Below are 57,329 nucleotides of genomic sequence, written 5' to 3' on the forward strand. Positions count from 1 at the left end.
GCGCAGAAGCAGCGGGTCAAAGTGGCGGGTATCAGCCCAAATCCAGCGCGGAAAACGCCCCTGTGCCGAATCAGCCGCCTGCCGCTCCACCTCTCGCACATACGCCGGAAGATTCGCCGCACTCACCCGATCCGCCCGCGTAATCCGCGGAATAAAGGTCGGGTCCTGCAATTGCTCAGCGGTCGGCGCCGAAAAATGAAAAGCACCCCACGAGGTCACCGGCTGAGCACCGCGCGGGGACGCACCTGCGGCAATAGCCGACGTGACCGGGTGCGCGGGGGTGCCGGTCTGGGCGGTAATACCCGCGCCAGTGGCAGGACTGAGCAGAACGTACATTCTTCCATTATCGGTGACCGGGTGCGAAGGCGCGCGGTTTGTGGTCGCGGGTGGGGCGGTTTGCGGAAGGGACAGGGGAGGGCTGAACGCGCCGTGGTTTGTCATAAAAGCGCCGGATGCGTGCGTTTTGTTCGTTTGAGGTGCGTGCATCGTGGATATTTCGGGGTGCGCGAGGAGTTATCCACAGAACGCTCATTCTCTTAAAAATTTAGGATGGGCGCAATGCTCTCCTAGAGCCATGAACCCCACCAGAAATCCCGCCAGCAACACCGGTAGTCCCAATGGCTACCCGACCAGCGCCGTGCAGAATCTAAGCACACAGAGTCCAAGCACGCAGGTGCAGGGAACGAATCGACTGGGTGCGCAGAATGCAGGTGCGCGCTCACTGCCCGCCCTGCTCATCCCCGAAGACTACCGCGCCCGCGCCGTCGCCCTGCACGCCCGCGAACTGATTCTGCGCTCGCCGCAGATGAGCGCTATCGCCCTGGGCGGTTTTAGCGGCGGGTTCAGTGGCGGGGCCGAGCGAGCAGGGGAGCGGCCGCCCGCAGGTGGCGCAACCGTCGCGGGCAGTGCAAACGCTGCGAGTGCCGCGGGCGGTGGGTTACTCCAAGAATCCCAACCCCTCCGCGAGATCCTCGAAAACGCCGTGGATGAGGCAATCTGCACCATCGACGGTGGACACCTGGGGAACACGAACGCAGAAGGAACGGGCGCAGGCGGAACTAATGTGACGAAGCCCCGAAAATTCCGCACCAAAAAGGTGCAACCCGCGCCCGCCTCCTGGAGCTACCCCAGCGTGGAATACGTGCCCATCAACCGGCAGACCGCACTGAGCTACCTCGCCGCGGAACTCTACGGCCTCGGCGCCCTCGACCTGCTCCTTGACGAGGGGCAACGCGCCGGAACCATCACCGATATCTACGTGAACTCGCCCTGCGATATCTGGGTGGGCATCAACGGAACCACCCGCCCCGTGGCGCTGAGCCTCGGCAATGAGCGGCGCGTGCGTGACCTCGCCGAACGGCTCATCCGCAGGCACGGCGGGCAGCTGGATGCCGCACATCCGGCGGCTGACATCAGCGACGAGCACGGCAGGCGCATCCACGCGATTATCCCGCCGCTGAGCGAACGTACCCGGCTCTCCGTGCGCCTACCCGCCCGCGAGCGCCCCACCCTGGCACAGCTGCAGGCCGCCGGGCTGTGTGATGAGGCGACCGCCGCCTACCTGTGCCGCATGATTGCCGAACGCCGCGGATTCCTCATTAGTGGTGGTACCGGCACCGGCAAAACCACCCTGCTCAACGCCCTGCTGGGGCTGTGCACGCCGCAGGAGCGCCTCATTCTGCTCGAAGACACCCCGGAGTTGGCGCCGCAGCATGAGCAGGTTATTGCCCTCAAAACCCGCGCCGCCAACTCCGAGGGTGCCGGCGAAATCGGGCTGGGTGAGCTGATTGTGCAGGCGCTGCGTATGGGCCCGGATCGGCTCGTGGTCGGTGAGTGCCGCGGCGCGGAGGTGGTGCACCTGCTGACCGCCATGAACACCGGTCATCGCGGCGCCGGAACGACCCTGCACGCCAATAGTGCGCAGGCGGTGCCCCTGCGTTTGTGCGCCCTGGGTGCGCTCGCCGGACTGGATAGTAGAACGGTCGCTCTACATACGGCGACGGCTTTTGAACGCATTATCCACCTGGAACACCGGGACGGTCGCCGCCGCATCGAGGGTATTTACAGCCTGCACCCCGCCACACAGGGGAGCGAAGAGTATCTGCAGGTCAGGCGTATTTCTACCGGGTCCGAAGTTGGGTACTAGCCCCCGAAATGGGGGAAGCAGAAAACGTGAAAGGAGGAAGCAATGAAGCAGAACGAGAAGAGCAACGGAAGCCTTCGCGAACGCTGGACTGAGTGCTGGACTGAGCGCCTAGCTGGGCGTATCGCCGGAGCAGCCAGTGCCGAGGAAATGCGCATGTGGCCGCTCATGCTACGCACCCTCGCCCTGAACCTACGCGCCGGCATTCCCCTGCAGGAAGCGGTGCGCACCGACCCGGGCTCTAGGCAGTTCGGGCAACTCGGACAGTGCGAGCTGGTGCCGGGTACGGGGAAAACGTGCACGAAGAATAGCTCTCGGAAAAGCGCCCGCCCCCGACGGGCACGAGGCCTCTCGCCTCTTTCCGAAGACTACGGGCACAAGCGGTGCGCCGAAGATATCCGCCGCTTCACGCAGGCTCTCGCCACGCTTACCTCTTGGGGTGCACCCGCGCACCTCGCCTGCGCCCAACTGCTCGAAAACAGCACCCGGATGCGCCCGCACAGCCGCGAGCGCCTGCACGACCTGCAGCTGAGCCTGCGCATGAGTGAGAGCACCGGTGCGCCGCTCGCCACGAGCCTGGAACGCGCCGCAGAACACGCCGAAGAACGCATCGACGCGCTCCTGGGCAGGCAGAGCGCCCTCGCCGCACCGCGCGCCACCGGCAGGATTCTCTCCTGGCTACCGCTGCTCGGCCTCGGATTGGGTGTGCTCATGGGAAGTGACCCCGTGGGCGTGCTGACCGGATCTATCCTCGGGGTGCTCACCGGTTTGCTCGGGCTGGGGCTCGCCTTCGCCGGGCGCCGCTGGACCGCCGCGCTCGTGCATCGGGCGGAGGTGGAGAGCACACGAGCTGGGCATACAGGAGGCGAGCAGGCCTTGAATGCACCGACTGTTGATACCGCCCTCGTACTGGAACTACTCGCCGCGCAGTTGAGAGCCGGGCTTGCACCGCTCGCCGCCTTGGGTACCCTCGCTGAGGCGCTCAACAGCCGACCCCTGTATACGGTCTGCCAGCGCCTACAGATGGGTAGCGACTGGGGGAGCGCCTGGTCGGGCTCCGCGGCGGGAACCTTCGGTGAGCTTCGGGATGCGCTCGCTCCCGCCTACACGGGTGGCGCACCCAGCACTGCGCTGCTGCTCTCCCTTGCCGATGCGCACCGCCTCAGCGAGCGCCGCGCGGCAGAACGCGCCGCCGGAAAGCTCTCCGTAGCGCTCGTGGTACCCCTCGGGCTGTGCTCGCTGCCCGCCTTTATCTGCTTGGGTATTGTGCCCATCATCATTTCGCTACTACCCACGCTGACGGGCTAAAGAACCATGCGCATAAGCGCTGTTGACCAGTTGAAATGCCGAAAAGTTTAGACCCTCGCCCATCTGCAGCGAACGCGGATGAGCACCCACCCCGCCCCGCATGTTTAGGGCACAACGAAAGGAAAACCAATGACGAACACCCTCTGCGAAGCAATCCGCCACGACCTGCACCCCGTCGGCGCTCCGGTAAACGCCCCGGCCGGTGCTCCGCGTGAAATTCAGCCCGCCGCACCCGGCGCAGAAGCGCAGACCATTCTGGGCCCCGTGCCGCTGTCCGTTGCCATTGCAACCACCATGAAGCAGCTGCGCGAAGAATGCCCCGAGCTCTTCAACGATGCCGAGCTTTTGAGTGATGCTGAGCTGAACCACACCGGCCCCAGGATTGACCCTAACGAAATGGAGATTGATATGAACACGAACAGCCTGAGCCCCGAGCAGGCGCTGACCATTGCCCGTGCGCTCGCCGAGGGCTGCACCCTGGACGAATGCGGCGCCACCTGCCGCAGCCTGGGTGAGCACGCGCCCGGCTGCACCGAATATGTACCAGCTGAGAGCGACGATAAGGTACTCGAAGAGTACGCCCCGGCGGGGGACCCGGAGGAAGGCGCCTCCACCGCGGAGTACGGCATCGTGATGCTCGCGGCGGTCGGTTTCGCGGGCCTGCTGGTGCTGATTCTCAAGTCAGATGAGGTGCGTTCCATGCTCCTGGATATTGTGCGTAACGCCCTGTCCATTGCGGGCAATACGGGACTGCTCTAGAGGCCTTAGTCTAGAGGTATTGGAAAACCCGCCGTAGGGTTTTGTCCCTAGATGCTAGGTTCTTTGGAAAATCAAGCCAGAAGGGAGGAATAAAGAATGAACGCTCATGTGAATTTGGGTGCTTTGCGGCGCACTTGCTCCGCAGGGAAAACCAGTGTGGACCCGACACTCTCGACCCCGCAGAAGAGCCCAGTAGAAGAGGGCGTGATTACCGCCGAATTTGCGGTGGCCCTACCCGCCGTGACGGTGGTGCTCGCCCTCTGCCTGGGTGCCGCCTCCACGGGGGTTGCGCAGCTGAAGGTGGAGGAGTCCGCGCGAACGGCTGCACGAGCCGCCGCCCGCGGAGATTCCGAGGCGCAGATTCGCTCCGCCGTCAGCCGCATCGACCCGGCGCAGAGCGTGCAGATTTCTGTTTCTCCTGATGCTGTCGCTTCTGATGGTGCGGTCGCCGCGGATGCGGGGCACGCCCGGGAAGTGCACGTGCGGGTGAGCCGCCCCGCCCCCGGTGTAATCGGCTCGGCAACCGGCTGGGTGCTGCGGGCGGACGCCCACGCCCGCGTTGAAGGCGGCGGCGAAAACGATGCTGAAAACGGTGCGGGACATGAGAACGAATAGAGCCGCTATGTGCCCCGCCCCGAAGGCAACCTCCAAGAATCAACGCCCCGAAGAGGGTAGCGGCACCGTCCTCGCCCTCACCATAATTGCGGCGCTGCTGGTGGTGACCGTGGTGATTGCCGGGCTCATCGGGGTGGTGTCCGCGAACCGTAGGGCGTCCGCAGCCGCCGATTTGAGCGCACTCGCGGCGGCGGATGCCTACCGCGGGCTCACCGAGGGCGACCCGTGTGCGGTCGCGATGGATCTTGCCGCCCGCCACGGTGCGCACCTGGAATCCTGCACGTTTCCGGAACGACCCGAAACGGTGGAGGTGACGGTCTCGGTCCCGGTCGCAGGGCCCATGGGGATTCTGGGCTCGGCGAGGGTGCGTGCCCGCGCTGGGGCTGAGCACCCTGAAGAAGAGTACGCCGAAGAAGAGCATGACGCGGCGGGCAACGCGGAGGAACTGAGCCCCGATGAGGTCGCCGAGCTGGAGGAGGAGCTGGAAGCTGGGCAGGATTCGGTACCCGAACCTCCTGAGCCGGAAAACCCAGCCGAGCCAGAAAGTCTGACCGACTAGGGTATTTGTTCTCACCGGGAGTTGTCATCCCAGCCCGTCCTGCATCCCCAGCGCGTTCTACGCCTCCGCCATGCTCCGCAACATTGCCTGCAGTAGCGCCCGGGCGCCGTGCTTGCTGAGAGGCTCGTTGCGGTTGCCGCACTTGGGCGAGTGTACGCAGGAGGGGCAGCCGTTGTCGCATCCGCAGCTTTCGATGGCTTCGAGGGTGGCGCTCAGCCACTGCGTAACCGCGTTGAAGCCGCGCTCGCTAATGCCCGCACCGCCGGGGGCTGCGTCGTAGACAAAAATGGTGGGCCTGCCGGTGTCCACGTGAAGCAGTGTGGAGAGCCCTCCCAAGTCCCAGCGGTCGCTGGTGGCGATGAGCGGTAGCAGTCCGATGGCGGCGTGTTCGACGGCGTGCAGGGTGCCGGGGCCGTCCTCTTCGGTCACGCCCGCGCTGAACAGGTAGCTGGGTTCGAAGGTGAACCAGACCGCCTCGGTCATGAGCACTTCCGGCGGCATGGGTTGCGCCTCTTCGCCCAGGTATTCGCCGCCGTAGACGGAGAAGCGCCGGTAGCCGGTGACCTGGTCGGTGACCTGAACCTGCCCGCGGTGCATGGTGAGCGGGGCGAGCTGCGGTTCGCCGGGAACAGGCTCGCCAGGAGCAGCCTCGGTGGGAACAGGTTTGCCGGGAACCGCTTCCCCAACAGCGTTTGGCGCACTGTAACTAACCCGCGCACGCTCTGCCAGAATACGAACCTCCGTGCTCTCAACGGCGCGCGTGTAGTAGTCCGGGTAGACGCGGCTGAGCAGGATCACGCGCTCGCCCTCGCTGAGGGACTCGACCACGTACTGCGCGTTCTGGTGAATGTAGATTGCGCCCGGGTGCCCCTGGCTCATGGCGTGCGCGGCGTCCATGGTGCCAACCAGGGTGCCGTCTTCGGCGTCGATGAGCTGGTAGGGGCCGCCGCCAGTGCCGCGGATATCGACCAGGTCGGCGGCTGATTCGGCGTGCGTCCAGTACCAGCCATCCGGGCGGCGACGCAGGTACCCCTGCTGCACCAGTCGATCCAGCAGGGCGGCGGTATGCGGCCCGAAGAGGCTCAGTTCTTCGGCACGGAGGGGTGCCTCCTGCGCGGCGGCGCACAGCTGCGGTGAGAGCACATACGGGTTTGTCGGGTCGAAAACGGTCGCCTCAACCTCCTGCCCGAAAATCGCCTCCGGGTGGTGCACCAGGTAGGTATCGAGCGGGTTGTCGTCGGCAATGAGCACGGCGAGCGCATCCTGACCGCTTCGACCCGCCCGGCCCACGCGCTGCATGAAGGAGGCGCGGGTACCCGGCCAGCCCGCAACGAGTACGGCGTCCAGCCCGGAGATGTCGATGCCCAGCTCTAGTGCGGAGGTGCTCGCCAAGCCGAGTAGTTCGCCGTTGCGGAGTTTGCGTTCGAGTTCGCGGCGCTCTTCGGGGGTGTACCCGGCGCGGTATGCGGCGACGCGGTGGGAGAGGCCCGCCTCCACCTCGTCGAGGTAGCGTTGGGTCTTCTGCGAGAGGATTTCTACGCTGCGGCGCGAACCGGCGAACACCAGGGAGCGGGTGCAGGAAAGCACCAGGTCGGTGAGCATTTGTGCGCCCTGCTCCACGGGGGAGACGCGGCGCGGCGCCTCCTGCTCAGCCTTCGACTGGACCGCCTGCTGCTGGGTGCTGCGGGCACCCTTGGCAAGCTGATCGTGCGCCTTGGGCGGCATGAATTCGGGCTCCCAGAGCGCGACGGTGGTTTCACCGCGTGCGGAGGTGGACTCGGTAATGGCGGTGACCGCCTGCTGCGGCACGCCAATGAGCTTGGAGAAAGACTCGACCGGGTTGGAGCTGGTCGCGGAGGCGCCGTAGAACACGGGCACGGTGCGGTAGAGCGCGCAGACGCGGCGCAGGCGGCGCAGCAGGTTGGCGATGTGCGCGCCGAAAACGCCGCGGTAGCTGTGTGCCTCGTCGAGCACCACGTAGCGCAGCCCGCGCAGGAAGGATGACCACTGCCGGTGGTTGCTCAGGATTGAGTAGTTGAGCATGTCCGGGGTGGTGAGGATGAAGTTGGCGTGTTCGCGGATCCAGCGGCGTTCGCCGGTGGGGGTGTCGCCGTCGTAGCTTGCCGCGTGGAGTCCTGGCAGGTTGTAGGAGGTGAGGGCGGTGAGCTGGTCGGCGGAGAGTGCCTTCGCCGGTGAAATGTAGAGAACGTTCGCTCTATTATTGAGGTTTTCTGCTCCCGAATACGCGGAAGTTGAGCTCACTGGCTCGCCACACGATGCACGGTAGATTGCGTCCAGGGTGGGCATCAGGTAGCTCAGGGTCTTGCCTGAGGCGGTACCAGTCGCCACAATCACGTGCCCGCCGTTGCCGGTGCTCTTCGCGTCTTCGGCGTGTGCGGGAGTCGGCGCTTCAACGCGCCCAGGCTCAAGACGCTCAGCCTCAATCCGCCCCGCCTGCCAGCCGTAGCGCGCCGCACTCGCCGCCAGCGCCGCATCAAGACCCGCGTGGGCGGCGTCTGCCGCCTGCACCTGGTGGGCGTAGGGCTCGGCAATGCCGAGCGATTCGAAGGCCTCCACCACGCGCGGATGCAGCCATTGCGGCCAGGGCGCGTAGCTCGCCGCCCTAGCGGCAATGGTGTGAATATGGGTCACCTGCTCGGGCAGGGTTCCGGTGCGTTCTGCCTCCGGCAACAGGGATGCCAGCACCTGCTGTGCGCTCGCGGGAAGCTCGCGGTAGCGCAGCGTTTTTGGGCGCGCCGCAGACTGCCCCTGCGGCTGTTCGGGCTGGTGTACAGACTGATGCGTGGGCTGCTGTTCAGGGTGCTGGTTGGCGTTCTGCGAGGAGATGCTGTGCGGCATGGGTTCCATTGTAGAGCGGCGGGCTAAAACCCGACCTGCCACCGGTCACGCGCTACCCTGAACGCTGGCTCCGAGCCCGGCTCCGAACCCGCTCGGATCCTGCCCCGACCCAGAGCCTAGCCCCTAACCTAACCCCGCCCTAATCCTGTCCCAGAACCGCCCCAGCACCGCTCCTGGACCGCCGACCCCGTAGTCAGCGCGCACATATCAAAAAATCTGCATGCTTTAGGCGTATATGACGATAAAATAGTTTCGTGGCTCAAAATAAGATTATTCTGTATTACCAGTTCGCCCCCATCGCCGACCCGCAGGCGGTCATGCTCTGGCAGCGTGCCCTCTGTGAGAAGCTCGGCCTGCGCGGGCGCATCCTCATTTCCAAGCACGGCATTAACGGCACCCTCGGCGGCGAGATTAACGCGGTCAAGGCGTACACCAAGGAAACCCGCAAGTACCCCGGCTTCAAGAACATGGAGTTCAAGTGGTCCGAGGGTGGCGCGGAGGACTTCCCCCGCCTGTCCGTGAAGGCTCGCGACGAGATTGTGGCTTTCGGTGCTCCCGACGAGCTGCAGGTGGACGAGAATGGCGTCGTTGGCGGCGGCGTACACCTGAAGCCCGAAGAGGTAAATAAGCTCGTCGAAGAACGCGGTGACGAGGTGGTCTTCTTTGATGGCCGTAACGCTTTCGAAGCTAAGATTGGCAAGTTCAAGAACGCTATCGTTCCCGACGTGCGCACCACCCATGACTTCATCCGCGAGATTGAATCCGGCAAGTACGATCACATTAAGGACAAGCCGGTCGTCACCTACTGCACCGGCGGTATCCGCTGCGAGATTCTCTCCGCGCTGATGAAGAACCGCGGCTTCAAGGAAATCTACCAGATCGACGGCGGCATCGTGCGTTACGGCGAGAAGTACGGCGACAAGGAACTCTGGGAAGGCTCGCTCTACGTCTTCGACAAGCGCATGCACATGGAGTTTACGCCGGACACCGTCACCATTGGCAAGTGCGAACAGTGCGGCGCGCCCTCGAACAAGTTCGAGAACTGCTCCAACGATTCTTGCCGCGAGCTGGTTCTGCTCTGCCCCGAGTGCGCAGCTGATGATGCGAAGCGCCACTGCGTGCCCGAGTGCTCGGTGGACCGCGAAGCAGCTAAGGCGAACGCCTAATGGCAGCCGCTAAGGGCGGTGCGGTTCAGATTTCTGAACCTCGCATTGAGGAGCACCCGGCGATGGTCGTTGCCGGCGTTTCGCAGGTGTTCCCCCTGGATGGCGATTTCTCCTCGCTGTGGGATGAGCTGAATCAGAAGGCGTCCCCGGCGATGCTGGATGTTCTGAAGGTGACCCAGTACCTGGGTGTGTGCACTCAGCCGAACCCGAAGGGTCAGGTCCGCTACACAGCGGGCTTCCTGGTGTCGGAGCCGGCGAGCGCGGCGAAGCTTGGTCTGGGCGTGCTTGAGTTGCCTGCGAGTACCTACGCGGTGGTTGAGGTGACCGGCCCGATTTCGGAGTCCATTCCGGCTGGCTTTGCGAGCTTTGAGGAGGCGTTCTTCGCGAAGAATCCGCAGTACCGCCCGGTGGGTGGCCTTGAGGTGTACGGTCGCGGCGATATGCAGGCGGCTGATTACCGTATGGAGCTGTGGGTTCCGCTGGTGAAGCGTTCCTAGGGCAGTTTGTTTCTGTCGTTTTAGTTGCAGTTTTAGCTGTTGAATAGAAGGGCCCGGTGGTGCGATGTGTTCGTGCCGCCGGGCTTTTCTGTGCCCTTTTTCGGGTTTGGCGCGGATGGTATGTGCGGCGAAAGCGGGGGAGTGGGGCTCTTTACATGACCCCCCGAAATAAAATACTTGACATGTAAAGTAATTGGGTTTAGATTTAAACCACCAGCCCGGAACTACACGAGCCCGGGCGCAACCCACCAAGGAAAAACAATGCGCACCAATCCCAACAGCACCCCGCAGCTCGACGAATCCATCCGCATCAGCCACCTCGAACCCAAGGCTGGCACCGAAAAGAAGCTAGGCTTCCTCTCCTTCGGTCACTGGGCTGAGGTCCCCGGCTCCCGCGTACCTAGCGCGGCAGAATCTCTGCACCAGGCAATCGACCTTGCCGTAGGTGCCGAAGACATCGGGCTGGACGGTGCGTTCTTCCGCGTGCACCACTTCGACCAGCAGCAGGCAACCCCCTACCCGCTGCTCTCCGCAATCGCCGCCAAGACCGAACGCATCGAGCTCGGCACCGGCGTGATTGACATGCGCTACGAAAACCCGCTCTACATGGCTGAACTTGCCGCCATGGCAGACCTCATTGCGGCGGGCCGACTGCAGCTCGGTGTCTCCCGCGGCTCGCCCGAATCCGTGATTCGCGGCTTTGAGAGCTTCGGCTACTACCCGGCAGAGGGAGAAAACGAGAGCGATATGGCGCGCCGCCACCTCGACATTTTCCTCAAGGCCATCGAGGGTGAGGGCATGGCGCCCAGCGCTCGCGTTCCCGGCAAGTACGCCCCCGTCCAGCCGCAGTCGCCGGGCCTGCGCGACCGCATCTGGTGGGGCGCGGGTACCGATAGCACCGCCGTGTGGACCGCGCAGAAGGGCCTGAACCTCATGTCTTCGACCCTGATGCTGGAAGATAAGGGCATTCCTTTCGACCAGCAGCAGGCGCAGCAGATTCGCCTCTTCCGCTCCGAGTGGGTGAAGGCGGGCAACTCGGGCGTTCCGCGTGTTTCGGTCTCCCGCTCGGTGCTGCCGGTAATTGACGAGACCTCGGCGCGCTACTTCGGTCGCCGCGCCGCGGAGGACTCGCAGGATTACACCGGCATTATTGACAACAGCTTCTCCCGCTTTGGTCGTAGCTACATTGGTGACCCGGCGGATATTGCCGAGGAGCTCGCCCGCGATGAGGCGGTTCAGGCGGCGGACACCGTGTTGCTGACTATCCCGAACCAGCTGGGCGTGGACTTCAACCTGAAGATGCTTGACGCAATCGTGAAGGAGGTCAAGCCCGCGCTGACCACTAAGTAAAGCCCCTGAGGTGAAGACTCCGCAGAACCTTCTGCGCTAGCAGAGTTTCGCGCCAGCGTGCCGCCGTCGCTTCCGTGATGGGCGGTGGTCGCTGATGAGCGCGAACTCTGCCGCCTCCCGAGGGCAAGGGCGCGGAGCGCGTGCGGTAGCCCGCACAAGTGGACAATTGGTCAGTTATCACTGTATAGTCATCGTATGCTGACTATTGCTTCACACCTCGACGTTATGAACCGGCTCGGCCGCGCCATGGCCGACCCGACACGTTCCCGGATTCTGATGACCCTCCTCGGCGGCCCGAGCTATCCAGCCGTGCTCTCGCGCGAGCTGGAGCTGACCCGCTCGAACGTGTCCAACCACCTGACCTGCCTGCGCGATTGCGGAATCGTCGTCGCCGAGCCCGAGGGCCGCCAGACGCGCTACGAGATCGCCGACCCGCACCTCGCCGCGGCACTGACGTCCCTGATCAACGTCACGCTCGCGGTGGACGAGGCCGCGCCGTGCATCGACCCGGCATGCTCGGTGTCGGGCTGCTGTGGAACGGCGGCGGGAGCATGAGCGAGACCCTGACCACCGCACGCCGCGCGATGCTGCACCGGCGCGTCCGCTTCATCGTCGGCTTCACGATCACGTACAACGTAATCGAGGCAATCGTCGCAGTCTGGGCAGGCGTCCTCGCCTCGTCCGCGGCGCTCATTGGCTTCGGGCTCGACTCGGTTGTCGAGGTACTCTCGGCCGCGGCCGTCACCTGGCAGTTCACCCGCAAGGACCCTGAGCGGTGGGAAACGGTCACCGTCAAGGCCATCGGCATCGCGTTCTTCGCGCTGGCGGCCTACGTCTCGATCGACGCGGTGCTGGCCCTGGTCGGCCAGGAGGGCCCCGACCACAGCCCGCTGGGTCTCGGTATCACCGCGCTGAGCCTGGTCGTCATGCCTCTGCTGGCGTGGATTGAGGTCCGCACCGGGCGGGAGCTGGGCTCCAAGAGCGTGATGGCCGACGCCAAGCAGCTCATCCTGTGCATCTACCTCTCCGGTGCAGTGTTCATCGGCCTCGTCCTCGACAGCCTGTTCGGCTGGTGGTGGGCTGACTCGGTCGCGGCGCTGGTCGTGGCGGTGCTCGCGGTGCGCGAAGGCCTGGAGGCCTGGCGCGGCGACGTCGAGTCGCCGTTCGAAGTGCTAGAGGACCTCGAAGACGACTGACCCGTCACCCGACGATGAAGAGCCAGTGCTTGCAACCCAGACATGCGCTACGAAAACCCGCTCTACATGGCTGAACTTGCCGCCATGGCCGATCTCATTGCGGCGGGTCGACTGCAGCTGGGCGTGGACTTCAACCTGAAGATGCTTGAGACAATCGTGAAGGAAATTAAGCCCGCGCTGACCACCAAGTAAAGGCCCTGAGGTGAAGGTCCTGGGGTAAAGGTCCTGGGGTAAAGACCCCGTGCCAAGCTGTTTCCAGCGCTCTGTAACGCGCTGAGATGTTTGTTCCCATACAGCTTGAGCCACACATACAGCGATGCCCCGGCAGGCACCCGCAAGGGTTCTGCCGGGGCATTACTATGCTCACGTTCTTAGAAATCCTTCTGTCTAAAAGTCTTTCGTCTTTTCCCAAGGCTCAATAGCGCCCGGAACCACCTCAAAGAGCGGATGCGCACACGCCGCCAGCTCGCCGCGTGCCGCCAGTCGCTCGCTCAACCGATGCTCCCACTCGGGGTCACGCCCGGCCACCTTGTGCTGCAGAAAGGCGAGCTCGTACTCCAGCTGACCCAAAGGAACGGGAATATGCGCGACCGAAGGATACGGGTTTCCTGCCTTGTCGGCGCAGTTTTTACCTGTGCCGTTTTTACCTGTGCTATTTTCGTTTGTGCTATTTTTGCCCGCATCGTGTTCGCCCGCACCAATCAGTGCACGGTTGAACGAGTAGCCGCGGGCATCCGCCTCATCCGCCAACCCGCACAGGTAGGCGGCAACCGCCTCCAGCGGCTGCGGATGCGCGCGAAAACGAATCAGCTGCGGATGGTTCGTGTACCCGCGAGTCAGACCCCGCAGAACCTTCTGCGCCAGCAGAGTTTCACGCCAGCAAGCGACCAGGGCACGGCGGTCAAGCAAGGAGGGGTGCAGGGACCAAATGCGCACGCCTAGCCCTGTGCTTCTGCCGCATATACCTCAGCGGCATTTTCACCAGCCGATGCTGCGCCCGTGTGCTCGTCGCTAAAGTGCAGGAAGCTCTTGAGCACCAGCTCGCGCACCGCGTGCAGCAGGGTATCGCGCGGATGCTGTTCCTGCGTACCGCGCGAGGCGGCGGCCGCCTCGTCGTATTCGGGCCAGGAGAGCAGCATCGCAAGAGCCGCCACAATCTGGCCCACGGCAAGCTCGCCATCGCTCGCGGAAGTGAAACCCGCCGTCTCGGTGGAGAGCAGCTGGGTGCGGCACAGACCCGATCCGGCACGCAGCAGAATAACGCTCGGGTGCTCGGCGCCGGGTCGGCCGTGGCGTTCCTCGGTGACGTCCTCGGCTACCTCCAGGTGTGCGGCGAGGAGCGCCTCATCGTCCATGGCGGCGAGGCGGTCGTAACGGCGCACGGACTCGGTGAGGGCGCGGGCGATGGGCTGCTGAATCGGGTAGGTGATCTCCTCGAAACGCTGCAGGGGCTCGGTCACGCCTGCCGCGGTCGCCTCGGTCGGGCGGCGCAGCCAAATCATGCCGAAACCAATAGAATGAACGTTCCGGGAAGCGAAGTCGTTCAGGTACGCCACGTAGGTCTGCTCGTAGTGGCTACGGTCGCGGTTCTCGCTCGCATCCTTCAACCAGGTCTCCGCGTAGGAGGCGGGGGTCAGCGCCTCACGCTGAATAAACCACGCCTCCGCGCCGCCGTCGGCAACCCAGGCACGCGGACGCTCATCCCACGGACGCGGTGCATCCGGGTCCGCCGAATCGCGAATAATCTCCCAGTTACCCAGCATCTGCGCGCGGCCACCGGGCACCAGCACCGACGGCAGCTGACGCACCATCGTGCTCACAATTTCGTCACCGGGCAGGCCGCCGTCGCGGTAGGTGAACTGCTCCTCGGCGCTCTCACCGGCAACGCGCGGGGTAATCACGAACGGCGGGTTCGACACCACCAGGTCGAAAAGCTCACCGGCGACCGGCTCCAGCAGGGAACCTTCACGCAGGCTCACGCGCGCCTGCGGGTTCTGCGGATCAATATTGAGCGCCTGCGCGTTCAGCAGCAGGTTAAAACGGGTGAACGCCAGGGCACGCTCCGAAATATCAGTGGCGGTCACGTGCTCGGCGTGAGCGAGCAGGTGGAAGGTCTGAATACCGCAGCCGGTACCCACATCCAGGGCACGCTTGACGGGGGTGCGCTCGGTAATCTGCGCCAGAGTCAGGGAGGCGTGACCAATGCCGAGCACGTGATCCTTGCGCAGCACGCCGGGGCGCTGATGCGCACCCAGGTCGGCGGCAACAAAGATTTCGGTGCCGTCATCGGCGGCGTGCGGGCGCAGGTCAACGCTCGCGGACCAGCGGGTAGAATCCGCAGCGTCGCGCTCAATCAGCGCGGCATTCTCGAAGTCAACCAGGGTATCGCCGAAAACCTCGGCTGCCTCAGCCTCGGTGAGCGGGCGAGCCAGCAGGAAAAACGCCAGCAGATGCGCCAGGTTCTTCTCACTCGCGCTGTAATCGCCGCGCAGAATGTGCTCCACACGCCACAGACCCGGAACTACCTGGTCGCGAGCCATCGGCTCAGCCGCCTCAACACCGAGCAGCTCCTGCACAGCGTCATAGCTGTAGTTCAACGCCAATAGGCGTTCACGGATGCGGGTCAGGCGGGCGTAATCATCGCTGCGGGGTGCATCCGCAACGGCGGCGTACTCGGGAGCGAAAGAGGCGGCAGAAATAGTCATGCACACCATTCTACGCACCCGCCGCATCTGCCCGGGCGCGCCCACCGCGTATAGGCGGCAGCGCAATGACACAGCCCCGACCCACCCACTGACCAAAACTGTCATCTGCGCAAGAGCGCCCACCCCATCGCATACACTGAAACCATGAGTAACCTGTACCCCGATGAAAGTATCAGCGTCGACAAGTGCTGGGAGCGTCTGCACGCGAACACTCTCGGCCGCCTCATCCTCACTGACGGACAGCACGTCGATGTGCTGCCCGTGCTCTACGCCGTCGCCAGCCAAGACGACAAGCAGGAAATCTACATCCGCACCACCCGCGGCAACAAGTTCTCCTCCGTAGTGGTCAGCCGCCGCGTCGCCTTCGAAATCGACGAAACCCTCGAAGACGGCATCCGCTCCGTCATCGTGGTCGGTATCGCCCACTGGCTGCCGCCGGAAATGACCCCGCAGATCGTGCGCACCTTCGACCTGCCCGACTCCGAAACCCACGAAATGCAATGGGTGCGCATCGTGCCGCAGACCGTGTATGGCCGCGAATACCCGCTGCTGCCCGCATACCTGGACGGCACCCACCCCGACTCTGACACCCTCACCAGCTAGAAACGCAGGTGAGCGGGTGCGGTGCGCCCCAGCACCCGCACACACCCCTGTGCACACACCACCGCTCCGGTACCGTATGATGTACCGAGTACCCTGCGCACTCGTGCAAGCTCAACACGCCCGGTCCACACACACTCGAACCGGGCCAGCTCGCCTCGCGCCGGGCCACCGTGCGCTCGCCGCATGAAACGCACCGAGCGCACCACATCAACCCAACATAAACTACACCCCCACCGATCACCTCACCCCGCGTACACCACACCCTGTCGGCGCCCACAAGCGCCAGCGTAGGTTATGGTTGAATACGTAGCTTTTCAACACACAGATAGAGGAGTGCCGTGCCCGCTCAGGCAAAGACCGGAAAAGCCCTGCTGATTGTGGAGTCTCCCTCCAAGGTCAAAACCATTAGCAGCTACCTCGGCGAGGACTACCTCGTCGACTCGTCCATGGGCCATATCCGCGACCTTCCGCAGCCCTCCGAACTGCCCGAAAACCTCAAAAAGAGCCCCGTCGGCAAGTTCGCTGTCAACGTTGAAGAGAACTTCGAACCCTACTACGTGGTCAACCCCGACAAAAAGAAAAAGGTCGCCGAACTCAAGCGCAAGCTCAAAGAAGTAGACGCGCTCTACCTGGCAACCGATGGTGACCGCGAAGGTGAAGCCATCGCATGGCACCTGAAGGAAGTCCTCAAGCCCAAGGTACCCGTCTACCGCATGACCTTCCCCGAAATCACCCGGGAAGCCATTCAGCGCGCCTTCGGCGAACTGCGCGACATCGACCTGCACCTGGTCGACGCGCAGGAAACCCGCCGCATCCTCGACCGCATCTACGGTTACGAAATTTCCCCCGTACTCTGGCGCAAGGTCGGCCGCGGCCTCTCCGCAGGTCGCGTGCAGTCCGTCGCAACCCGCCTCGTCGTCGAACGCGAACGCGAACGCATGGCATTCGTCGCCGCCAACTACTGGGACCTGACCGGACGCTTCCTGACCGCAGCCTCCGAAGGCTTCGACGCCAAGCTGGTCGCCGTAGACGGCAACCGTGTCGCAACCGGCAAGGACTTCGCCGACAACGGCACCCTCAACACCTCCAAGGTCACCCACCTGAACGAGGAAGCCGCCCGCGCGCTCGCCGCAGCCCTGCAGTCCGCCGCGTTCTCCGTACGCTCCGTTGAGACCAAGCCGTACAAGCGCCGCCCGGCAGCGCCGTTCACCACCTCCACCCTGCAGCAGGAAGCCGCACGTAAGCTGCGTTTCTCCTCCCGCGTGACCATGCAGGTGGCGCAGCGCCTCTACGAAAACGGTTACATCACCTACATGCGTACCGACTCGGTGGCGCTGAGTGAGCAGGCGATCTCCGCCGCACGCCGTCAGGCATCCGAGCTGTACGGCGCAGAATTCGTGCCCTCCGCACCGCGCGTGTACACCTCCAAGAGCAAGAACGCACAGGAAGCCCACGAAGCAATCCGCCCCGCCGGTGACACCTTCCGCACCCCGGACGCTGTGCGCGGCTCCCTGTCCAACGACGAGTTCCGCCTCTACGAGCTGATCTGGAAGCGTACCGTCGCCTCCCAGATGGCTGACGCGACCGGTTCCACCGCCTCCGTGCGCCTGGGCGCCGTGGCATCTAACGGCCAGGACGCCGAGTTCGCTGCATCCGGTACCGTCATCACCTTCCGCGGCTTCCTCGCCGCCTACGAGGAGGGCGTTGACGCATCCCGCGTGGCTGAGCGTGAGGCGAAGGACGCTGAGAAGCGCCTGCCGAACCTGACCACCGGCGAGGCACTGACCGCCGAGGCGATTGAGCCCGCCGGCCACGAGACCCTGCCGCCCCCGCGCTACACCGAGGCATCCCTGGTGAAGACCCTGGACGAGCTGGGCATTGGCCGCCCGTCCACCTACGCGGCGGTTATTTCGACCATCATGGACCGCGGATACGTGAACGTTCGTTCTGGTTCGCTGATCCCGTCCTGGATCGCGTTCTCCGTGGTGCGCCTGCTCGAATCCAGCTTCGGCCCCTACGTGAACTACGAGTTCACCGCGCAGATGGAAGAAGACCTCGACCGCATCGCACGCGGCGAAGAATCCCGCGTCGAATGGCTGGGCGAGTTCTACTTCGGCGGCGGCTCCAAGCGCGGTCTGAAGCCCATCGTGGACAACCTCGGCGAGATTGACGCCCGCAGCATCAACTCCATCCCGATTGCGGACGGCATTGTGCTGCGCGTGGGCAAGTTCGGCCCCTACCTGGAAGCCGAAGGCACCCTCGACACCGAGACCGGCGAACTGACCGAACCGATTCGCGCGAACGTACCCGCCGACCTGGCACCGGACGAACTGACCGAAGAGAAGGCACGCGAACTGCTCGAACAGGGCAAGTCCGACGGCCGTGTGCTCGGCGTGGACCCGGTCTCCGGCAACCAGATCGTGGCACGCGACGGCCGCTACGGCCCCTACGTCACCGAGGTGATCGAGGAGATGACCGAGGAGCAGATTCAGGCGTACCTGGACGCGCAGCCGACCGAATACTACAAGAACGGCAAGCCCAAGCCGAAGAAGAAGCCGAAGCCCGCCAAGCCGCGCACCGCGTCCCTGTTCAAGTCCATGGACCTGGCGACCGTGACCCTTGAGCAGGCACTGCAGCTGATGAGCCTGCCGCGCGTGCTCGGTACCGACGCTGAGGGCGTGGAAATCACCGTGCAGAACGGCCGCTTTGGCCCGTACCTGAAGAAGGGCACGGACTCCCGCTCGATTGGCAGCGAGGACGAAATCTTCACGATTACGCTGGAGCAGGCCCTGGAGATTTACTCCCAGCCGAAGCAGCGCGGTCGTGCGGCGGCTAAGCCTCCGCTGGCTGAGCTGGGCGTGGACCCGGTCAGCGAGAAGAAGATCGTGGTGAAGGACGGCCGCTTTGGCCCGTACATCACCGACGGTATTACGAACATTACGGTTCCGCGTGCGGAGTCGGTCGAGTCGCTGACCCACGAGCGTGCGGTGCAGCTGCTGGCTGACAAGCGTGCGAAGGGCCCGGTCAAGCGTAAGGCCGCCGCGAAGAAGACCACCACGGCTAAGAAGACTACGGCTAAGAAGACGACCGCAAAGTCTACTACCGCGAAGAAGACGACCACTCGTAAGACCGCGGCGAAGAAGACCGCCGAGTAATCTGCCGAGTAGCCGAGCGTAGTTCGATCTGAACTGAAGGCGCAGGATGCGTCCCGCAACCCCCGCGTGGGGTGGGGTGCCTCCTGCGCCTTTTGCGTGCTCGGGAGAGTGCATTCCCGGCGCGTTTTTGTGCCCGCGCTACGTTTTTTAGGCTTGCGCCGTGTTTTTATGCCCGCGCTGTGCTGATGCTGGGCATCCGCCCGGATTGTTTGCGGAGTGAGCCGCGCCTCTGACAGACTGGAAGAGGCGCCGCACCTGCGGTACCGCACACAGACAATATCCCGCCGCGGGGCGGGGGAGGGGAGCGCATCGTGCGCCTGGGAGTTCTGGATGTCGGGTCGAATACGGTCCACCTGCTACTGATTGACGGCAGCCCTGGAGCGCGCCCCGAACCGTACGCGTCGCACAAGATTCCGTTGCAGCTCGTGCAGTACCTCGACGCTGAGGGTAACATCTCGCAGGAGGGTGCGGACGCGCTGACCCGCTTCGTGACCAGCGCCCGCGACTTCGCGATCGAGAATGAGGCGGAGGACCTGCTGGCGTTTTCTACGAGCGCTATCCGTGAGGCGGGTAATGGTGCGGCGGTGCTGCATCAGGTGCGTGAGCAGACCGGTGTGAGCCTGAACGGTATTTCGGGTGATCAGGAGGCAGCGATTACGTACTTTGCGGTGCGCCGCTGGCAGGGCTGGGGCGCGGGCCGCATCCTTGATTTTGATATTGGTGGCGGTTCTTTTGAGTTTTCGACGGGTACGAATGCGTTGCCGGATGCGGCGATGAGCGTGCCGTTGGGGGCGGGCCGTCTGACGCGTGAGTTTTTTGATGAGCAGCCGCCGAAGCCGAAGCAGGTGAAGCGTCTGCGTAAGTATGTGCGTGAGCAGATCGCCCCGGTTGCGGAGAATCTGCTACGTTATGGTGCGCCGGATATGACGGTGGGTACGTCGAAGACGTTCCGTTCGTTGGCGCGTATTTGTGGTGCGGCGCCGTATTCGGCGGGCCCGCATGTGAAGCGTGAGATGCATTTGCAGGATTTGCGCCTGTGGACTCGTCGTATGGAGGCGATGACGGTGTCTGAGCGTAGCGATTTGCCGGGTGTTTCGAAGGCGCGTGCGGAGCAGATGCTGGCGGGCGCTATCGCTGCGGAGGCGGCGATGGAGGCGTTTGGGGTTGAGACGATGCGTGTGTGCCCGTGGGCGCTGCGTGAGGGCCTGATCCTGAAGCGTATTGAGCACCTGGCGGAGGGTACGGGTACTCCGGTCAACCCGAAGACCCTCCTGGGTGAGTAGAACATGATGATGAACCCCGCAGGCTGATGCGTAATGGGCACCGGCCTGCGGGGTCACCGCTTTTCTTTTGTATATAACCCGCCGACAAAGATGTAGGAAAGGAACAATCACCGATGAAAATCGAAGACATTATTGACGAGGTCAACGAAGCCTGGGGTGAAGAGCACGAAGAAAAAAGTAGAAAAATATTTTGGGATAACCTCGTCCGTATCCCATGTTGGGAATTTTTTCTGTGGACGTTAGTTTATTTATCACCATTAATTATTCTACTTCCTGCTTTATTTATTTCGTCTGAAAAAACTGGAAATCTTCCACTGCCTTTGGCGCAATTTTGGATTAACATACCATACTATTTGCTGGATATAAGGGCTGGAATTATTGTTTCACTTGCCAGCATTCTATTGAGCTTATATGTGAGTGTGGGTAAATTTGCTGATGGGGTAGAAGGAGTTAGTGGTGATGCGCGTCGAGCCACGTATAGAAAGTTTGCCCGTATTGTTGGTGAAATTGTCTTTGTGGTGTTTGTAATTAATTTTTGGTATGGACTTATTGCTGGGTATCTTCAAGGTACGTCTCTTGTGCCGCTTGGGCCCTGGAGTGTTGGTCCGGGGTGGGGCAAGCTCATCGTTTCCGAGCATATCAACCTTACTCGCTATCAAGAAATTCCTTTATGGGTTCTGTTATTTTTTGCCTGGTTTACCATGGTCTCTTCTCGAATGCTTACTTATAGTGAAAAAGATATATTGGTTAGAAGCTCAATTTATCTTGACAGGTTAAAGAATGCGAATGGAAACGGAAGTATGTCATATTCTAAAGAATACGACATAGCGAAGTGTGAGTTCGAAGAAGAATTTTTTGGGAAGCAAATAGGGGGAAATGATTTATTTATCCCTGGCAGATCTCTTTCTCGTAGAGAAGGTGCTTACTCTGGGATGTTCTACTCCGGTGTAAGATACATGGGGTTTGGTGTTAATGTGGGTGTGAAGTCTTATGTTTTCCACCGGCAATTTCGGAACATTTTTATTTCATGGATTTTTGTGAGTATTTTGGCGATAGCTACCATGTGGATTAACGGTTTTATCCTTGTGATCATCGGAAGTGTTTTTTATGGCACATATTTATCTATGGTTATCCAGTCTAGTGTTAATCTTGACTCGAATATATATAAATTAAATGTTTTGCGGTTGAATAAGGGGTATCGCAGGGTTTTTGAATATGTATCGTTTTATTGGAAAAATTGGATGAATAGATTGGCTGCTTATATATCTAGTAGCCTTGTGTTTATGTTTGTATTGGTGGAGTATCAGGGTGATTTAGCTAATGTATTTGAATTTCTTGGCCTTTCGGATGGGGCAGCTTCTGCACTTTTTCTCATAGTTTTCTTGGTGATTTCTATAGGATCAACAGTTGTTATTGTTTATGTGGTGGAAAAGTTTGTCTATCTGTCAATGAGGCGGATCATAGGAGAGCGCTCTGCTGTTGCTCTGGAGAAAAATATAAAATATTCTGAACTTTTGGAAGAGGATAAGGGGAAAATCGACTTTTTGATGGTTGCTTATATCTATTGTTTAATGCTTGAAGTGAATAAATACTATATGGATTATAAAGCTGAAGTGGGACATGTTGACTTATCGCCGAACCAATCTGAATTGATTAGAATCAGGTATTCCAGGCCGGCTATATATAAGGAATTGAAAAGCCCTAGTCATAAGTAGTCTGGCCAAAGGTAAATATTGAGGAGCCACATGTGTTTCGAATAGCAACTTATAATGTGGCTTCTGGAAACATATGTGGCTTCTCACTATGTGGGGCTATAACCTCCTCCAGAGTTTGTGCCATAGGTTAGCGTCTTCTGCCATGGTTTTTAACTACGACCAAAGACGCTAACCTATGGCACAACTTTCAGTGCAGCACGATAAAACAAAAGTTGCCCCGGACGCGCACGCATCCGGGGCCGCCCCTCGTTTCTTAGGGGGATTTTATCGCCATCTTGATACAATCACAGAGGGTGCAATTAGCACACAGAAGGGTTGGAGTATATTAATATATGGCAGAACTTTTCACAATAAAATTTAGTGGCGCGACAAGAGAATTAATTTCACGAGAGACTATTGGAGGCATCGATGGCTTTTCTAAGCTACAACAAAGACGAAAAGTTAGAATTTAATTACAAGAGGGCCTGCGGGTTGTGGCTAATTACGGTGGCGGTAGTTATCGCAATAGCCATCATGGCCGGAGGAAAGCAAATAATAAACATGCAAGTATTCAGTATCGGCTATGTCGTCAGCTTTTTCTCAATCAACATGAATAAAAAGGTGCTGAATAGACTAGCCGATGGCCCTTCGAGTGAATTTCAAAAGAAAGTATCTTCGCGTGCCGTTATTCTATTATTTGTCTTAATGGTTTTGCTGGGCGGCCCATTCTTCGCAACAGAAAATTGGAGACTGATTTGGCTGGGAGCGCTGATGGCAACCGCGCTGCATTTCTTCCCATACTATTTTGTGCATGGAAAGTCAATGATATATCTGGGTCTTATCTGTGCCATTAACGTGTTTGCAGGATATATTTTTACCAGCATCCCGTTAGAGGTAATTGCATATATCGATGCGGCGATTAAGCTCCTCTTCGGAATCTATCTGCTATTCCTTTCAAAGCCGTCAAAACAAAAGTAAGGCAAATCTTCGGCACGGCAAAACAGGGCGGCCCCGGACGCACACACGCATCCGGGGCCGCCCGCCACCTGTCAGGACCTACTTCTTAGCGCCGAACACCCGCGTCCACGCCCAGCGGGTCAGCACCGCCGTACCCACCGCAACCGCCATTGGCAGCCACGCACTCGCACCCTGACCCGTAAAACCAATCAACAACGTCAACGCAGACAGCGGCGCATTCATCGAAATACCCAAAAACGCCGCCGTACCCGTCAACGCCGCAGCATACAACACCATCGACGCACCACCCGGCACCCCGCCCAAACCCGGGAACACCCACAGCACCAGCGCCGCCACACAAAACGCAGCCGCCGCACCCAACGCCAAGCCCGGCGTCAACGTACCACCATAAGAACCGAAACGCAGACTCAACACCACCACCGCAGCCTTCGCAACAGCCAACGCCAACACATACACTGCCGCCGCCGCAGTCAAACCGCCCGCCGCCGCATCCAACGACACATTAAACGTGTGCTGAGTCAGCAGACGACCATTACCCAGAATCTCTGGAAGCCACAGCGAAACCACCGCGACCAGCGCAAACGCCACAGGAATACGCCACAGAAGAGAACGATCCTTCGCCTTCAACTTCTCCGCACGCTGCGACAACGCCCTAAAACCCAACGCCAACGGGGCCAACACCACACCCGTCAACGCCGCCACCGTCAGCGTCGTCGCATCCAACGGAAGCTGCGGCACCGGGTACGTCGGCGCACTCGAAATCACCAGATTCGCCGTAACCGTCGCCGTCCACACCGTCACCGCACCCACATACAGCGACCACAGGCTCAGGCCCGCAGCCATCGCCTCCACAAGGTACACCAGGCCACCAATCGGCACCTGATACACCGCCGCCAGACCGGATGCCGCACCCGCCGCCACCAGCAAGCGACGCTCGCGATCGCCCAGCAGCAGCGAACCATCCGGACGGGTGCCGCCAATGCGCTCCAGCAGACGCGCGCATCGACCCGCGGCCAGGGCGCCCAGCTCACGCGGCGCGACCTCCTTACCCACGGGAGAGCCCGCACCCACCGCAACAATCTGAATCACCGAATGGGCGATCTGCCGCCACAGCGACGGGGTGCGGTCCTCCTCGGTAGCACCGGCAATCTGCGACTTCACGCCGACCACACGCCGCCCACCGGACTGCAGGTAATACCAGACCAGCGCCACAAACGGGCCCAGCGCCGCCAAAACCAGGGCACGACGCGCCGGATCGGCACCGTCAGTCACCATTGGGTGGTGCCCCTCAGCCTGACCGAAAGTTAGCTCCTGCATAAAGTCCAGAACATAATGCAGAGCAATCGCGCCCAAGCCGCTGAACACGCCCGTGACCAGCGCGGCAAGGGTCAGCCCCAGCAGGAGGCGAAACGAAAAAGAACGGAAACCCGCAGGGTTCTGCGGGCTATTCGGGGAAGGATTCGAGGAAGAACCAGTATGAGAAGACATAGAAAAATTTGTGTGTTGCGTGCTGTGTGGTTTGAAGGCTTCATGCCTGGCACAAACTGCCGCGGGTGATGCTGTTCTCATTCTACGCCCGCAGAATTACGCCCTCCCTGGCATGCCAGAACGTGAGAAGCGAAGCCTCGCGCATTGGGTTGCGGAGCATGAGGTGAAGCCGCCGCCCAGAAAACGCGGAAGAAACAGAGCCAGGTCACATGCCCATAGCCGCACCCGCTATGCTGGAAGGGTACGCCTCCACGCGCCCGCCGCGCACCGAACAGTAGCCCCCGGAACACACCGGCGGCACGCCTGCCGGCACCCGGCGCAGGCACTCCATTAGGAAGGATCAACGATGACCGCAACTATTGCTTTTCTCGGCACCGGCTCCATGAACGGCTCCATCGCCGCGGGTCTGCTCGCCGCAGGCCACGACCCCGCCCACATCCGCGCTACCGTGCGTAGCGAAGAATCTCGTGCCGCCCTCGCCCAGCGCCTCGGCGACAAGGTAGAAATCATCACCACCGGCGGCGAAGCTGACGGCAACCACAAAGCAACCGCCCACGCAGACGTCGTGCTGCTCGGCGTGAAGCCCTACGGCATCGTTGAGCTTGCCCGCGATATCGCACCCGCCCTCGCGCCTAATGCTGTTGTGGTGTCCGTTGCTGCTGGCGTGACCCTCGAAACCCTCGCCGAGTGCCTTCCCGCAGGTCAGCCCATTGTTCGCTGCATGCCGAACACCCCCTCCTCCGTGGGCAAGGGCGTGCTCGCCATCTCCACCACCGACACCGTGAAGGACAATCAGAAGAAGCTCGTCGAAGAGGTCCTGGGCACCGTCGGTCTGGTTGTTGAGGTCCGCGAAGACCAGATGGATGCGGTCACCGCCGTCTCCGGTTCCGGCCCGGCATACGCGTTCCTGCTTGCGGAGGCGATGGCCGCCGCCGGTGAGAAGCTCGGCCTGGACGCAGACACCGCCCTCAAGCTTGCCAGCGCAACCGTCGCCGGTGCGGGCTTCCTGCTCGACACCAACCCGGATGCGCCCGCCCTGCGCCGCGCCGTGACCAGCCCGAACGGCACCACCGAGCGTGCGCTGAACACCTTCGTGGACGGTGGCCTCTTCCAGCTGACCGAGGACGCGATGCGCGCCTGTGCGGCACGTTCGGCGGAAATGAGCCAGCTGTACACCGCTGACGAGGACTAACCAGCGGAGACTAATACCGTCCGGTAGTATCCCCCTGACTAGCTGAAACTATAGAAAAACAGCCTCCTCCCGGCAGAACGGGAAGAGGCTGTTTTTCTATGTCTAATCGCGGGCTTCTCAAGGCAGCGAGGAAAAATGCGCTTAGGGCCGCGCCGCAAAACGCTCAATCAGGTCCACCTGACCGGACACGATCAGAATGTCGCGCGAGTGAATGCGGGTGGTTGCATCCGCGTAGGTGAAGTCCTCACCGGGGGACTTAATACCGACCACGGACACGCCGTACTTGGAGCGGATATCCGACTCGGCGAGGGTAAAGCCGTGGGTTTCCTTCGGCGGGCGCATCTTCGCAATCGCGAAGTCGTCATCAAACTCAATGTAATCCAGCAGACGACCCGAAACCAGGTGCGCGGCGCGGCGGCCGGCGTCCGCCTCCGGGTAGACCACGTGGTGCGCGCCAATACGCTCCAGAATCTTGCCGTGCGCGGGGGTAATAGCCTTCGCCCAGATACGCTCCACGCCAATGTCCACGAGGTTCGCGGTAATTAGCACGGATGCCTCCACGGAGGTGCCCACACCCACCACGGCGGAACCGAAATCGTCCGCACCCAACTGGTGCAGGGTGTCGATATCGGTCGCGTCGGCGGAGACCACGTGCGTCAGCACGCCGGACCACTTCTGCACCAGCTCGGGGTCCTTCTCAATAGCAAGGACCTCCTTGTTCTGCAGGCGCAGCTGGGCCGCCACCGCGGAGCCGAAGCGTCCCAGACCAATCACGAGGACGGGGGCGTTATGTGCACTAGCCAATGGTGGGCCTTTCTTCGGGGAACTTGTAGAGGCGGCGGCGTGAACGCAGCGCCAGGCCGGTCGCGGCGGTTGTGGTGCCCACACGGCCAATGAGCATCAGGCCGCTGAGCACGTAGATACCCGCCGGTGGCAGGCTTGCGGAGAGACCATTCGAGAGGCCGCAGGTCGCGAAGGCGGAGATGACCTCGAAAATCACTTCTTTGAGGTCCGCGCCGCTAATGATGAGAATCGACGCGGCACCAACACCTACCACGGTAGCACCCATAACAATCACAGAGATAGCAATGCGCAGAGAGGATTCGGGGATGGTGCGGTTGAACGCGACAACCTTCTGATCGCCTCGCGCCTCAGCAAGGATAGACAGGGCGATCACGGCGATGGTCGTGACCTTCACGCCACCTGCGGTCGAGCCGGAGCCACCGCCAATGAACATGAGCATGTCCGTCAGGAGCGTGGAGACGGGGGTAATGCTACTCATGTCGACCAGATTGAAGCCGCCCGAACGCATCATTACAGAAGCAAAAATGGCGTTCAGAACCTTGTCACCTGCGGAGTAGTCGCCGATGGTGGCGGGGTTGTTCCACTCGAAGAGACCCCAGAAGAACGCGCCAAAAGCAAAGAAAAACAGGGTCGTCACGGTGGTCAGCTTCGCGGTGAGCGACCAGTGGCGGGGGCGGAAAGGATGATGCTGAATCGCAATGAAAACAGGGAAACCGAGCGAGCCCAAGAACACGGCAATGCAGATGGGCACGAGCAGGAAGAGATCATGGCCGTAGGGCACGATGCCGTCGGAATGCGGGGTGAAGCCTGCATTGTTGAAGGCTGAGATGGAGTAGAAAATGCTGTGCCAGATGGCTTGGAATGGGTCTTCGCCGAGGGTCAGGAAACGAGGAATCAGCACAAGCGCAATGATTGCCTCGATGGAGAATGAAGCATAGGAGACGCTCTTGATGATGCCACCGACCTCGCCAAGACGGCTGATGTTCAGGTCTTCCTGCGCAATGAGTTTGGTGCGCAGACCCATCTTACGGCCGATAGCCAGCGCCAACAGCGAGGTAATGGTCAGAGTACCCAAACCACCGACCTGACAAGCCACAAGAATCATTGCCTGACCGAAGGTGGACCACTGCTCGGCGGTGGAGACGGTAGTCAGGCCGGTCACGGTCACCGCGCTGGTAGAGGTAAAAAATGCGTGGTGGAAAGGCGCGGGCTGCCCATCATTGGAGGAGATGGGCAGTAGCAAGGTGAGCGTAAAGAAGATGATGACCAACAGAAACGCAGTGATTGCGGTGCGCGAAGGCGAGGCAAGAACGGTCACGTCAATAAAGTCACGGAACCGTTCGAGGGTCTGCAGATTGAACCCCATGGGGGCGCGCTTACGCTGAACCTCGGAGGTTTCGCTCACGTGGTCGCGTAGGGCGAGCAGACGATCGAGGTCAATACCGGGCACGCTCGTGAGGATGCTAAGGTTTTCGGCCTCGAGGCGGTCGCGTCGGCTACGGTGAACCTGCTGCTTTTGAGGTACGGATGTGGTGCCGCTGAGGGTGTCCCAGCGGCGGTTGAGCTGGCCCTGGGGGTGGTGATGTCGGCGCCGGGTGCGGCGGAGTATGCGTCCCATGCGCCTCCTTCAGTGGGTGTCTGGGCGTTGGTGTGTTGGGCGGCGGATATGTGCCTGTTTTGACGCCTTCTAGTGTATCGCGCCGGGTGCTTTGAAAGGGGGTAGTGTGTTGATAGCTGGACGCTCAATATGTGAGCTTGGCAAAGGCGTAGGGGCGGTTTTCTGTATGAGGCGCGGAAGAGTGTATATGCTCTTTATGGTATATATACTGTGGTGGGTTGAAATATCAGCATATGCCCAAGAAGAGATACAGATATGTACCCTTACAATGTGACGGACACTTCATGCTTTTATCCCCTTCAATCCTGCATTTTGAGCTAGTGCTCAGGCTTCTTTCAGAATTTTTGAAGGTAATTTCTGCATCACCCTCATTCTAAGCTTGAGGCGCCACTTTATATGTCATAATCGCTATATGCATTCTGATGTTTTTTCTGTCATCGCGGATCCGACTCGCCGCCGAATTGTGCGTATTCTCGCCGAGCAAACCCACACTGTGGGTGCAGTGGTCGAAAAGCTGGGCATGAGCCAGCCGACCATCTCAAAGCACCTGAAAGTACTTCGCGATGCAGACGTGGTCTCCGTGACCGTGGAGGGGCAACGTCGCCTCTACTCCCTGAACCCGGATGTATTCGCCACCGTGACCGAGTGGATTAACGAGACCGTTCAGATTGCACGTCAGTCCAATGAGGCGCACGTGCCCGTGGCACTGCCCGGTGGTGCTACCGCTCCCGCTGAGAATAAGGCAGCGGATAAGGCTCCCGAGAAGGTTGCTGTGAAGACCGCTGAGGTTGCAGAAAAGCCGGAGGTCGCGGCATCTGAGAAGCCCGCCGAAAAGGTTGTTGCCGAGAAGACTGCAGCTGAGAAGCCCGCCGCTGAGACCGAGAAGAAGGTTGCGGAGCCCTCTTCTGCCGAGGCGACCGGCTCTGAGACTCCCATTGTTGAGGCTCCTTCCGCTGAGGAAATCGAGCAGGCACGCATTCAGCGCGCCCGCGCCCAGTACCTGACCCCGAGCGCACGCATCTACTCACGCCCGGCGGAGCAGGCTGCTGAAAGCGCCGCCTCCGAATCGACTATCGAGAAGAGCGCTGCTGAGCCCACTTCGCAGGAAGAGGCAGTGGACAGCACCCCGATGCGCCCCTTCACTCCCGCATCGTACGGTTACGATGCTGGGGTGACCCCCGCGGCGTTGGCAACCCCCGCTCAGCCCGCTACCCCGGCGGCATCCGCTGAGGTGAAGCCCGCTGAGACCACCAAGACCACTGAGGCGAAGCCTGTCGTAGAGGATAAGCCGGTGGTAATCGCTCAGCCTGCGGCTGCGGTGTCTTACGGTATTGACCCGGCTGCGGTTGTGGGTGGCTCGATTCAGCCTATTGCTGTGACCCCCGAGGCTGTTGTGCTTGAAAAGATTGCCGAGGAAAAGGCTACCGACGAAAAGGGTGCAGCTGAGAAGCCTGTTGCACCCGCTGAATCCGTCAAGGAAGAAGCAACCCGCAAGGAATTTGCAGCTGAGGATTCTGCCGCTGAAAAGTCTGTGATTGAGAAGAACGTAGTGGATGAAGCCGCGGCAGAAGAGCCCGTGAAGGCTGAATCTGTTGAGGCTGAGTCTGTTGAGGAAGCAGCTTCGCCCGCAGAAGCTACTGAGATGGCTGAACTCGGTGAGGGCGAGCCTGCCAATGATGAGCTCACCAAAGATGAGCCTGTCGAGGGTGAGCCTGCTAAGGCTGAAACCTCCGCTGAGGAGCCCGAGTATCAGACCATGCCCGCTTACGATTCGGTGTACCGCCCCAGCGTTGAGACGACCAACGCTGAGGCGAAGGACACCCACCGCGGTGGTCTCTTCGGCTTCCTGCGTGGTCGCCGCCGCTAAGGCGCGCCCTGAGCCGCAACCTCCGGCATAACCCATCGATAAAGCACACACACTCTCACTCACCTTTATCTAACCGAAAGACGCATTCACGTGGCTATTCATCGTAAAATTCTGCGCTGGCTTGAGAACGAATTGTTCGAGGGCAATATTCAGCTGGGTCAGGACCTGCCCAACGATAGCGAAATTGCGCGCGCTATTGGTGTGGGTCGTTCCCGCACCCGCGAGGCTCTGCGCACCCTGGAAGATATGGACCTGGTGCAGCTGTACAACGGTCGCGGCAAGGAAATGCTGGTGCACCTGAGCGATGAGCCTGCCGCTGCCGCCAGCGCTGCTCTGCGCCTGCACATGTCCAGTTCGCGTTACCCGACTCGTGACTTGGTGCAGACCCGTATTCTGCTGGAAAGCTGGGCGATTGCGCGTATTGACCCGAAGACCGTCTCCTTCGCGGAGATGGACGAGGTCCTGGAGCAGATGGAAGATTTCGACCTGTCGATTCGTGACTTCCTGGAGCTTCTGTTGACGTTCCACCACCAGGTGATGCGTTGCGGTGGTAATGAGTTGCTGGTGGGTCTGCTCGCGTCGGTGCGTCAGCCTAGCTTTGAGTCGATGCTGTCGCTGGTGGGCCGTATGCCGCTGTGGAGTAGCGCTGTGGAGCGTTTGCGTGCTGAGAGTCGCGCTATTGCGGAGGCTCTGAAGGCTGGCGACGCTGCGACTGCGCGTGCCATGGTGATTGGTCAGCTGCGCGGCATGTATTCCGATGCCGGTATTGACCTGGAGCAGGAGGCGACCTCTGCGAATGGTCTGCCGGGTGAGCCGATTGCTTCTGAGTTTGCGCCGGTTGATGTGGATGAGTTTGCCGCTGATGACTTTGATGATTTGATGCAGGATGACCCGTCCTTCGCTGATGTGGGGGCACTTTCTGCCGCGGATGCTCCTGTTGCGGCGCCGGTTGAGCCGGCTCAGGTGTCTGCGCAGTCTGCTGACGTGGAGTATGAGCAGTCTGAATCCGAGGCTGCCCACGTTGAGGTTGCCTACGTTGAGGAGGCGGCGTCTGAGATTCCCTCCGAGCCGACTGATACCTCTGCCGAGACTACTTCTGGCGCAGATATTTCTGCTTCTGACAAGGTGGAACGTTCCATTCCCGCTGCGTCTCAGCCCGTACCTGCCGCGGCTTCCGTAGCGGCCGCGCAGACTGCCGCTCATTCGGTGAGCCCGGATGTGCCGCTGAGCTTCGGCACCCCGCGCCGCAGCACCCCGGTAGCGCAGGTTGCACCAGCCTCCCAGGCTCCTGCCTCGCAGACTCTCAGCGCCCAGACTCCTAGCGGTCAGTTGCCGAGCGTCCCTGACACCTACGCGCAGGAAGAGGCTGCGGGTCCCGCGAAGGTTCTGCGCGCCTCCACGGCGGCTCCGCGTCGTCGTAGCGGTCAGATTATTTCTCCGGTGCGTGCGACCATCATTAAGCCCGTGGATCGCAGTAAGGTGCTGACTGCACCTGCCCGTACTGCGCGTCCTGCGGCTGTTGTGACTGCCGCGGCGCCTGCGGAGTCTGAGTCGGCTGAGAAGGTTCTGCGTGCCCCTGCGCGCCAGGAGGCGCCCGCTGCTGAACCTGCTGAGCCTACCCGTCTTGAAGCGGCTGCGACCATTCACGATACCTACGAGAGGCTTCCGCATGAGGAGCCGGTGCAGGAGCGCGGCGGCATCTTCTCGAAGATGAAGCGTTTCTTCGGTGTGGATGTGTACGAACCTAATGAAGCTCAGGAGAGCGCTGAGAAGGATCAGGCAGTGAAGGAGCAGGTTCTGAAGGCTGAAACGAAGCCCGAGCCCCAGCCTGAGCCTCAGCCCGCTATTGATGAGGAGGCGCTGGCTCGTGCCGAGGCCGAGCGTGCTGAGCGTTTGAAGGCGTTGCATGCGGCGGCTGAAGAAGAGGCAGCTGAGGAAAGCGCCGTTGAAGAGGTTTCGGTGGAAGAGCCGGTTGAAGAACCCGCTGAGGCTTCTGATCCCGCGCAGGAATCGGCTGCGGAATTGGTAGAGGCCGCCTCCCCGGCTGAGGAGAGCGCTCCTGATGCTGCTGTAGCTTCTTCCGGTTCGGTGCTGTCTCATGGCCGCGCTAAGGGCTCGAAGAAGTCGAAGAAGAAGCGCCGTTAGGGCTACCGAATCCTCGTTTTCGCCCTGAGATATCCCCGAGATATCCTCGATATCCCCGCGGGAAAAGCGGAAATTCAGGGAAAAACTCCTGAAAAGCCGCTCTCGAATGGTGAAAATGGGGGTAAACCTAGTACTCTAGGTAGGTAGCGCTCTAAAACGCAAGGGTATTTCTGTGCCTAAAATGCGTTTTGGATCGGTTATACCGGTATAAATATCCCCGGGTAGCTACCGAGTCGAATGGCTCGGCCGGGTACGAGTAAAGTGAGGAAATCCTATGGGTTCCGTTATCAAGAAGCGCCGCAAGCGTATGTCCAAGAAGAAGCACCGCAAGCTGCTTCGCAAGACCCGCCACCAGCGCCGCAACAAGAAGTAAATAGACTTCTTTCGCCCCGCCCTCCGTATGGAGAGGCGGGGTTTTTGCCTTCCTACAGTTTTCGCGGGCTGGGTTTTGTACGCCAGGTTTTGTATTTGTAGAGGGTATGTGCGGGTCGCCTGTTTGGGGTGGGGCGCGCTATCTGAGAGACTGGGATTATGACTGAAACTTCCACCATTAAAGTTCACCTCATGCGTCACGGCGAGGTGCACAACCCCGAGCGTATCGTGTACGGCCGTCTGCCCGGCTACCGCCTGTCGGATAAGGGCCAGCAGATGGTGCGCCTGAGCGCCGAGGAGTTCGCGGCCCGTGCTGAGCGCGGCTCCCGCTTCGTGCACCTGGTCTGCTCGCCGCTGCAGCGCACCCGCGAGTCTGCCGCCCCGGTTGAGGAGCTGCTGGGTCTGACCGCGCAGCCGGATGAGCGCGTCATCGAGGCGGATAACTACTTTGAGGGTCTGCACGTGAACGCGCAGGAGCTGCTGCAGAACCCGCGTCACTGGACGAAGCTGTACAACCCGGCGCGCCCCTCCTGGGGCGAGTCCTACCTGGATCAGGTGCGCCGTATGGCGGCGGCTGTTCAGGATGCGGCGCGTACCGCCTACGAGCGCGGCGGCGAGGGCGCGGAGGCGATTATTGTGTCGCACCAGCTGCCGATTTGGATTACTCGCCTGGGTGTTGAGGGCCGCATGCTGCAGCATGACCCGCGCGCCCGCGAGTGCAACCTGGCGTCGATTACGACTCTGGCGTTTAGCACCACTGATTTTGAGCATGAGATGCCGCGTTTCGTGGAGTATTCGGAGCCTGCCGCGCCGCTGTACGGTGGTGTGATTCAGCTGCCCGGTAGCTAAAGGCCCGGCAGCTAGTTCATAAAGCTGTTTTTAAGCATAGTAAGAGGCTGTGAGCCCATCCGCATTGGATGTGCCCACAGCCTCTTGCTGTAAATCTGAGGAGCGCGAGCCTAGCCGCCCTGACTAGTTCTGCCCGTTACCCGGATCCGGGGTGCCGTCCTCGGGGTTCTTATGTTCGGGGTCCTGCTTGTTGTTCGATTCTGCCTCGCGGCTGCGGCGTTCGCGTTCTGCCTTTGCTTTGAGCCAGCGCAGGTACTCTTCATCGTCGTCGGGGGAAGAGACCGAGGGCGCGGGGGCGCTGCGTCGCTGACCGAATCCGGGGCGAGTGCCTGCCGCGGGCTGTGCCTTCGGACGGCCCAGGATAAGCCACATGATGGGGCCCACCACGGGGAAGAGCAGGGTGACGAGGACCCACAGCCACTTGGGCAGGGTGCGCGCCTCGTGTGCGGGGGTGCGGACGGCGTCCAAGAGGGTGTAGAGGGTCAGCCCCACGATGAGGGCAGCGCCGCCAATAATCAGCATGGCTCGAATCATAAGCACTACTATGACATACCGCCGCGTTATCGCGGAACTATGAACTGGATGCCCGCTAGCGGCTTAACGGCGCGGTAAAAGAGCCCGATGCGAGGCAGTGCAGAACTGGCGCAGAACCGTGAGTCGGCTTAGTAGCCGGTGAACACCTGAACTTCGTGGCTAATAATATCCAGCGAACCCAGCCACACGGCGAAGGCAAGAATAACCGAGTACGCGAGCGCCACAATACCCGCCTGCTTGAGCACGGGAATCAGGTCGCGGCCGCCGCGCGTCCACACGGTCACGCAGGAGTGGATGGTCGGGCCCACCAGCAGGAAGATGAGCAGGAACCAGGGGTTTTCATCGAGCAGGAGCACGCCCAGGCCCAGTGCCAGCGCCATCTCCACAATGTAGGTGATGCGCGACCAGCGTTCGCCCAGGCGGACCGCCATGGTCAGCTTGCCCGCCTCAATGTCGGTGGGAATGTCACGCACGTTATTCGCCATGAGCAACGCGCAGGAAATCAGGCCAATGCCGATAGCGCCCACCCAGCCGAGCAGGGTCAGGGTGTGCGCCTGCGTGTAGAGGGTGCCCAGGGTCGCGACCAGACCAAAGTAGACGAAGACGAACACGTCACCCAGGCCCATGTAGCCGTAGGGGTGCTTGCCGCCGGTGTAGCCCCACGCCGCGAAGACGCTGGAGGCGCCAATCGCCAGGAACCACCACTGATTCGCCAGCGCCACCAGGGCAAGGCCGGCGAGCATCGCCAGACCGAAGCAGCCGAAGGCGGCGTACTTGACGGAGCGGGGGCTTGCCACGCCGGAACCGACGAGGCGTAGCGGGCCCACGCGGTCTTCGTCGGTGCCCTTGATGCCGTCGGAGTAGTCATTGGCGTAGTTCACGCCCACCTGCAGGAAGAACGCGACGAGGAACGCCAAGAACGCGTAGAGCGGCTTGAATTCGTTGATCTCGTAGGCGGCAGCTGAGCCGGCAATAATGGGGGCGACGGCAAGCGGCAGGGTGCGCAGGCGAGCGCCTTCAATCCATTGGGCGGCAGTTGCCACGGGGGTTCCTTCCGGGTCTAAGTGCGTATGATGCGTGGGTGTTGTGATGCGATAGCTAGGGCGTGTGGGCGGCTGCGTGCGCGGGGTGAAAATGCGCGGATGAGCCTGCTCTAGCCCTGACGGTAGTCTCTGTCCAGGATACTGTATATTTCTGCGCGGTCCGGTTTGCCGGTGCTGGTGAGCGGGAAATCCGGCAGGATGCTCAGCTGCTTGGGTGCGGCGGGCGCGCCGAGCTTTTCGGCGCAGCGGGCGCGCAGCTTGGCGCAGAGTTCTTCGGTGAGGGCGGGGCTATTCTCAGTAGGTGCAGCATCGGCAGAGGGCACGAGCGTGACTGCGGCGGCAATGGCGGTGCCCCAGCGGGCATCGGGTAGCCCGACCACGCAGGCTTCACGCACTGCGGGGTGCTCTTCGAGGACGGTCGCCACTGCGCGGGCGGAGATTTTCACGCCTCCGCTGATGAGCACGTCGTCGCTACGGCCGAGTACCTGCAGGCGCGGCTCGCTACAGTTCTCGTTGCTGTCGGGAGCCGCTACAGGGCTCAGCAGCCCGTAGTCGTCGGTGCGGTACCAGCGGGTGCCGTCCGCGGCGGTGAAAAAGTGCTCGGCGGTGCGGGCTGCATCGCCAATGTAGCCGCTGGCGAGGTGCGCGCCGCTGATCCAAATGCGACCCACCTGTGCAGACTCTTCATGCGCCGGCTTCCCGCCGATATTCGGCGCGGTCGGCATGCCTTCTTCGGGCACGAGCTCCACCCGCACGCCGGGCAGTACGGAGCCGGAGTAGACGCATCCGCCCGCGGTTTCGGCGCTACCGTAGGTGGTTACCGTATTCAGACCCAGCGCGGAGGCGGCGGCGAGCAGGTCGGCGCTGGCGGGGGCGCCTCCGAGTAGGATTCCGGTGAAGGAGCTGAGCGCCTCGTGAATCTCAGCGCCCAGGCGCGGGTCGGTGTCCGCGCTTTCGAGCAGCTTATGCAGCTGGGTGGGCACCAGGGAGATAAACCGGCGTGCCGAGCTCATCTGCTCAACCGCCTGCAGGAATACCTCGGGGCTAAAGTGCACGGGCTCGGTCACGGAGCGGGCAATGACCGGGGCGGTGCCTGCGAGCACGGAGCGGGCGAGCACCTGCGCGCCAGCAATATAGTGCGCCGGAAGAGCCAGGAGCCACTGCGATGCGGCATCGGAGTTTGAGCCGAAGAAGCGCTCGGTGGCTGCCGCGCTGGCGGCAAGAGCTCGCGCGGTCAGTGCGGTGCGTTTGGGGGTTCCTGTGGATCCGGAGGTGCCCACCACCAGCGCGATAGGCCCCGCAGCCGCATCGGCATCCGCCGCGTACCCGCCCAGTAGCTGCTCAAAGGCACTCAGCATGGCGTGAGGGTCGGCGGGCTGGTCGGCGCGCACCTGTACCGCCTGCGGGTGCAGGGCAACCTCCTGCGGGGCGGGGGAGGGCATGAGCCCGGGTACGGGGGTGTTCATCATGGCTAAATCCTTAGCGGCTGTTTGTAGCGGCTGCGTGCTGTCATGCGCCGGTGTCATATGCCGGTGCGGCATCAAATGCGCCGGAGCCGGATTCTTAGCTGAGGTTCTCAGGGTTGAATCCGGCTCCGAGCCTATGCATCTGAAACTACTTCTGTAGAAGGGCTGTCTCTTAGAAGTAGTAGGGGTAGTTGGACCAATCCGGGTCACGCTTCTGCAAGAACGCGTCGCGGCCCTCCACGGCCTCGTCGGTCATGTATGCCATGCGGGTTGCCTCACCGGCGAAGACCTGCTGGCCGAGCATGCCGTCGTCGGGCAGGTTGAAGGCGTACTTGAGCATGCGGATTGCCTGCGGGGACTGGCGGGCAATATGCGCCGCGTATTCCAGGCCCTTGTTCTCGAGCTCTGCATGGGGAACGACGTCGTTGACTGCGCCCATTTCGTACATGCGCTGTGCGTTGTATTCCTTGGCAAGGAAGAAGATTTCGCGGGCGAACTTCTGACCCACCTGGCGTGCGAGCAGCGCCGAACCGTAGCCTGCGTCGAAGGAGCCGACGGTTGCGTCGGTCTGCTTGAACTTGCCGTACTCTTCGGAGGCGATGGTCAGGTCAGCAACTACGTGCAGGGAGTGGCCGCCGCCTGCAGCCCAGCCGGAGACGAGGGCGATAACGACCTTGGGCATGGTGCGGATGAGGCGCTGCACTTCAAGGATGTGCAGTCGGCCTGCGCGTGCCGGGTCGATGCTTTCTGCGGTGTCACCGCTGGCGTAGTGGTAGCCGTCGCGGCCGCGGATGCGCTGGTCGCCGCCGGAGCAGAATGCCCAGCCGCCGTCCTTGGCGGAGGGGCCATTGCCGGTGAGCAGCACGGTGCCTACGTTGGAGGTCATGCGTGCGTGGTCGAGGGCGCGGTAGAGTTCGTCCACGGTGTGCGGGCGGAATGCGTTGCGGACCTCAGGGCGGTCGAATGCGATGCGCACGGTGGGCAGATCGCGTACGATTTCGCCGTTTTCGTCGCGCTGAACCTGGCGGTGGTAGGTGATGTCGGTGAAGTCTTCGAAGCCTTCGACGATGCGCCAGTCGGCGGGGTTGAAGATGTCCGAGACCTTTTCGGGAAGTTGTGCAGTCATAGACCCTATTCTACGGTGCCCGGGAGCGGTCGAGGGTGAGCGGGGTGCCCGGTATAGCGAACCGGGTTGCCGAGCATAGAAGAAGGCCCGGACCGCGCGTGTGCGGCCCGGGCCTTAGACGCTGGGCAAGAATCCTTACCCGACCTCGGTTACTTGACGGTTACTTGACCTTGGCGAGCTCTACCGCGCGGTCGAACTCTTCATCAATGACCTGGTTCTTCTTATAGGTGACCAGGGAGACGATAATTGCGATCAGCAGCGCCGAAGCGAAGCCGGGAACCATTTCGTAGAGCACGGACTTCAGCGGGCTCTGACCCCATGCGAATGCCACAACGGCACCGGTAATCATGGAGGCGAGTGCACCCTGGGTGGTCAGCTTACGCCAGTAGAGGGAGAGCAGAACGGTCGGGCCGAATGCCGAACCGAAGCCCGCCCACGCGAATGCGACCAGCTGCAGAATGGAGCTGTTCGGGTTCCACGCCAGTGCACCGGCGACCACTGCCACGATTGCCACGCCTGCACGGCCGAGCCACAGGGACTTGCCTGCGCTGAGCTTCTTCGAGGAGAAGATGCCGTAGAGGTCCTCCACCAGAGCGGAGGAGCACACGATCAGCTGCGAGGAGAGGGTGGACATAATTGCCGCCAGAACCGCAGCCAGAATCAGACCGGCGATGAAGGGGTGGAACAGAATCTGTGCGAGGTCCAGGAACACGGATTCTGCGGTTTCGGGGTTGGTGAGGGACGCCTCGGGGTGGCGTGCAAAGTATGCGATGCCCATGAACGCACCGCTCAGTGCACCGAACACGGTCAGGACCATCCAGCTGATACCGATGCGGCGGCCGGACTTAGCGTCTGCGGGGGTGCGCATCGCCATGAATCGCACGATAATGTGCGGCTGGCCGAAGTAGCCCAGACCCCATGCGAGGGACGAAACAATACCGGCGAAAGTGGTGCCCGCGAAGATGCTGAGCGCGTCGGGGCGTACCTGGCTGATGGACTCAACCACGGGGCCCACGCCGCCGAGGTCAATGATGGTGATGACCGGAACGGCGATCAGCGCTGCGAGCATGAGCAGACCCTGAACCATGTCGGTGTAGGATGCGCCCATGAAGCCGCCGAAGAGCGTGTAGAACACGGTGATGCCTGCCAGCAGGAGCATGCCGGTGTGGTATTCCTGGCCGAATGAGGACTTGAAGAACAGGCCGCCGGACACCATGCCGGAGGAGACGTAGAAGGTGAAGAACACCAGAATCACGACACCGGAGACGATGCGCAGCACGCGCTTGGTGTCCTTGAGGCGGTTGCTCAGGAAGACAGGGACGGTCACGGAGTCGCCTGCTACTTCGGTGTAGCTACGCAGACGCGGCGCCACGAACTTCCAGTTGCACCACGCGCCGATGGTCAGGCCGACGGCGAGCCAAGCCTGGGAGAGGCCACTGAGGTAGACGGCGCCGGGCAGGCCCATGAGGAGCCAGCCGGACATATCGGAGGCGCCTGCTGAGAGAGCGGCGACGGTGGGGGAGAGCTGTCGCCCGCCCAGCACATAGTCGTCAAGACTGTTGTTTTTGCTATTTGCCCATAGGCCGATCGCGATCATGGCAACAAAATAAATCGCCAGCGCGATGACCTGGTATGTACTCGCGGCCATAATGTTCCTTCTCTCCTGGTGATAGTGTGCGCCTGTGTGTATTTATGCGCTACCCCATAACTTTATGAGTGGCATAGGATACAGTCTAGGTTCTGAAAGGCTGAAAATAAAGTCTATTTGACGTTAAAGAGTTTGAGTCTGTGGAATAAATATGTATTTATTGTTTAAATTCCATGGTCGTACACGTGGGGTGCTGTGGGAGCATGTGCGAAAAAGTGCCCGAAAAACCCCTGAAATTCAGGGTTTCGGGCACTTCGGTGCAAGAGATGCTACTGAAAAGCAACGCAAACGTTCAGAGCCGTATGCATCTGAAACGAATTAAACGAAAAATTTAAAAGCCGTTCGGAGTGTTGAACTGTTACACGACAATGTCACAGAGGCTTAGAGATCCCTCACGACCCACGGTTCAGTAGCCATACGAGCCGGGTCAAAACGCTCCAAAATCGCCGCCGCATTGGGCACCGGAACATCCGCAGAATGAGCGGAACCATCAGCGTCGTACACCGGAATAGACGCGGCAATCCACCCCAAAATCGTGGGGATTTCAACGCCCGCCTCACGCAGCTGTGGCAGAGTCACCGCGCCGTCACGCTTTGCCAGACGCTTACCCTCCTCGTTCAGTGCCAGCGGCACATGCGCGTAACGCGGCTGCGCCAACCCCAAAAGCTGCGCCAAATACGACTGGCGAGGCGCCGAAGGAAGCAGATCATCGCCGCGCACAATCTGCTCAACCCCCACAAAGGCGTCATCCACCACGGAGGTCAGGTTATAGGCATAGGTGCCGTCATTGCGCACCAGCACAAAATCATCCACCAGGCCGGTGTATGCGCCATAAAAATCATCCTGCACCGTGTAGCTTGTGCACTCGGCGCGCAGACGCAGAGCCGGCGGACGCTGGGCGCGGCGCTCCTCCCGCTGCGCTTTGCTCAGCTCACGGCAGGTGCCCGGGTATGCGCCCGGCGCACCGTGCGGGGCACTCGACGCCTCCTGAATTTCGCGGCGGGTACAGAAGCACTCATAGACGAGGTTTGCCTCGCGCAGCTGCGCAACCGCTTGCTCATAGGCGGCAAGGCGCGTGCTCTGGTACAGCACACCTGCTTCCTTGCCCTCGGTGCTTTCGCTACCCTCAACACGCTCTGCCGGGGCGCCGGCTGCCGGGGTACCAGGGCTTGCATCCCAATCCAGACCCAGTGCCGCCAAATCAGCAATCTGACGCTCCGCAGCACCCGGGCGCACACGGTCCAGATCCTCCACACGCAGATAGAAGGGTTTGCCACCGCGGCGAGCCATCGCCCACGCCAAAATGGCGGTACGCAAATTACCCAGGTGCAAATCACCCGAGGGGGAGGGAGCGTAGCGTCCGGTGCCGCTGGGGAAGGGCAGGTTTGAAGGGGTGGAAGACGAGGTGAGGGAAGAAGTCATACTCCTATCCTATAGGGCGTGATTTCTGGTTCTTGCTCAGAGCCTAATCAGAGCTGGACTAGCTGGGAGAACGCGCTACCCGACTAATCAATCTGCAGAGGTTGTCAAGCATCACGTGCCACCTGCCCGTAGAGGCGTAATTGTGCGGAATGATGCACTTTTATGCCCTTAGTGATGTGCAATAGTGCAAAAATATGTTCTCCAGAAGCCCGATTAGCCCCGCAAGTACCAAAAATTACAGTAGGGTTGTATCTATGGCTCGTACTATTGAACTCGCAGACGGCGTGTACCGCATTGCGACCGACAACTACCGACTGAACACCGGACTGGTCCTCGGACTGGAACGGGCACTTGTCGTGGATACCGGCGCAGGTCCCCGTCAGGCAACCGAAATCTATGATGAGGTTCGCCGTCTCACGCGCCTTCCTATCACCGTCGTAAACACTCATGGACACTATGAGCGTTTCTTCGGTAACGATGTTTTCGCGGCAATGGGTGCCGAAGAATTCTGGGCGCATCCTCGCGCCGCGCGCGCAATTCGTAAATACGGTGAGGCGCAGCGTCCCTACGTCGAGACGCTCGAACCGGAAATGGCACACCATCAGGGTGCAGCCACCAACATTATTGTTCCCAACCGCCTGGTCGCCAATAGCGGTGACGGCATTACCTTCACCCCCATTGATCTGGGTGAGCGTAGCGCAACCCTCATGTACATGGGTCCCGGCCACACTGATGGTGACATTCTGGTCGGTATTGAAGACGTGCTCTTCATGGGTGGTCTGATTGAAGAGGGTACCGATCCCTATTTCGAGGATTCCTTCCCCGACCGTTGGATTGACACTCTCGGTGCCGTGCTCGAATTTGACCGTTACCGCGTGTATGTGCCCGGTAACGGTGAGCCGGTAGACCGCACCTTCGTGGAGCGTGAACGCAACACCATGGTGACCGCTATTGAGTCGATTCGTTCCTCCACTCTGGACCGTGATGACGAGGCGACGACCGCGGCAATGTATAAGCTGCCGTACGCACCGGGCGCGACCCGCTTCCTGCTGGATCGACTGGCTCAGCTGGAGAACGCGCCGGTGGCGGCGTACCTCGATGCGGAGCATCCGGATACCAGTGGTTTCACGGGTCCGATTACGCTGGGTCAGGCATCGTACTAAACCCCATATTCAATATGCCTTATGAGGCATAAATGCAGGTGAGGGCTGGTTTCTAGGATTAGAAACCAGCCCTCATCTTTTATATGCCCATAACCTTAGGGCACGTATTTAGCGCTGAACGTACTGGGCGCGCATTGCCTCGCAATCAGCTGTCAAAGAGGCAGGGACCTCACCCATCGCCTCGCACAGCTGCACGAAACGGTGACGCCAATCCAGGTGCTGCAACGCCTGACGAATCTGCTGCTCACCCTGCGCGGGGGTCCAGCGGGAGACCGCATCGGCAACCTGCGCGAGGCCCGCGCGTGCATCCGCATGGTCGATGTCGATGGTTGCGCTATCCCAAAGAATTTCACGCACGGTGGTGGTGTTCGGAACCTTGCCGACCACGGTCACACCCGAAGCCAGGGCATCGGTCCAACGGCCGGTAATGTACTCCTTGGTCGGGTGAGTGTACGGTGCCGGGCTGACCGAAGTGGAGAACGCCAGCAGGAACTTCGCGCGGTTCAGCGAATCCTGCAGGTGCTGAGCCGACTCGCGGTCATTTGCCCCGAAGGGCGGGCGGCCCTCAAAGCTCAGACCCAGCTCGCCGGCGAGGGCGGCGGTCGCCTCGTCATCTTCGTAGGCGGCGGGCTGACGGCCCACACGCAGCAGGTCGGTGCTCTTTGAGCCCAGAGCAGCCAGACGGTCGCTGAACTTGCTCCAAACATCCGCACCCCAGGGCAGAACGCCGGGGGCCTTCACTCCCGCAGCGGTCCAGGGCTGAACGTCGTCAACGTCCGCAACGAAAATACGGTCGTAGGTGGAGGACTTAGCCACCGCGGGAATACGGTCATCCCAGAAGCTATCAATCACCCAGCCGTAGATCGCACCGTAGCGGCGGAACGCGAAAGAACGCTGCGAAATGGCGTACAGCTGACCGGGATCAGAAGCGATCACCAGGCAACGCTTGGAGCCGCCCTTGAGGCGGGGCAGACGCGCCAGAAGCTTCGTTTCCTTGCTGAGGGATGCGCCCACATCCACGGTGTGGACGGTACCGCCGGTGTAGCGGGCGAGAAGCTCCGCCATGGCGTGTACGGGAACCCAACCGGCTCCGGAGGGGACAGCAACAATAATATCGAGTGAGCTCATGAGAATCCTTGGGAGCGACGTCCGCCGCATGCACCGGGCTAGCCGGGGTAAAACCTCGGGGTCGCGGGCGGTGTGCATCAGCGGCAAGAGCGTGAAGGTCAATAAATGATAGATAGGGTGCCTTACGTCAGCAGGCGCGCAAAAAACGCGAAGGTAGCGGTGAGTGAAACCGCTACGACCGGCTAGCTTTCAGCCACGGAAGGCTATGGCACAGGTAATTTTCAGTATATCGTTCAACCCTGCGCACGGGGCTTAGCCTGCTGCCTTTAGAAACAGCTTTAGGGTGTGTGAATGCGCACCTCAACGCCCGATTCGGTGCCAAACCCGGCAGCCATGCGCGCCAAATCAGTATTCGGGGCGGCAGCCACCGTGAAGAAACGGTCCACAGCGGCGGTGAACTGCTCCTGACGAGCCATATCACCGTGTTCAAGGGTCGTGAAAATACCGCCGCCGGCATCGTCAAAGACCTCAACACGCAGCTCGGGAAGAAGCTCCGTATTCGGCAGGTTCAGCGAGGACACATCGTGCTGGAAGGTCAGGTCACCGCACAGCAGGGTCACCGGCAGGGCGGTACCACCAATGACCGGGCGGGAGTTCTCATCCACGCCGGCAGGGTAGTAGCCCGACAGAGACACACCGATAGCGGTCGCAATCGTGCCGTCAATACCGGCTAGACCGCGATTAGCAAACACGCGTGCGGGGGCGGGCTCGCCCAGGGCGGGGGCTGCCGCATCCAAATCACGCACCAGGTTTGAAGAACCCAGCACCATGAGGCGGCGCTGAGCCACCGCATCCTGCCAGACGCGGCGGGCGTAGGAGCGGCCGGCGGTGCGGTTGCGGTAATCGGTGTAGTCAACCGAGCTCTCAGCACCCGGGTGTTCGTAGGCGGCAATGGCGCGCAGGCACTCATCCTGCAGCTCGCGGGCGGGCTCAACCCACTGCTCTAGCCAGCTCAGCTCATCCACCAGCTCATCAGCGGCAACAGAGGATGCGCACGCAAACTCGGCAAGCTCGTGCGGGGTCGACAGCTCCACGAAGGAGCGAGCGCCCGGCTCGTACCAGCTGGCGCGGCGCGGCGCGTAGAACGCACACTGAATATCCGTGCGTTCGAGCAGCGCCGTAATCGGGCGTGAGAGCGTCGGGTGTCCGAAGAGCACCACACGCTCAATATGTGCCGCGGGCGCGAACGACTCATCGCCGAGCAGCTGCGGGTAGTGCGGAATCGAGGTGGCGCCGTGGCGCGCCTCGGAGGAAGGCTCGGCAAAGAGCGGCAGGTCCAGCACACGCGCAAACTCAGCCGCGAACTCACCGGCACCATCAGCGGCAACCACCACGGTGCGGTGCGCCGGGGTGAACTCCGCCAGGTCCCCCTGCGCCTCCAAGGAGTCCAGGAGCCAACGCTGCTCAGCGCTGGAGAGCCCCGAACCCTCGGCGCGGGCGGCGCGGGCACGACCCTCAGCCTGCGGGTCGTAATCCTCCAGCAGGCTCTGCGCCCACTGCGGCAGCATCTGCGCAAAACGACCCGAGGGTGTCAACGGCGTATCAAAACAAATGTTCAGGTGCACCGGGCCAATCGGATCAGCCGACTGCTTGCGCCAATGCTCGGCGCTACGACCGGTCAGCGCGTTCAAGCAAGCCGCAAAAGCCTGAGTCTGCTCGCCCTCAACTTGCTCCGGGTAGGAGGTCAAATCAGCTTCAGCGCGCACAAAAGGATGGAAGAAACTCGCCTGGCGGGTCGTCTGATTCACGCCGCTACCGCGCAGACGCTCCGGGCGGTCAGCGCTCAGCACCGCCAAGGGCACGCCAGCGTGGTACGCCTCCATGACGGTGGGCATGTACTCGCCCAGAGCCGTACCGGAGGTGCACACCAGACCCACCGGCTGACCGGACGCCTTCGCAATGCCCAGGGCGGTAAAGGCTGCACTTCGCTCGTCCACACGCACGTGCGCAATGAGTGCGCCGGCTTCAGCGGCGGCGGCAATAGCGTACGCAAGAGGTGCACTGCGGGATCCCGGAGACACGACAACATGCCGCATACCGGCACGAATCAGCGAATCGAGCACGGATATTGCGGTGAGCATGGCGGGGGTTGAGCGGTTTTCAGTCACCGTACCATTCTAATGCCGCGGGCTTTTTCCTTCAGTTTTGGTTACCCTTCACGACCTCATCGTTACTGCACTAACCGTTACAGATCAGCGGTGCGTTCCAGTACGCGGTAGCAGGCGGTAACGCGGTCCACCCACCACTGGCGGGTCTGCTCATCGGTGGCAAGACGCGCCAGGCGCTGCGGACTGGGGGTGATGGTGCGCAGGTCCATGAACCCGTCGCGGGCGATGAGCGGCTCGTCGGTGACGTCTTCAGCCATGAGGGAGACCGTGCCCAGACCGCACCCGTATTTCAAAGTCGGCAGGGAAGCCGCTAGCGAGGCGCCGGTGGCAATGCCCACCGAAGACTCCAGCGCAGAAGACACCACCGCCGGAAGCTGCGCCTGCTCCACCAGTGCGAGCGCACGGCGTACACCTCCCAGGGGTGCTGCCTTAATAACCATCAGATCTGCGGCGTTGGCGCGAGCCACCTTCAACGGATCCTCCGCCTTACGAATCGACTCGTCCGCGGCAATGCGGGCGGGCAGACCCTCCTTGGCGATAGCAAAGCGGAGCGCCGCCATATCCTCAATGGTTGCCACCGGCTGCTCAGCGTAAATAATGCCGTACTCGCAGAGCTTACGCAGTGCCTCAAGGGCACCGGCGAGGGTGTAGCCCATGTTCGCGTCCACCTTCAGACGCGCATTCGGGAGCGCTTTTCGCGCCGCCGCCACGCGGGCAACGTCATCGGCGAGGCTCTGACCCTTCTCAGCCACCTTGATTTTGAGTTCCTGAATCTCGCCCTCGTACTTGGCGAGCACCTCCGGCACACGCTCGGCGGGCACCGCGGGCAGGGTCGCGTTCAGCGGGATGCGCGTACGCACCGGTTCAGGGGCGGGTAGCCACGCCGCCTCCAGCGCGCAGGCGAGCCACGCGGCAGACTCCTGGGCACCGTACTCGAGGAAGGGTGCGAACTCGCCCCAGCCGTGCGGGCCGCAAATCAGCGCGCTCTGGCGGCTATTGACCCCGCGGAAGGTCACGGTCATCGGAATTTCGACCGTGAAAAGGTTCTCCAGAACCTCCTGCAGGGGCGGCAGGGGAGTGTTTGTGAGGCGAAAACCGTAGCCGAGAGGCGGCACGCTCATGCTGGTATTCAAGGTATCTGCCCTTCTTTGATGCGCTATGAGCTCACCATAGCATTCCGCTCTGATGCGGGTGCGCTCGCAACCCGTTTCGCATTCTCTGGAAACTCTCAGGTTGTGGTCGAAAAAACTTTAGTTTTTCATAGCTTAACCTGGGATAGTAGGTAGTTATTCGCCCGATGACTCGAACGATGTTGCGCGCGATGCGGTAGCTTGGGGGCTGCCGCTTTGACGAGCGGACATCGGCGGGCTCGGGTATGGCTAACAGACATGAGGGCAAGAAGGTACGAAGGGTTATGAAGAAGAAAACACCGGCAAATACATCGGGTTCAGGAAACTCCGGTTGGGAGAGCTCCGAAAATCTCGATGCTACCAGTGTGCTTCACCCCGCTGACGTGCATGCAGCCGCCGCTGATAACGCGCCGACTACGGTATTTTCCTCTGATGAGACGCAGGTGCTCTCCGATTATCAGGACGCTACCCAGGTGCTCAACGCCCACGAGACTGTTGCGCCCGCTGATTCTGAAGACTCTACGGAAGTTATTGGCGCGACCCGCCCTCTGCCGCGCGCCTACCGCGCCCCCATTCAGATACCCGAGACGATTCCCTCCGCACAGGAACGCGCCTCCCAGGGGAACTACAGCGCGGATGAGCCTCTGCAGGCTACGCGTCGCCTTGACCCGCCGAGGCCTCCGGTAAGCGGTTACCCGCTGAACGCCAATATGGGCGCGGGACACATGGGTGCTCCTCAGATGGGTGCTGAACAGATAAGTGCCCAGCAGCCGCTTCCCCAGCGTGTGCCGCCGCAGGCGCCTCAGCAGGTACCTCAGCAACCGGTGGCGTACCCTCCGGAGGCGTATCCTGCCGCGGCTTATCCGAACGGTGCGTATGTTCAGACCGGTCAGGTGCCCGTGGATGCTTCGGGCCGCCCGGTGAACCGTCCCGGTGAGGGGGAAATCATGCACCTTCCGAGTACCGGCGTTCTGATGCGCCACATTATGGCGCTGCTGTTCCTGGGGCTGTCTCTGTACGGTGCGTTCGCGTTCTTTATTTATACTGCGACCGGCCAGCAGGTTGATGAGCAGGCGTACACCGAGTATGCGCATCAGTTCAAGAGTTACCGCGGTCCGACCCTGACTGCGCTGGATTCTTTACCCACGATTGTTGGTGTGATTGCGGTGCTGGGTCTGATTGCGGTGCTGATTTGGAAGCACCGGTTCCTGCCCTCGCTGATTGGCGTGCTAGTTGGGGCTGCGGCGGTGACGAGCACGTACCTGCTCAAGCACTACCTGATCGTGAAGCCCGACCTGGGTGTTCAGGAGGCGCTGAGCAACTCGGCGCCCAGTGGCCACACGACCTTCGCGGCGGCGGCTGGCGCGGCGCTCTTCCTGGCGGCGCCTCGTTTTTTGCGGCCCACGGTGGCTCTCTGCGCGGCGTTGGCGACCTGCCTGACGGGTGCCTCCACGATTATTAACGGTTGGCATCGCCCGGCGGATGTGGTGACCGCTATTCTGGTCACCGCCATCTGGACGGTCGTGGGTATGGGCGTGTTGCGTTATGTGCGTCCGGCAGATTTTGCGGTGCCGGCGCGCGGTGGTTTGGTGCTGGTGCCGTTGATGACGATTGCGACGCTGTTCCTGTCGTTCTGCGCGGTCATCCTGTATCTGATTGCGATTTTTGCGCCGATTCCCGGTGGTGCGTTTACCGCGGCGACCTGCATGATTATTGCGGTGAGCTTTGGTACGACGGCGTTGATGGTGAACCTGTTGCGTCCGCGTAATAGTAATCGCTCCGCCTATTCGAAGGTGTGGAGTTATCAGTAGATGTTATTCCCCTCCCTGCTCGGGGTGTTTCAGCTTGATGTGAGCTGAGGTATTGTCCAGTTGCGGGGAGGGGAATACAATATAATAAATTTAGTATTTTTAATACCAATATTATGGAGGGGGTTGCGCGCCCCCTTTCACTCACCCCTAAAGAGAAAGGTGCGTACCATGGCAGGTACCCATGAAGGCCGCGTCCTCGTATTCCCCCAGCTCACCGAAGCGCTGACCCCCTTTGAAGATAAGCCCCAGGCCCGCAAGATTGTTGATGCCGACGGCGGCAACCTGACCCTCATGGAACTGGCTGCAGGCCAGTCCTGGCACGAGCACCACAGCGTGCACCCCATCTTCGTGCAGGTGCTCAAGGGCGAGGTGATCTTCCACGTGAAGGACCGCGATATTACCCTGGTGCCCGGCAAGCCGATTCACGTGACCGCCAAGCTGCTGCACTCCCTGCGCGCCGTGAAGGACTCCACCCTGCTGGTGACCATGCTGACCGGTGAATCGCACCCCGAACCCAAGGTCAATATTGACGTCGAAGAGGTCTAAACCCCAGCCTCAAAACCCCTGACCCCAAAACCCCTGACCCCAAAACATTAGCTCGCCGCCGCATCTGCACAGGATGCTGCGGCGAGCTTTTTGTATGCCGTCCTGCCCTCACATATGCCGGCGAGAATACCCTCACGCTACGCCCTGAGCTTTCTGCGCGCTCGTACACCCCGTGCGGGCGTACCCTGGAAAAGTACACTCCCGCTAACCTCACAGGGAGCAAGCCGAAAGGATGCGCAATGCCTAAGTCACTGCAACGCCCCGTTGTTCTTCTCACCGGCGCCAGCTCCGGTATCGGCTATGACGTGGCGCCGCTACTGGTGCGCTACGGCTACACCGTCTACGGTGCCGCCCGCCGCGTTGAGAAGATTGAAGAGCTCGCCTCCGAGGGTGTGAAAGCGCTCAGCATGGATGTTACCGATGAGGCGTCCATGGAAGCCGCCGTACAGCAGATCATTGATGCAGAAGGCCGCATTGACGTGCTTATCAACAATGCAGGCTACGGATCCTACGGCGCCATTGAAGACGTCCCCATTGACGAGGCACGCCGCCAGTTCGAGGTGAACCTCTTTGGCCTGGCGCGCCTCACCCAGCTGGTGCTGCCGCATATGCGCGCACGGGGCAGCGGGCGCATCCTGAACATCTCCTCGATGGCGGGGCGTATTACCTCGCCCCTGGGTGCCTGGTACCACGCCACCAAGTACGCCCTCGAGGCGTTCAGCGATGCACTGCGCATGGAGGTTGAAGAGTTCGGTATCGACGTGGTCATTATCGAGCCCGGCGGTATCAAGACCCCCTGGGGGCTCATCGCGGCAGACCACCTGGAGGAGTCCTCCCGAAACGGCGTCTACGCGGCTCAGGCGCAGCGCGTTGCGGCAAATATGCGCAAGCTCTACTCGCCCTCCTCCAACCTCTCGGAGCCGAAGGTTATCTCTAAAACTATTCTGCGAGCCCTGGAGGCGCGCCGCCCCAAGACCCGCTACCTCGTGGGTTTCGGTGCTAAGCCCTCCGTGTTTCTGCATACGGTGCTATCGGACCGTCTTTTTGACAAGGTGGCGCGCCGCATCTTCTAGAGCCGGAACAGCCGCGAACTAGAGCATTAAAAAGCGGGCGGTGCTGCGCGAAACAGAATGTTTCGTACAGCACCGCCCGCTACGTTTTTCAAGAGCTAGTACTAGTCTACTACGGCGTGGGTCGGATCGAGCACGCGCGCCAAGAAAGCCTGAGTACGTTCGTGCTGGGGGTTACCAATCACCTGATCGGCGTGGCCTTCCTCCACGACCACACCGTCAGCCATGAAGACGACCTTATCGGCGACCTCGCGGGCAAACGCCATCTCGTGGGTCACCACAATCATGGTCATGCCCTCGTCAGCCAGGTTGCGCATAATGCTCAGAACCTCGCCGACCATCTCCGGGTCGAGCGCACTGGTCGGTTCGTCGAAGAGCATCAGGTCCGGGTGCATGGACAGTGCACGTGCAATAGCCACACGCTGCTGCTGACCACCGGACAGCTGAGCCGGGAAGCGGTCTTCCTTGCCCTCCAGGCCAACCTTGGCGAGCTGCTCGCGGGCAACCGCCTCCGCCTCAGCCTTGGAACGGCCCAGAACCTTAATCTGGGCAATCGTGCAGTTATCCAGAATGTTCAGGTGGCCGAACAGGTTGAACTGCTGGAACACCATACCCATGTGGGTACGCACGCGGTTAATGTCTACATCCGGGTCGGTGACCTCGGTATCGCCCACCATGATGGTGCCGTCGTTCGGCTCCTCCAGCAGGTTCACGCAACGCAGCAGGGTGGACTTACCGGAACCCGAAGGACCGATGAGGCACACGACCTCGCCCGGCTCGACCTGCATGTCGATGCCCTTGAGAACCTGAACCTTGCCGTAAGACTTGTGCAGGTTAGAAATGCGCACCGAGGCGGCGGCCATGGATGAAGTTGAAGCAGTCATAGTATCTTCCGTAATCCGTATCTGTCGTTGCGCTTACTTGCGGCCGGTCAGCTGGGTGCGGCGCTCAAAGTATGCGGAGAGCTGGCCCAGCGGAACAGTGATAATCAGGTAGCACAGACCCGCAACCACCAGGGGGGTCAGGCCCGCATTAGCGGCGGTCAGGCCCTCACGGCCGAACTTCGCCAGCTCGTACTGCGAGACGGTTACGCCCAGCAGGTATACGAGGGAGGAGTCCTTGGTCAGCAGGATAACCTCGTTGGTCAGCGGGGGCAGAACCACGCGGAACGCCTGAGGAATAATGATCGAAATCATCGCGCGGGTGTGGGACATACCCAGGGAGCGTGCCGCCTCCATCTGGCCCTTCGGGATCGCCTGCAGGCCCGCACGCAGAACCTCACTAATGTAGGCTGCCGAAACCATACCCAGGGACAGGGTCACCGGAATCAGGTTATCCACGAAGCGGATCTTGAACGCCAGGGGAATACCGTAACCGAACGCGAAGAAGACCAGCAGCGCCGGGATGCCGCGGAAAAGCTCCACGTACAGGGTCGCAATCCAACGGTAGGGAGCGATAGAGGAAATACGCATGAGCGCCAGCAGCAGACCGCCGGAGAGGCCCACGATGAAGCCCAAGGTGGTGTACAGCAGGGTGTTCTTTAACGCCACGGTGATGACGTCGGGGAACTGCTGAGCCGCAACGTCCAGGTTGAATACCTGCTGGCTGAGGGTCTTCCAGTCAGCCAAAAGAATGGCTGCCAGAGCGATAACTGCCAGAAGGGCGTACTGTGCGTAGCGGAAGAGCTTCTGCTTCTGACGGGGTGAGAGTTTAGAGGACATGCGCTTTCTTATTCGTGTGCTGTTCGGTCAAGAGCGTTTTATACGCTCACAAGGGTGAAGGCCGGAGAATCCCCCAACCCAAAAGTAATAAGGGTACTCCTGAATTGGGGGAGAGGCTAACCTGCTAGATGCTTAGGAAGCGGAGGAAGAGGCGCTCGCGGAGGTCGAGGAGGTGGTGCCCACCCACTTGGCCTTCATCTTGTCGAGCTCGCCGTTCTTCTTGAGCTTGTCGATGGTTGCGTTAGCCTTGGCCAGCAGTGCCTTGTTATTGGAGGAAACTGCTGCGGCAATCTGCTCGGTGTTCTCGGAATCCTGGTAGGCGATCTTGAAGGAGTCCGGGTCATTGGTCAGTGCCTCGGACACCACGGAAAGGTTCGCTGCGACTGCCTTGACCTGACCGGTCTTCAGGGCGGAGAACATGAGGGAGGTGTCTTCGTACTGGATGACCTCTGCGCCGTTTTCCTTGGCGTAGGTTTCACCGCTGGTTGCCTGCTGCGCACCAACGCTCACGCCCTTCAGATCTGCGGCGGAGCTGATGGAGGAACCCTTGGGGACCAGGATTGCCAGGTTGTCGTCGAAGTAGACGGTGGTGAATTCCATCTTGCTCTTACGTTCATCGGTCACGCCGATACCCGCAAGGGCGATATCGCACTGACCGGTGGCCAGGCCGGTGCCGGAGTCCAGACCCTCAAAGCTGATGGAGGTCAGCTGAGCCTTCACGCCCAGGTCGGAGGCGATAGCATTGGCGATGTCTGCATCCAGGCCGACGATGGTGCCGTTCTCTTCGTATTCGAAGGGCTTGTAGGGGGTGTTGGTGCAGACGCTGAGTACGCCGGACTTGACGAGGCTGACCTCGCCGTTGGCGTCGGAGTTCTCGTTCGCGGTGGAGACGCAGCCGGTCAGTGCCAGGGGCAGTACTGCCAGCAGTGCGAGGGGCTTGAGGGATGCCTTCTTGAGGATTGCGGTGTTCATGATGTTCTCCTGTGTGAGGTGTGTTCTATGAAATCTATGGTCTATTGTGCGCCCCCATGTTAAAAAATGCAAGCATATACATAAATATTCATAAATTTTTGCTAAACATGCATAAATTCACCCCCAAAGAATGAATAAAACCCCGAATTAGCGACTCGAAAACCACTCCAGAACGCACCTTAACGCACCGTGCGACACTACTACGGTTTACCCAACTATCGAATCTAGTAACCTCCATGCCACAATTGAGAGCGTGAACGCAGAGAAGAACACCCGCGCAACCCGCGCAACCCTAGACAAGAAAACCAGCGACATCGCCGCCATGTTCGATACCGTAGCCGAACGCTATGACCTCATGAACGGCATCCTCTCCCTCGGCCAGCACATCTACTGGCGCAAGCAGGCAGTCGCAGCCGTAGACGCGCACCCCGGTCAGAAAGTGCTGGACGTAGCCGCAGGTACCGGCGTCTCCTCCGAACCCTTCGCCGACGCCGGCGTGGACGTCATCGCAGCAGACCTCTCCGAAGGCATGCTCGACGTGGGCCGCCGCCGCCGCCCCGACATGACCTTCGTGCAGGCAGACGTCACCGCCCTACCCTTCGATGACGAAACCTTCGACGCAGTGACCATGTCCTACGGCCTGCGCAACGTCGCCAACTACCCCAAGGCACTGAGCGAAATCTACCGCGTACTCAAGCCCGGCGGCCGCATCGTCATCCTCGAGTTCTCCACCCCGACCTTCGCCCCCTTCGGCGCGGTCTACAAGAACTACATCATGAAGGCAATCCCGCCGATTGCCCGCGCAATCTCCTCCAACCCCGAATCCTACGAATACCTCGCCGAGTCCATCATCGCCTGGCCCAACCAGCAGGAACTGGCGCAGAAGTTCAAGGAGGCGGGCTTCACCTCCGTGCAGTACCGCAACCTCACCGGCGGCATCGTCGCCATTCACCGCGGTTTCAAGCCCGAAGCACACAACGCATAGACACCGCGTTCACACACCACCGAAGACACCAACACCAAGAAGATAGAAGACACCGTGAGCAACGCAGAGCAGCCCATTGCCGCAACCGACCTGCTGGGAGACCTCGACCTGAAGCTTCCCGCGGGCTTTGAACTCATCGCCGCCGACCCCAAGCTGGGTCCGCAGATTCTCTCCTCCCTGGCGCGTATTGAGGAGCGCCTGGCTGAGGCCATCTCCCAGACCGACCACCTGGCGGATGTCGCATCTCGTCACCTGCTCTCCGCGGGCGGCAAGCGCGTGCGCCCGCTGCTGGCGCTGCTCTCGGCAGCTGTCGACGGCGAAATCAACGATGAGGTCATCGAAGCCGCCGTGGTTGTTGAGCTGACCCACCTGGCAACCCTCTACCACGACGACGTCATGGACGATGCCCCCAAGCGCCGCGGTGTGGACAGTGCCCAGATGATTTGGGGTAACTCCGTCGCAATTCTGACCGGCGACCTGATCTTCTCCCGCGCGTCCCTGTTGGTGTCCGAGCTGGGTACCCGCCCCATGAAGATTCAGTCCCAGACCTTTGAGCGTCTGGTGCTCGGCCAGCTCTTCGAAACCACCGGCCCCCGCGAGGGACAGGACCTGCTCGACCATTACATCGCGGTCATCGAGGGTAAGACCGGTTCCCTGATTGCCGCAGCCGGCGAGTACGGCTCCCTGCTTTCGGGCGCTTCTGAAGACGTTATCTCCATGGTCAAGGCGTACGGCGAGCTGGTGGGCGTGGCGTTCCAGCTGGCTGACGACGTGATCGACATTGTCAGCGACGGCAAGACCAGCGGTAAGACCCGCGGCACCGATTTGCGCGAGGGCGTGCCGACCCTGCCGACCATCCTGCTGGACCGTGCGGTAGCTGCCGGCGACGAATCCGCTATTGCTGTTCGCGCCCTGCTGGATGCTGACCTGAGCTCCGACGAGGCACTGGATGCAGCCGTGGAGGCGCTCGCCGCCCACCCTGTCACCCAGGAAGCATGGCAGATCGCCTACGACTGGGCGGACCGTGCAATTGCCGCGATTGCTCCGTTGCCCGAGTCCACCGCGAAGGCTGCACTGGAGTCTTTCGCTCACGCTGTGGTTCACCGCGAAGGCTAAAACCCGCCGTGTAGCGTGTACCCGGGTCTAACGACTTCCGGGTGTCTCATACTTCAAAACCCCCGCTGAATCTGCTTGGATTCGGCGGGGGTTTTCTGTCTTTTGGCTAGTCAGTACCGATTTTCGGGGTGCTTTGGGGCTGCTCTCACCCTCCGAAAGCTTCCGTATGCTGGGGTCTTCTTGACCGACCCCTACCTTTAAGGTAAACCTTATAGGCATGTCCGAGGTGCACATCCACCCCTCAGGCGCCTGACGGCTCCCACACCCAACCCGTGTTGGAGAGCCGTTTACTATTTCTGGACGCGAGCAGAGCCCACCACTCCGACGGGTTATTCTCGCACCAACCATCCGCGTCCCCACACATTCGAGGTTTACAACTATGGGAGCATCTACCCCTAAGGCGCCCACGAAGCGCGAAGGCTTCTCTAGCCGTCGCGTCTTTATCTTTGCCGCCATCGGTTCTGCTGTTGGTCTGGGCAATATTTGGCGTTTCCCCTACATCGCATTTGATAACGGCGGCGGCGCCTTCATGATTCCCTATATTGTCGCCCTGCTGACCGCCGGTCTGACCTTCCTGTTCTTTGACTACGCAATCGGTCACCGTGCGCGTGCGTCGTCCCCGCTGGCTTTCCGCCGTCTGAACCGTAAGACCGAGTTCATTGGCTGGTGGCACATGGGTATCAACTTTGTCATCGCTATCTACTACGCCGCTATTGTGGCGTGGGCTCTGCGTTACATGGTTTTCTCCTTCACCAATGAGTGGGGAGATAACCCGAAGGCGTTCTTCCAGGGTGAGTTCCTGAAGGTTGCAAAGGATCCCGGCGTCTCCCTGGACTTCAACATGAACGTCCTGATTCCTATGGTGCTGGTGTGGGGCGTTCTGCTTGCTGTGATGGCTCTGGGCGTTCAGAAGGGTGTGGGCGCAGCCAACATTATCTTTATCCCGCTGCTGCTGGTCATGTTCGTTGGTTTGGTGATTTACTCGCTGACCCTGCCCGGTGCTGTGGACGGTCTGAATGCTCTGTTCACCCCCAGCTGGGACTCCCTGGCTAACCCGGAGGTGTGGGTTGCTGCGTACGGCCAGATTTTCTTCTCGCTGTCCATTGGCTTCGGTATTATGGTCACCTACTCTTCCTACCTGAAGCCTAAGACTGACCTGACCGGTTCCGGTGCTGTGGTTGGTTTCGCGAACTCCGGTTTTGAGCTTCTTGCCGGTATCGGTGTGTTCGCTGCTTTGGGCTTCATGGCTCAGGCTGCTGGCACCCAGGTGAGCGAGGTTGCGACCAGCGGTATTGGTCTGGCGTTCATTGCGTTCCCGACCATTATTTCTCAGGCGCCCGGTGGCGTGCTGATCGGTATCCTCTTCTTCGGCTCCCTGCTCTTTGCTGGTTTCACCTCCCTTATTTCGATTCTTGAGGTGATTATTGCGGGTATTCAGGATAAGTTCGCGACCTCCCGTCTGGCATCTACCACTCTGGTGATTGTTCCGATGGCTCTGATTTCGCTGCTGCTGATGCCGACCACCACCGGTCTGTACGTACTGGATATTCTCGATAACTTCGTGAACCTCTTCGGTATTCTGGCTGCTGGTCTGTGCGCCATTATCGTTGTGGCGTATGTGGTGCGCGCGCTGCCCGCTCTGGCTGAGCACCTGAACCGTTACTCCTCCATCAAGGTCGGCAAGATTTGGATGATTCTGCTGGCTGTCGTGACCCCGCTGGTTCTGGGCTACTCCCTGATTCAGAGCGTCATTAAGCTTGTGGCAACCCCCTATGAGGGTTACCCCACGGATCTGCTGGCAATCTTTGGTTGGGGCATGAGCGCACTGATTCTGGTGGGCGCGATTGTTGTTTCTCTTCTGCCCTGGTCGAAGAAGTCTCGTGCGGCTGAAGAGCCTCCGGCACCTCCGGTGATTGCCGGTCAGGTTGAGCACGGCCACGTTGATTCGACCGTTACCCGTTAGGAGCCCTCATGTCTATCTCTGCAATTGTGATGCTCGTTGTGGCAATCCTGATCATTTGGGGTGGTCTGGGTTTGGCTCTGCTGAACCTGCACCGTCATCCGGATCTGGATGCTCTCGATGATGCTGCTGAGGCTCAGGGTTCTGAGCTTTAGCGTGTGAGCGTGATATAAAGTGATGCCCCGCTGGCGTTAGCTGGCGGGGCATCACTGTGTTTTATACGGGTGGGAGAGGGGGCGCTACTTGCTCTGTACGTCTTCTGCCTGCACGAGCGGAATCATGCCGGTTTCCGGGTCGGACAGCGCGGAGGCGCGGTAGGAGCGGGAGGCGCGCACCGCATCCACGGTGAAGATGATGAGCGCAATCCAGATGAGGCCCAGACCCAGCACCTTATCGGCGCTCATCTGCTCGTGCAGAACGGTCAGCGCTAGAACAAACTGGATGGTCGGACCCAGGTACTGCACCATGCCAATAATCGACAGCGGAAGGGCCTTGGTTGCCGCCGCAAAGAGCATGAGCGGCACAACGGTGACCACACCGGTGGAGGCGAGAAGCCAGAAGTGTCCGGGACCTTCACTGAAGAGGGTCATCTGTCCCTGAGCGTTGAGAATAAACAATGCTGCGATGCCGAAGGGCGCCAGGATGAAGGTCTCCAGGGATAGCGAGACGATGGGGCTCACGTCGTGGGCGACGCGCGCTTTCAGCAGACCGTAGATGCCGAAGGAGAACGCCACACCCAGACCAGTCCACGGTACCTGGCCGTAGATGAGGCTCATCATGAGCACCGCAATACAGGAAATCGCGACGGATACCCACTGAGCGGCGCGCAGGCGCTCCTGCAGGAAAATCACGCCCAACACCACGGAGACCAGCGGGTTAATGAAATAGCCCAGGGACACGTCAATCGTGTGGCCGCTGGTCGTTGCCATCACGTAGATAAGCCAGTTCGCGCCGATGAGGAACGAGGCCGCCGTCAGCACCAGCATGATACGGCGATCCTTGAGAGCGCGGCGGAAGTCAGCGGTTGCCCGCAAAATCGGTAGCAGCAGGGCGCAGAAAAGGAGGGAGAAGACCACGCGCGCCACGACAATCTCAATCGGTCCCGCCGGTGCCATCATCACAAAATACAGGGGGAGCATGCCCCAAATAAGGTAGGTGCCGATGATGGTGATAAA

At 61.0% G+C, this 57,329-nt stretch carries 48 protein-coding genes and 1 pseudogene (2 of these 49 only partly in view); 29 read left to right on the plus strand and 20 right to left on the minus strand.

All coding sequences use genetic code 11. The annotated features are described in order from the left end of the window. A protein-coding gene (locus HMPREF2605_RS01760; RefSeq protein WP_070846764.1) for a bifunctional 3'-5' exonuclease/DNA polymerase crosses the window boundary here: on the minus strand, nt 1–336 show its beginning. The gene continues 1,671 nt to the left of window position 1, outside the view; 336 of the gene's 2,007 nt are visible here — the first part of the coding sequence; the start codon lies at nt 334–336; its stop codon lies off the left edge, out of view. Between the two features lie 238 nt (nt 337–574). On the opposite strand from HMPREF2605_RS01760, the gene HMPREF2605_RS01765 reads away from it, so the two are divergent. The 5 genes from HMPREF2605_RS01765 to HMPREF2605_RS01785 all read left to right on the plus strand — a co-directional run bounded on the left by HMPREF2605_RS01765 (nt 575) and on the right by HMPREF2605_RS01785 (nt 5,384). Next, nucleotides 575–2,146, plus strand: coding sequence for a TadA family conjugal transfer-associated ATPase (locus tag HMPREF2605_RS01765; RefSeq protein ID WP_246822905.1), 1,572 nt, complete (start codon nt 575–577; stop codon nt 2,144–2,146). 42 nt (nt 2,147–2,188) lie between these two features. Beyond that, the gene (locus tag HMPREF2605_RS01770; protein ID WP_070846765.1) at nt 2,189–3,451 is read left to right on the plus strand and encodes a type II secretion system F family protein; all 1,263 of its coding nucleotides are present in this window, start codon (nt 2,189–2,191) and stop codon (nt 3,449–3,451) included. Between the two features lie 129 nt (nt 3,452–3,580). Then, a complete protein-coding gene (locus tag HMPREF2605_RS01775) occupies nt 3,581–4,210 on the plus strand; it encodes a DUF4244 domain-containing protein (RefSeq protein WP_012902930.1) in 630 nt (209 codons plus the stop codon). 96 nt (nt 4,211–4,306) lie between these two features. Beyond that, nucleotides 4,307–4,825, plus strand: a complete 519-nt coding sequence (locus tag HMPREF2605_RS01780) for a TadE family type IV pilus minor pilin (RefSeq protein WP_070846766.1) — start codon at nt 4,307–4,309, stop codon at nt 4,823–4,825. Nucleotides 4,826–4,832: 7 nt separating this feature from the next. Continuing rightward, a complete protein-coding gene (locus tag HMPREF2605_RS01785; protein WP_083324835.1) occupies nt 4,833–5,384 on the plus strand; it encodes an Rv3654c family TadE-like protein in 552 nt (183 codons plus the stop codon). Between the two features lie 57 nt (nt 5,385–5,441). Here the strand turns inward: HMPREF2605_RS01785 and HMPREF2605_RS01790 are convergent, their stop codons facing one another. Next, nucleotides 5,442–8,252 (minus strand): DEAD/DEAH box helicase, encoded by a 2,811-nt coding sequence (locus HMPREF2605_RS01790; RefSeq protein WP_070846768.1) that lies wholly within the window; start codon nt 8,250–8,252, stop codon nt 5,442–5,444. Nucleotides 8,253–8,497: 245 nt separating this feature from the next. On the opposite strand from HMPREF2605_RS01790, the gene HMPREF2605_RS01795 reads away from it, so the two are divergent. The 6 genes and pseudogenes from HMPREF2605_RS01795 to HMPREF2605_RS09710 all read left to right on the plus strand — a co-directional run. Beyond that, complete coding sequence (locus tag HMPREF2605_RS01795; RefSeq protein WP_070665991.1) at nt 8,498–9,409, plus strand: oxygen-dependent tRNA uridine(34) hydroxylase TrhO; 912 nt, start codon at nt 8,498–8,500, stop codon at nt 9,407–9,409. After that, the gene (locus tag HMPREF2605_RS01800) at nt 9,409–9,906 is read left to right on the plus strand and encodes a GyrI-like domain-containing protein (RefSeq protein ID WP_005508270.1); all 498 of its coding nucleotides are present in this window, start codon (nt 9,409–9,411) and stop codon (nt 9,904–9,906) included. Before HMPREF2605_RS01795 ends, HMPREF2605_RS01800 begins: the two co-directional genes overlap by 1 nt. Nucleotides 9,907–10,167: 261 nt before the next feature. Next, nucleotides 10,168–11,256, plus strand: a complete 1,089-nt coding sequence (locus tag HMPREF2605_RS01805) for an LLM class flavin-dependent oxidoreductase (RefSeq protein ID WP_049353867.1) — start codon at nt 10,168–10,170, stop codon at nt 11,254–11,256. Nucleotides 11,257–11,451: 195 nt separating this feature from the next. Then, nucleotides 11,452–11,811: a Cd(II)/Pb(II)-sensing metalloregulatory transcriptional regulator CmtR gene (locus HMPREF2605_RS01810; RefSeq protein WP_070629973.1), complete on the plus strand. Its 360-nt coding sequence runs from the start codon at nt 11,452–11,454 to the stop codon at nt 11,809–11,811. After that, the gene (locus HMPREF2605_RS01815; protein WP_070846769.1) at nt 11,808–12,452 is read left to right on the plus strand and encodes a cation diffusion facilitator family transporter; all 645 of its coding nucleotides are present in this window, start codon (nt 11,808–11,810) and stop codon (nt 12,450–12,452) included. The genes HMPREF2605_RS01810 and HMPREF2605_RS01815 overlap by 4 nt, the downstream gene beginning before the upstream one ends. Nucleotides 12,453–12,491: 39 nt before the next feature. Beyond that, nucleotides 12,492–12,578: pseudogene (locus HMPREF2605_RS09710) on the plus strand (luciferase); the annotation flags it as partial. 261 nt (nt 12,579–12,839) lie between these two features. Here the strand turns inward: HMPREF2605_RS09710 and HMPREF2605_RS01825 are convergent. Continuing rightward, the gene (locus tag HMPREF2605_RS01825; protein WP_070846770.1) at nt 12,840–13,388 is read right to left on the minus strand and encodes a pyrimidine dimer DNA glycosylase/endonuclease V; all 549 of its coding nucleotides are present in this window, start codon (nt 13,386–13,388) and stop codon (nt 12,840–12,842) included. A gap of 2 nt (nt 13,389–13,390) precedes the next feature. Next, entirely contained in the window at nt 13,391–15,157 is a 1,767-nt protein-coding gene (locus HMPREF2605_RS01830) for a DUF7059 domain-containing protein (protein WP_246828150.1), read from the minus strand. Nucleotides 15,158–15,301: 144 nt separating this feature from the next. Between HMPREF2605_RS01830 and HMPREF2605_RS01835 the strand changes: the two genes are divergently transcribed. From HMPREF2605_RS01835 to HMPREF2605_RS09625, 5 genes are all read left to right on the plus strand, one after another. Further along, nucleotides 15,302–15,760 (plus strand): pyridoxamine 5'-phosphate oxidase family protein, encoded by a 459-nt coding sequence (locus HMPREF2605_RS01835; protein ID WP_049347138.1) that lies wholly within the window; start codon nt 15,302–15,304, stop codon nt 15,758–15,760. Between the two features lie 338 nt (nt 15,761–16,098). Then, complete coding sequence (topA, locus tag HMPREF2605_RS01840) at nt 16,099–18,915, plus strand: type I DNA topoisomerase (RefSeq protein WP_070846772.1); 2,817 nt, start codon at nt 16,099–16,101, stop codon at nt 18,913–18,915. A gap of 311 nt (nt 18,916–19,226) precedes the next feature. Further along, on the plus strand, nt 19,227–20,198 hold the full coding sequence (locus tag HMPREF2605_RS01845) for a Ppx/GppA family phosphatase (protein ID WP_005508285.1): 972 nt from the start codon (nt 19,227–19,229) through the stop codon (nt 20,196–20,198). 113 nt (nt 20,199–20,311) lie between these two features. After that, on the plus strand, nt 20,312–21,913 hold the full coding sequence (locus HMPREF2605_RS01850; RefSeq protein WP_070688638.1) for a hypothetical protein: 1,602 nt from the start codon (nt 20,312–20,314) through the stop codon (nt 21,911–21,913). A 408-nt stretch (nt 21,914–22,321) separates the two neighbouring features. Next, nucleotides 22,322–22,870, plus strand: coding sequence for a DUF6609 family protein (locus tag HMPREF2605_RS09625; protein ID WP_070688637.1), 549 nt, complete (start codon nt 22,322–22,324; stop codon nt 22,868–22,870). 78 nt (nt 22,871–22,948) lie between these two features. On the opposite strand, the gene HMPREF2605_RS01860 is transcribed toward HMPREF2605_RS09625, so the two are convergent. Next, nucleotides 22,949–24,358, minus strand: coding sequence for a chloride channel protein (locus tag HMPREF2605_RS01860; protein WP_070846773.1), 1,410 nt, complete (start codon nt 24,356–24,358; stop codon nt 22,949–22,951). Between the two features lie 346 nt (nt 24,359–24,704). On the opposite strand from HMPREF2605_RS01860, the gene proC reads away from it, so the two are divergent. Then, on the plus strand, nt 24,705–25,550 hold the full coding sequence (gene proC / locus HMPREF2605_RS01865; RefSeq protein ID WP_070846774.1) for a pyrroline-5-carboxylate reductase: 846 nt from the start codon (nt 24,705–24,707) through the stop codon (nt 25,548–25,550). A gap of 141 nt (nt 25,551–25,691) precedes the next feature. On the opposite strand, the gene HMPREF2605_RS01870 is transcribed toward proC, so the two are convergent. Continuing rightward, nucleotides 25,692–26,354 carry a potassium channel family protein gene (locus tag HMPREF2605_RS01870; RefSeq protein ID WP_005504725.1) on the minus strand — a complete coding sequence of 221 codons (663 nt, stop codon included), beginning with the start codon at nt 26,352–26,354 and terminating at the stop codon, nt 25,692–25,694. After that, nucleotides 26,347–27,972 carry a TrkH family potassium uptake protein gene (locus tag HMPREF2605_RS01875; RefSeq protein ID WP_070846775.1) on the minus strand — a complete coding sequence of 542 codons (1,626 nt, stop codon included), beginning with the start codon at nt 27,970–27,972 and terminating at the stop codon, nt 26,347–26,349. The genes HMPREF2605_RS01870 and HMPREF2605_RS01875 overlap by 8 nt, the downstream gene beginning before the upstream one ends. A gap of 412 nt (nt 27,973–28,384) precedes the next feature. Here HMPREF2605_RS01875 and HMPREF2605_RS01880 point away from each other — a divergent pair, with 412 nt between their 5' ends. The 4 genes from HMPREF2605_RS01880 (at nt 28,385) to HMPREF2605_RS01890 (ending at nt 33,205) form a co-directional block, all read left to right on the plus strand. Continuing rightward, complete coding sequence (locus tag HMPREF2605_RS01880; protein ID WP_070846776.1) at nt 28,385–29,839, plus strand: ArsR/SmtB family transcription factor; 1,455 nt, start codon at nt 28,385–28,387, stop codon at nt 29,837–29,839. A 90-nt stretch (nt 29,840–29,929) separates the two neighbouring features. After that, entirely contained in the window at nt 29,930–31,984 is a 2,055-nt protein-coding gene (locus HMPREF2605_RS01885) for a FadR/GntR family transcriptional regulator (protein ID WP_070846777.1), read from the plus strand. Between the two features lie 274 nt (nt 31,985–32,258). After that, nucleotides 32,259–32,357 carry a 30S ribosomal protein bS22 gene (locus HMPREF2605_RS09240; RefSeq protein ID WP_005504750.1) on the plus strand — a complete coding sequence of 33 codons (99 nt, stop codon included), beginning with the start codon at nt 32,259–32,261 and terminating at the stop codon, nt 32,355–32,357. Between the two features lie 158 nt (nt 32,358–32,515). Next, nucleotides 32,516–33,205 carry a histidine phosphatase family protein gene (locus HMPREF2605_RS01890; protein ID WP_070846778.1) on the plus strand — a complete coding sequence of 230 codons (690 nt, stop codon included), beginning with the start codon at nt 32,516–32,518 and terminating at the stop codon, nt 33,203–33,205. A 123-nt stretch (nt 33,206–33,328) separates the two neighbouring features. Here HMPREF2605_RS01890 and HMPREF2605_RS01895 read toward each other — a convergent pair whose 3' ends face one another. The 6 genes from HMPREF2605_RS01895 to gluQRS all read right to left on the minus strand — a co-directional run bounded on the left by HMPREF2605_RS01895 (nt 33,329) and on the right by gluQRS (nt 40,444). Then, entirely contained in the window at nt 33,329–33,739 is a 411-nt protein-coding gene (locus HMPREF2605_RS01895) for a PLD nuclease N-terminal domain-containing protein (protein ID WP_070846779.1), read from the minus strand. Nucleotides 33,740–33,867: 128 nt separating this feature from the next. Beyond that, the gene (locus tag HMPREF2605_RS01900; RefSeq protein WP_070846780.1) at nt 33,868–34,782 is read right to left on the minus strand and encodes a 1,4-dihydroxy-2-naphthoate polyprenyltransferase; all 915 of its coding nucleotides are present in this window, start codon (nt 34,780–34,782) and stop codon (nt 33,868–33,870) included. Nucleotides 34,783–34,892: 110 nt separating this feature from the next. Beyond that, the gene (locus tag HMPREF2605_RS01905; protein WP_070846781.1) at nt 34,893–36,251 is read right to left on the minus strand and encodes an AMP-binding protein; all 1,359 of its coding nucleotides are present in this window, start codon (nt 36,249–36,251) and stop codon (nt 34,893–34,895) included. 169 nt (nt 36,252–36,420) lie between these two features. Beyond that, nucleotides 36,421–37,374, minus strand: coding sequence for a 1,4-dihydroxy-2-naphthoyl-CoA synthase (locus HMPREF2605_RS01910; RefSeq protein ID WP_070846782.1), 954 nt, complete (start codon nt 37,372–37,374; stop codon nt 36,421–36,423). A 160-nt stretch (nt 37,375–37,534) separates the two neighbouring features. Further along, nucleotides 37,535–39,022 (minus strand): sodium/proline symporter PutP, encoded by a 1,488-nt coding sequence (gene putP / locus HMPREF2605_RS01915; RefSeq protein WP_049353842.1) that lies wholly within the window; start codon nt 39,020–39,022, stop codon nt 37,535–37,537. Nucleotides 39,023–39,403: 381 nt separating this feature from the next. Next, on the minus strand, nt 39,404–40,444 hold the full coding sequence (gene gluQRS / locus HMPREF2605_RS01920) for a tRNA glutamyl-Q(34) synthetase GluQRS (protein ID WP_070846783.1): 1,041 nt from the start codon (nt 40,442–40,444) through the stop codon (nt 39,404–39,406). Nucleotides 40,445–40,698: 254 nt separating this feature from the next. On the opposite strand from gluQRS, the gene HMPREF2605_RS01925 reads away from it, so the two are divergent. Continuing rightward, entirely contained in the window at nt 40,699–41,607 is a 909-nt protein-coding gene (locus tag HMPREF2605_RS01925; protein ID WP_070846784.1) for an MBL fold metallo-hydrolase, read from the plus strand. A gap of 108 nt (nt 41,608–41,715) precedes the next feature. On the opposite strand, the gene HMPREF2605_RS01930 is transcribed toward HMPREF2605_RS01925, so the two are convergent. From HMPREF2605_RS01930 to HMPREF2605_RS01940, 3 genes are all read right to left on the minus strand, one after another. Beyond that, nucleotides 41,716–42,735, minus strand: a complete 1,020-nt coding sequence (locus tag HMPREF2605_RS01930; RefSeq protein WP_070846785.1) for a glycosyltransferase — start codon at nt 42,733–42,735, stop codon at nt 41,716–41,718. Between the two features lie 278 nt (nt 42,736–43,013). Next, nucleotides 43,014–44,843 carry a 2-succinyl-5-enolpyruvyl-6-hydroxy-3-cyclohexene-1-carboxylic-acid synthase gene (menD, locus tag HMPREF2605_RS01935; RefSeq protein WP_070846786.1) on the minus strand — a complete coding sequence of 610 codons (1,830 nt, stop codon included), beginning with the start codon at nt 44,841–44,843 and terminating at the stop codon, nt 43,014–43,016. Nucleotides 44,844–44,920: 77 nt separating this feature from the next. Beyond that, the gene (locus HMPREF2605_RS01940) at nt 44,921–45,964 is read right to left on the minus strand and encodes an o-succinylbenzoate synthase (RefSeq protein WP_049353836.1); all 1,044 of its coding nucleotides are present in this window, start codon (nt 45,962–45,964) and stop codon (nt 44,921–44,923) included. 293 nt (nt 45,965–46,257) lie between these two features. Between HMPREF2605_RS01940 and HMPREF2605_RS01945 the strand changes: the two genes are divergently transcribed. The 3 genes from HMPREF2605_RS01945 to HMPREF2605_RS01955 all read left to right on the plus strand — a co-directional run bounded on the left by HMPREF2605_RS01945 (nt 46,258) and on the right by HMPREF2605_RS01955 (nt 49,403). Further along, nucleotides 46,258–47,784: a phosphatase PAP2 family protein gene (locus HMPREF2605_RS01945; protein WP_070846787.1), complete on the plus strand. Its 1,527-nt coding sequence runs from the start codon at nt 46,258–46,260 to the stop codon at nt 47,782–47,784. 168 nt (nt 47,785–47,952) lie between these two features. Continuing rightward, entirely contained in the window at nt 47,953–48,330 is a 378-nt protein-coding gene (locus HMPREF2605_RS01950; RefSeq protein WP_049327511.1) for a cupin domain-containing protein, read from the plus strand. Between the two features lie 239 nt (nt 48,331–48,569). After that, nucleotides 48,570–49,403, plus strand: a complete 834-nt coding sequence (locus HMPREF2605_RS01955; protein ID WP_070629957.1) for an oxidoreductase — start codon at nt 48,570–48,572, stop codon at nt 49,401–49,403. 101 nt (nt 49,404–49,504) lie between these two features. Here HMPREF2605_RS01955 and HMPREF2605_RS01960 read toward each other — a convergent pair whose 3' ends face one another. The 3 genes from HMPREF2605_RS01960 to HMPREF2605_RS01970 all read right to left on the minus strand — a co-directional run bounded on the left by HMPREF2605_RS01960 (nt 49,505) and on the right by HMPREF2605_RS01970 (nt 52,093). Then, the gene (locus tag HMPREF2605_RS01960) at nt 49,505–50,284 is read right to left on the minus strand and encodes an amino acid ABC transporter ATP-binding protein (protein WP_070629956.1); all 780 of its coding nucleotides are present in this window, start codon (nt 50,282–50,284) and stop codon (nt 49,505–49,507) included. Nucleotides 50,285–50,317: 33 nt separating this feature from the next. Next, the gene (locus HMPREF2605_RS01965; RefSeq protein WP_070629955.1) at nt 50,318–51,121 is read right to left on the minus strand and encodes an amino acid ABC transporter permease; all 804 of its coding nucleotides are present in this window, start codon (nt 51,119–51,121) and stop codon (nt 50,318–50,320) included. A 132-nt stretch (nt 51,122–51,253) separates the two neighbouring features. Beyond that, nucleotides 51,254–52,093 carry an ABC transporter substrate-binding protein gene (locus HMPREF2605_RS01970; RefSeq protein WP_070846788.1) on the minus strand — a complete coding sequence of 280 codons (840 nt, stop codon included), beginning with the start codon at nt 52,091–52,093 and terminating at the stop codon, nt 51,254–51,256. A 253-nt stretch (nt 52,094–52,346) separates the two neighbouring features. On the opposite strand from HMPREF2605_RS01970, the gene HMPREF2605_RS01975 reads away from it, so the two are divergent. From HMPREF2605_RS01975 to HMPREF2605_RS09245, 4 genes are all read left to right on the plus strand, one after another. Beyond that, complete coding sequence (locus HMPREF2605_RS01975) at nt 52,347–53,078, plus strand: demethylmenaquinone methyltransferase (RefSeq protein ID WP_049349165.1); 732 nt, start codon at nt 52,347–52,349, stop codon at nt 53,076–53,078. 54 nt (nt 53,079–53,132) lie between these two features. Then, nucleotides 53,133–54,194, plus strand: a complete 1,062-nt coding sequence (locus HMPREF2605_RS01980; RefSeq protein WP_070846789.1) for a polyprenyl synthetase family protein — start codon at nt 53,133–53,135, stop codon at nt 54,192–54,194. A 379-nt stretch (nt 54,195–54,573) separates the two neighbouring features. After that, entirely contained in the window at nt 54,574–56,157 is a 1,584-nt protein-coding gene (locus HMPREF2605_RS01985; RefSeq protein WP_060824372.1) for a sodium-dependent transporter, read from the plus strand. Between the two features lie 8 nt (nt 56,158–56,165). Next, nucleotides 56,166–56,309 carry a methionine/alanine import family NSS transporter small subunit gene (locus HMPREF2605_RS09245; RefSeq protein WP_005504798.1) on the plus strand — a complete coding sequence of 48 codons (144 nt, stop codon included), beginning with the start codon at nt 56,166–56,168 and terminating at the stop codon, nt 56,307–56,309. An 84-nt stretch (nt 56,310–56,393) separates the two neighbouring features. Here the strand turns inward: HMPREF2605_RS09245 and rarD are convergent, their stop codons facing one another. Further along, nucleotides 56,394–57,329 carry the 3' portion of an EamA family transporter RarD gene (gene rarD / locus HMPREF2605_RS01990; protein ID WP_070846790.1) on the minus strand. 36 nt of this gene lie beyond the right edge of the window, so the window shows 936 of its 972 coding nt (coding positions 37–972); its start codon lies beyond the right edge, outside the window — the gene reads right to left on this strand; it ends in the stop codon at nt 56,394–56,396.

The organism is Rothia sp. HMSC065C03 (genome assembly GCF_001837295.1).
Classification (GTDB): Bacteria; Actinomycetota; Actinomycetes; order Actinomycetales; family Micrococcaceae; genus Rothia.

What these genes read in the sequence shown, in the direction of transcription:
- HMPREF2605_RS01890 (WP_070846778.1), top strand. Translation starts at nt 32,516, where the DNA reads ATGACTGAAACTTCCACCATTAAAGTTCACCTCATGCGTCACGGCGAG.
- HMPREF2605_RS01925 (WP_070846784.1), top strand. Translation starts at nt 40,699, where the DNA reads ATGGCTCGTACTATTGAACTCGCAGACGGCGTGTACCGCATTGCGACC.
- HMPREF2605_RS01830 (WP_246828150.1), bottom strand. Translation starts at nt 15,157, where the DNA reads ATGACTATTTCTGCCGCCTCTTTCGCTCCCGAGTACGCCGCCGTTGCG.
- HMPREF2605_RS01970 (WP_070846788.1), bottom strand. Translation starts at nt 52,093, where the DNA reads ATGAACACCGCAATCCTCAAGAAGGCATCCCTCAAGCCCCTCGCACTG.
- HMPREF2605_RS01815 (WP_070846769.1), top strand. Translation starts at nt 11,808, where the DNA reads ATGAGCGAGACCCTGACCACCGCACGCCGCGCGATGCTGCACCGGCGC.
- HMPREF2605_RS01910 (WP_070846782.1), bottom strand. Translation starts at nt 37,374, where the DNA reads ATGACTGCACAACTTCCCGAAAAGGTCTCGGACATCTTCAACCCCGCC.
- HMPREF2605_RS01940 (WP_049353836.1), bottom strand. Translation starts at nt 45,964, where the DNA reads ATGAGCGTGCCGCCTCTCGGCTACGGTTTTCGCCTCACAAACACTCCC.
- proC (WP_070846774.1), top strand. Translation starts at nt 24,705, where the DNA reads ATGACCGCAACTATTGCTTTTCTCGGCACCGGCTCCATGAACGGCTCC.
- HMPREF2605_RS01930 (WP_070846785.1), bottom strand. Translation starts at nt 42,735, where the DNA reads ATGAGCTCACTCGATATTATTGTTGCTGTCCCCTCCGGAGCCGGTTGG.
- HMPREF2605_RS01860 (WP_070846773.1), bottom strand. Translation starts at nt 24,358, where the DNA reads ATGTCTTCTCATACTGGTTCTTCCTCGAATCCTTCCCCGAATAGCCCG.
- HMPREF2605_RS01960 (WP_070629956.1), bottom strand. Translation starts at nt 50,284, where the DNA reads ATGACTGCTTCAACTTCATCCATGGCCGCCGCCTCGGTGCGCATTTCT.
- HMPREF2605_RS01810 (WP_070629973.1), top strand. Translation starts at nt 11,452, where the DNA reads ATGCTGACTATTGCTTCACACCTCGACGTTATGAACCGGCTCGGCCGC.
- HMPREF2605_RS01775 (WP_012902930.1), top strand. Translation starts at nt 3,581, where the DNA reads ATGACGAACACCCTCTGCGAAGCAATCCGCCACGACCTGCACCCCGTC.
- HMPREF2605_RS01770 (WP_070846765.1), top strand. Translation starts at nt 2,189, where the DNA reads ATGAAGCAGAACGAGAAGAGCAACGGAAGCCTTCGCGAACGCTGGACT.
- HMPREF2605_RS01880 (WP_070846776.1), top strand. Translation starts at nt 28,385, where the DNA reads ATGCATTCTGATGTTTTTTCTGTCATCGCGGATCCGACTCGCCGCCGA.
- HMPREF2605_RS01965 (WP_070629955.1), bottom strand. Translation starts at nt 51,121, where the DNA reads ATGTCCTCTAAACTCTCACCCCGTCAGAAGCAGAAGCTCTTCCGCTAC.
- HMPREF2605_RS01905 (WP_070846781.1), bottom strand. Translation starts at nt 36,251, where the DNA reads ATGATGAACACCCCCGTACCCGGGCTCATGCCCTCCCCCGCCCCGCAG.
- HMPREF2605_RS01805 (WP_049353867.1), top strand. Translation starts at nt 10,168, where the DNA reads ATGCGCACCAATCCCAACAGCACCCCGCAGCTCGACGAATCCATCCGC.
- HMPREF2605_RS01785 (WP_083324835.1), top strand. Translation starts at nt 4,833, where the DNA reads ATGTGCCCCGCCCCGAAGGCAACCTCCAAGAATCAACGCCCCGAAGAG.
- HMPREF2605_RS01875 (WP_070846775.1), bottom strand. Translation starts at nt 27,972, where the DNA reads ATGGGACGCATACTCCGCCGCACCCGGCGCCGACATCACCACCCCCAG.
- HMPREF2605_RS01835 (WP_049347138.1), top strand. Translation starts at nt 15,302, where the DNA reads ATGAGTAACCTGTACCCCGATGAAAGTATCAGCGTCGACAAGTGCTGG.
- HMPREF2605_RS01765 (WP_246822905.1), top strand. Translation starts at nt 575, where the DNA reads ATGAACCCCACCAGAAATCCCGCCAGCAACACCGGTAGTCCCAATGGC.
- HMPREF2605_RS01800 (WP_005508270.1), top strand. Translation starts at nt 9,409, where the DNA reads ATGGCAGCCGCTAAGGGCGGTGCGGTTCAGATTTCTGAACCTCGCATT.
- HMPREF2605_RS01780 (WP_070846766.1), top strand. Translation starts at nt 4,307, where the DNA reads ATGAACGCTCATGTGAATTTGGGTGCTTTGCGGCGCACTTGCTCCGCA.
- HMPREF2605_RS09245 (WP_005504798.1), top strand. Translation starts at nt 56,166, where the DNA reads ATGTCTATCTCTGCAATTGTGATGCTCGTTGTGGCAATCCTGATCATT.
- HMPREF2605_RS01955 (WP_070629957.1), top strand. Translation starts at nt 48,570, where the DNA reads ATGCCTAAGTCACTGCAACGCCCCGTTGTTCTTCTCACCGGCGCCAGC.
- HMPREF2605_RS01950 (WP_049327511.1), top strand. Translation starts at nt 47,953, where the DNA reads ATGGCAGGTACCCATGAAGGCCGCGTCCTCGTATTCCCCCAGCTCACC.
- putP (WP_049353842.1), bottom strand. Translation starts at nt 39,022, where the DNA reads ATGGCCGCGAGTACATACCAGGTCATCGCGCTGGCGATTTATTTTGTT.
- HMPREF2605_RS01895 (WP_070846779.1), bottom strand. Translation starts at nt 33,739, where the DNA reads ATGATTCGAGCCATGCTGATTATTGGCGGCGCTGCCCTCATCGTGGGG.
- HMPREF2605_RS01985 (WP_060824372.1), top strand. Translation starts at nt 54,574, where the DNA reads ATGGGAGCATCTACCCCTAAGGCGCCCACGAAGCGCGAAGGCTTCTCT.
- HMPREF2605_RS01790 (WP_070846768.1), bottom strand. Translation starts at nt 8,252, where the DNA reads ATGGAACCCATGCCGCACAGCATCTCCTCGCAGAACGCCAACCAGCAC.
- HMPREF2605_RS09240 (WP_005504750.1), top strand. Translation starts at nt 32,259, where the DNA reads ATGGGTTCCGTTATCAAGAAGCGCCGCAAGCGTATGTCCAAGAAGAAG.
- HMPREF2605_RS01850 (WP_070688638.1), top strand. Translation starts at nt 20,312, where the DNA reads ATGAAAATCGAAGACATTATTGACGAGGTCAACGAAGCCTGGGGTGAA.
- gluQRS (WP_070846783.1), bottom strand. Translation starts at nt 40,444, where the DNA reads ATGACTTCTTCCCTCACCTCGTCTTCCACCCCTTCAAACCTGCCCTTC.
- HMPREF2605_RS01945 (WP_070846787.1), top strand. Translation starts at nt 46,258, where the DNA reads ATGAAGAAGAAAACACCGGCAAATACATCGGGTTCAGGAAACTCCGGT.
- HMPREF2605_RS09625 (WP_070688637.1), top strand. Translation starts at nt 22,322, where the DNA reads ATGGCTTTTCTAAGCTACAACAAAGACGAAAAGTTAGAATTTAATTAC.